The following is a 57,671-nucleotide window of genomic DNA, read 5'->3' as shown; positions in this document are numbered from 1 at the left end:
GGCTGCTTTGACACCTTTCTCAATTAGTGATTGAGATTCTGTTTTGAATGTTTCGAATTCTGCGTTAATTTTTTCGATTAAATCTTTCATTGTAGTATATATTAAATTAGGGCGCAAAAATAGAATTTTGCTCCTGAGACAGAAATAATTTGATGTTAAATTTATACCCTGATTGTGAGATATAAGGCAATAAAGACAGATGGTGATTGATTACAAGTGATGTAAGTGTGATTGCTCGATTTTAATTTTATAAGGCATCATTTTCTAAATATCCTATTTTTACCTGTTCCAGCAGTTTTACATTGTCCTCGATCGTGTTTTGAAAAAACTCTGCCATAATTTTGGCGACATCACTGGAATGTATATCGATAGTATTTTTCTTTAATAACTTTTTTATCCGGTGGATTCAATTAATAAATGCGAATTCCTGATTATTGTTTAATAATTGTAAATATACTTCATTTGGAGAATCAAATTGATGCCTTTTTCGAGGTCTATTATTTAATTTTTCTACTACATTTTTCACCTGTATATCTGTTATCATTTCGAAGTTTGAACCCTTTGGAAAATACTGCCTGATTAAACCATTTAAATTTTCATTTGCACCTCTTTCCCAACTGCAATAGGGGTTTGCAGAGTAATAATCTATTTCTAAAGCTTGTGCTATTAATCCATGTTTTGCAAATTCCTTACCATTATCAGATGTAATCGTTTTTAAAAAAGGTTTCCAGTTCTCCAATAGTTCAATAGTGGCATTTTTGACAATCTCAGCATCTTTATTCTCTATCTTTTTCATTTGTAACATCCCAGTTGCTCTATCATTTATCGTTAGTAAGGCTCCTTTGTGGTCTTTTCCGATTACTAAATCAATTTCTAAGTCTCCAAATCTGTGCTTTTCCGCTACTTCAGTTGGACGATTTTCGATACCAACTCTGCCAACTATCAATCCTCTTTTATCTTTTAAAGCACCACGCTTCCGATAGATCTTACCTTTACTTCGCAGATGCTTGTGTAAATCGCCTGCGTTTTTCTTGTCATTTAAAATAAATTTATAAATCGTTTCGTGGCAAACACAATTAATACCTTCTTTTAAAGATTTCCCAACTATTTGTTCTGGTGAGTAATCGGCTTGGATTAGTTTGCTGACATAATCTTTAATTTCATTACTAAAACATTGATTTTTAGGTTTCTCTTTGTGCCTTTTATTACATTTTCGACTTGCTAGATCTGCTCTATAATTAGAGTTACGCTCGTCCGAATTACGTTTTATCTCTCTATATATAGATGAAATGTGCACGTTTATATCAATAGCTATTTGCGCTTTACTGACGTTTTGTTGCATCAGAAATTCTAATTTGTATCTTTGTTCAACGGTAAAATGCTTCATACTTTGCGAATTTTAGGCGAGGAGCAAGTAAGATAAATTTTTCCATTTCAGCAAACAGGGAAAAGAATTAATTTTCTTTTCTTTGTTCTGAAAAAATATTTCATCTTCATTTGCGATTCCTGACTTTCGCATTTATTAATTGAATTCAAGTCCTTAAAAAAAGGGCTTCGTTTAATAGAGCGATTTTACCCATGTCTCTCCCTAAAACTCTGGCAGCGATCCAATGGAGGTTGATATCTTTATCTCCAAAAAGATCACTATGGTTTTCATATATTTCATCGGCATACATATCAAAAAAATGTTTAAGGATTTTACTGTTGTCTTTGATATCGTCTCGTCTTATTTCGGGACGTTCTTGAAAAGCAATTAATTTGAGCAGTACAATGCTGGGTAAGGTGCAAAATTTAAAGCGGTGTTTTTCTTCTAGCTCAGCTTCCGGAAGACCGGAATCATATATTTCTTTGAAGCCTGGCATATTGAGACTGGTAAGGGCGGTACCTTCAACCGTTATATTTGAGGGTTTGGCTTCTATTTCTCCAAAAGGCATTAAATCTATTTGTACGAAGTTTTTCCATTTAAGGACAAAACCATTGCCTTTGTAAGGGATGAATCCTTCAACATTGATGAGATATTCTCTGAGATCCGCATAGGTGTTTTTGTCATTTATAAAAACGGCAAAATCGATATCTCCAGTAACTCTGCTGGGTGGTATATCGTTTATGGCAGTCATCCAAACATCGCGTGCCACGGCACCTACTAGATAAAAGTCTATATTGTATTTGTGCAACCCATTTTCTAATGCGGTAAGCATTTCTGAAATAACAGGTTGTTGTTGCAATTGCTTAAAACTGATCTTGTAAATACTCATCGTATATCTTTTGTGCGGTTTCTGTACATCTGCGGTCTCCTTTATTCATTAAATCGGCATAGGCTAGGAGCGGATGTACTGTGTTTGTGTTTTCTTGCTCGTCTCTCCAAAACTGTTTAAATACTTTGATATTGCCTTCTAAGTCCGGAACGAGGCGGTAATTTTTCATTAATTCGCTTGTTTCTTCGTTGGTATACAATGTAAGTTCCTCCGGTCGTAAATAATTGGTGAGAAGATCACCTGCTGGTTCGCCACCCCAGATTGTTTTTCCTTTTTTTAGAGGAATATCTTTCCAGTTATAAAAATCATCTTTATTCAGGAAACGAAATGTTCCTATCACCAAGGTTGGCTTGAGGCGCTTTTCATATTCCAGTACCCATTTATCTAATAATTTTTTTTTGTTCTCGATCTGGAGTTCATTCTTGGTTAGCTGTAGTATAAAACCATCCTCTTTTAAGCCATTGAATATGGTGTTTAAAGTACCAATTCCGGTATCCGTTACTTCAGCAATCTCGCGGTAGGTACTGTTGATACAATCCTTAATGAGAAATTGATAAATTACTTTTAATCCTGTTTTAGTAAAGGCTCTATTGGTTGTTTTATGTTTTAATTCAATAGGGGTATTACCATCAATGTAGAGATAGATTTCATTTTTATTCAGAAATATATTGCCATTAGCTTCTAAGTAGGCAATATTTCTTTTCCGCAGCTCTTCTTTTATCTTTGGAAATATACGTTGCGCTATAATAATAAAAGGATTTTTTGTAACAGCCAATTCTTCTATTTTGAAAAGATGTATGTTCCGAAGTTCTCTTTTAATTTCTGCATATAGTTCAATGGTATGTTGATTCAAGTGCAGGAGTAGTTTTCCGTCAATTGTGCTGTCATTGTTGCTTTCTTTCCACTCCACAGTTATAGCACCGCTCTTTTGGATATTATTTATGGCATACTGTATGATTTCTTTTTCATTCATCTGTTCACTTATTTTCATTGTTCACGAAAACGTGAACAATAGTATTTAATGAACAAATATACTATTATTATCTTTACAAACTATAAATACTTTACGAATGCCCTTTTTTGAGTTCTTCAATAAAATAGGTGGGTGGCATCCCAGTTCTGGCAAAAAAGGCATTGGCAAATCGTTGCGTACTACTAAAACCCACCTCTTCCGCCAGTGCCTTATTAGTGAACTTTCTCACCATTTTGTCCTCTTTCAATAATTGAATTAAATAATCAACTTTAAGATCATTTATATAGTCAGTAAATTTTTTTCCTCTAGAATGGGATATTACTTTTGAAAGATATTTTGGATTCGAACCAAAAGCAGCGGTAAGTTTTGCTGCTGTTAAATCTTTTTCCAAAAATTTTCTATCCTTCTCAAACTTTTCCAATTGTTTCATGAGTGTAGTTACCGTGTCTTGATTTATTTCATTTATCCCATTAGTATTAGTTTTAGGTTCAACAGGAATTTCAGACTCAATTTTCATCATTAACTCCTTAAATTTTTGCTTGTATATTCTCTTATTCCTAATAAACAGATAGCCGATAAGCAAGAGCGACAAAAATAAAAGAGCAATAATACAGATGAAAATGATGTCATTATATTTTTTCTTGTTTAATGCGTTTTCAATTTTTTGCTTCTCCAACAACATTTTGTGGGGATCATACTCTTTGGTAATTCTACTCGATAAATATTTAAATTTTTGTAATACGATACTGTCTGCCTTAAGCAATCTATTGATGTAATAAAGTTGAATATTTAAATGGCCTTTTGACTTGTAGTAATGAATCAATAACCGATAGTTCTCAAGAAGATCAGGGCGAATGTATCCTTTATCTTTAAAAATAACATCCACTTTTTTGAAATAGGATAGCGCAACTTCCGGCTTCTTTAAACTCCAATAGCTTTTTCCAATATAGAAATAACCAACAGCCTCGTTTGCAAAGTCTTTTTTGTTCTTAATTGCTGGCAAAGAGCGGGCAATCTTCTCAATAGAAATAGCATAATTATTTTTGAAATACTGATTAATTCCTTCCGAATGATTAAAATAGGCAGTCATTTCGGTATTGGCTAATTTTTTCCCCTCTAGAATACCCTTCTTATTTGTATCTGTACATAATCCATAATTTCCAATGTGGTTGTAGCATAACCCAAGCGAATGGAGTGAATTTAGATACCCTCTAGCATTATTTTCTTTAAAATAACTAATGCATTCGTTGAATAAGGAAATTGCCTCTTGATAGTACCCTAAATAATATTTTATTTGAGCAATATTGTATTTCACCTTAAAGATTAAATATTGATCATTCGTTTTTGAAATGTAGGCATCTGCTAAAAGATAATTATCTAAGGCGTCAGTATGCTTTTTTTGGGCATAATATTCAATTCCTTTGGATAAATACGAAGCACCAATTAACTCATTTCGTTTCGCTTTTTTTGCAGCAAATATCATGCTGTCAGCATAAACGAGCTTTAAAGGACTAGGGGAGTAATGTACATAGTTTTTATAGCCATTTATAATTTCCTCTGAATTTTTTTCTGATTTGGCCTTGAAGAGAAAGGCCTGAAGATATAATTTCTGTTTTGCAGTGTCAGAATCTGACATTTCTATTCGGTCAAACAAATAATCAAAATTGGCATTTTTGAGTGAATCAGGAATTTTATCTGTCTTGTTCTGTGCATAAAATTGGCTAGCGAAGCAAACAGACACTATTAGTAGATACTTTTTAATCATAGGTAGAATTAAAAATGAGGGACTATTTATTCTAGAAAAATTTCTCTAAAAGCTACTTTATTAGTGCAATTTTTTGAGATTAATTGTGAATAAATTCTATCAAATATAAGATAAACAATTGTTAAAAGGTATGATTTTATAAAAAAAAAGGATGTGTGGATTTTCTGAAAATCCATATCGTTTTTTTCGAAAATCCATACGTAACCAGTTGTCAAGCCGAAATCCTACCTCTAGCTTTGCCTTGAATTCAAAAGCAAAAATATTTGGCATAGTGCCAAATTAAAGTTCTGCTGACCCGGGTAAAATGAACGGACTATTAATTAGTCGGTCACATTTAACACATTTTAAAAATGAAAAATACATCATTATGGTTAGTGATTTTACCATTACTAATTGTTTCTTGCACCAATGACAGTATTAATGATACGGAGCGTATTGAAAATAAAGTCGGTAATAAGAAATCAGGAAAATTGAATCGTACAATGCAAAATTTGAGTCCTGAAAATTCAGCAAATGCATATGATATTGCTGGAAAATTACACAATGATATCCTTGAAATTTATTTGACGGGGAACTATCAGTATACTACAATTGCAGAGGTAAATCAACAGATTGAAAGCATTGTTGCTGCGAATACTAATTTAGTAGCTTTAAACTTAAATGAAAATAGTGCAGTTGATCTTGAAGAGATTAACGAGATTATTACTAATCCACAATCCAAACTAGAGGGTGCTATTGCGAACTCTTCTATGACAAGCATTGCTAAATTGAGCCTTTCCAATTTTATGAATACAATTACTACTTTGGAAAATGAGGAATATGAATCCCTATATCAAACCATAGTTTCGTATGAATCATCTGTAATGACTGATCCACAATTTACTAGTGAGGATAAAAGAATTATTCTTACAACATCATCTGTAGTGCGGTATTCCCTTTATTTTGCGAAAGAGCGTAAAGATAAAGATTGGGATTCCTCTGTCGGCAACCGCGCTGGTGGCTTAAGTGGAGCATTAGAAAATTCTTCTACAGCTATAACTAGGTCACTAGTAACAGGAATTCTAATAAATAATCTCCTAGCAGACTAGTAATGCACCGATTTGTTATGATTGAAAAGGAAATAATATACTTTTTCAGTGTGTTTTTGATCCTCTTTAATCTAGTTAGCCTTTATTTCATTGTAGATCTTTTATCCTACGATGAAATAATGGGCTACTTTTCAAATGGGGAGATAAAAAGTGATAGCCCACGATATGTAGCTTTTATACTTCTTGTGGGTTGTACTTCAAATTTACTATTTGTTTCAGTTTCATTAATGGCTAGGATTCTTTCTAAGCCTACTATTGAAGATCTTGAAAGTAAATAAGCAAAGACTACTTAAGATATTAAAATTGAAATCCGATAAATTTAATTGTTTTGGTAAGCAAAAAATCAAAGTATTTTAATGAAGGTTTACAAGTGACTTTTTTTGAAGTGATTTACTTTAAAAGTGCGCTACGTCAACTACTGATTTTAGAACGTATTTCAATACTATTAGTCAACGATGGATTTATTTCTGTTGAAATTAACAACAGAAAAATGAGTATTTCCAAGAATGATATCCTAGTGATTCCCAAAAGAACAATTGTTGAAATTTTGACAATAAGCAATCCATTACAAATTTGTCAACTATCGTTTACTTCCGAGTTTACGTTCGAAAATAGTCTGAAAAAACCACATATAGGATATTTTGAATTTTTTATTACCATGTATCCTCCAGCATTATCATTGAAAAATAAGGAGGTTTTACGTGTAATTAAATTATTTAAATTGTTGGATTGTAAAACAAGAAGCTCTAATAAACATGTTTTTAAAAAAGAAGCTGTATTGTTTAGTTTTAACTTATTACTATACGAACTAGCAGGAATTTATAATAAATATTATCAGCATATTCCTGTTGTGCATACAGGAAAAGAAAAACTGGTTGTTCAGTTTTTTAGAATTTTAGAAATTAATTGTCGATCGCAGCATCATGTACAATTTTATGCGGATGCATTATTTATAACACCCGGACACCTCACCAAGACCGTCAAAGCAGTTACTACTAAAACTGCAAAGCAATTTATTGAGGAAGCGCTTATTTTAGAAATTAAAATAGTACTTCAAAATAATGAATTAACTATTGCAAGTATAATAGAAGAATTGCAGTTCCCAAATGCTTCATTCTTCAGCAGTTTTTTTAAAAGGTATACTGGTTTGTCTCCAACAGAATATCGTTTAAGACTAAATTTATAATGATTAACTATAAAAAAATTTGTCATTTGTTAAATTCTTAAATGCAGCTAACTAAGAGATTGTTTTGCCTTTAGGATTTAATAAACTAATAATTACACTAGAAAAGACTTATTCTCTTTAATATTATTTTAATTATGATGCAATCTACGTATAAGGATGCTTTATATAGTATCCTGAAAAAAGAACAAGAAATTAGTTTAGAGTCGGCACATGTAATAGATGAATCATACCGCATGACTATATTTCTACAGGATCTTCTGGCAAATATGAAAAGATATGTTACTGAAAAAAAATTTAAAGATCAAAATGAAGAAATTGAATTCTTTAGGGTGATTAAACCACAAATACTTGGAAAGCTTATTTACTACAATAAGGTTTATAGAATAGAGACCTCGTGTCCAGTACATGGTGGAAAAATGTATTATGAATATTTTTCAGTGGAACTGCAACAATTGAAAAATGAATATAAGGAACATATTTTTAATTCTGAATTTTACCGTTACTATCGTTCGGGAAGAACGGACCATGATGATGATTTTTTTAAGTTAGGAAATATAAATATTAACACAGGACTTAATAGTTTTATATTTGAAGTTGATACTCAATTTTCTACTTATTATGATTATAAAGTCTCACGGATAATCGCTAATGAATTGTTATATAATTATTTAATTATAAAAATAAATCCTGTGGACAGACCTAACATTGCTTCTACAAATGGAGAGTCGACCGAAAATCTTTTCTGGACAGAATCCAAAAATTCACTAATAGAGTTAATTTATGCCCTTCATGTATCTGGAGCCATTTCTCATGGTAAAACAGGAATTCGTAAGATTAGCTCGGTTCTTCAAGTATTATTTCAAATTCAGCTGGGCGATATACATCATTCTTTTCATCGAATGAAGGATCGTGCTGGTAATCGAACGCTATTTTTAGACCAGCTAAAATCTTCAGTCGAGGATTATATGGATAAGGATTTATAATATAATACATTTTAATGTTTCGAAAGCAGTATTCAATGGTACTGCTTTTTTATGTTTACCCATCTCCGCCAATTGGCAAAACGTCTTCGTATACAGTATTGTTTTTCTATAAATAGTAAAAAAGCGTTACTATCTGTCACTCTTATACATTCATAAGTTTTTTAAATATTATCTACTTCAATTGGCAAGTCTTGGCATAAAGTTCTAGAGATACTTGGCAATTTTGTACAGGCCGCTACTAACATCTTTACTGTGGAAATTATAGCTTGAAAAAGTAACAATTATCAATACTGGTAAATGAAGTGAATAATTGACCAATAGCAAGTCCAACACTATTAATTGATTAAAAACATACCCTTATGAATATAGATAGAATGGAATTTATAGCATGGATGGAACGGATCATGGATCGTTTTGATATTTTAAGCGAACATATTACTGATATCCAAAAAAAACGAAATAACATTGACGGAGAAGAATTACTGGACAATCAGGACCTCCTCCAAATGTTGAAGATTAGTAACCGTTCCCTTCAGCGTTATCGTTCAAATGGTAAGTTACCGTATTATACAATCAGTGGAAAAATATACTATAAACTTTCTGATGTTCATCAGTTTATACGTGATAGCTTTAATGCTCCGAGACAAAATTAAAAGCCAACGAACGACAACATAGACCACCCAAAGACAGTCTGTAAATAATGCGGGTTTAACTATTTATTTTCGATTTAGTAAATTTTAAACAGCATTGACATGAGAGAAGAATCTTTAAGTTATCCAAAATTAAAAGAGCAATTTTCGGATGTTTTGTTAGTATCTGATAGCAAAAAAAAGGAAGTAAGGATAGTTAAGGGAATTGGAAAAGATAAAGAATTACAAACAGTAGTCCCGGATAAAAAAAATGAAAGTCAATTTCTGCGTGTAGACAAACAAGGTGATTTGTTTTCTAATTTTTTCTCCAACTTTTACCGGCAATTAAAAGATCCTACACATTTTATCTTTTTTAGAGTTCCAGAAAACCAAGCAATACAAATAGCGAAAAGAATGCAGAAAGAAGTTGATAAACCGACCAAAATGGGAGGGAAGCAATTTGAACAACATGAAATAAAAGTAGATTATAAACCTGAAAATAAAAACAAGATGGAAAACATACAATCAATGCCCGTAGTTGGCGAGTATCGCTACAAATTAGAACAAATCGATTGGAAAGCAATGTCTAATCTGGGATTAAGTAAGGAACGTCTCGAAAAAATGAACTTACTAGAACCGCTGTTAAAAGGATATAAGACCAATGAACTAGTTCCTATAAGTCTTGATTTAGGAACCTCCATCACTCGAATGGACGCTAGGCTATCACTACAAGAAAAAGAAAACGGACAAGTAGTTCTTGCTATTCATGGCATCCGAAAAGAACCTCAGTTAAACTACAAATTCTTCGGACATGAATTTACAAAAGAAGATAAAGAAAACTTGCTCAAAAGTGGCAACATGGGCAGAGTGGTTGATTTGATTAATCCCAAATCGGGGGAAACAATACCTTCGATTATTAGCATTGACCGTTTGACCAAAGAAGTTATTACGCTACGCACGGAACAGATTAAAATTCCAGAAGAGATTAAAGGGATAAAACTAAATGAACAACAAAAGCAGACGTTGACAGAAGGTAAACTGTTGTATATCGAAGACATGATCTCAAAAAAAGGCGAACCCTTCAACGCATCAGTTCAATTTAATGCAGACAAACGTTACGTTGAATTTCTTTTTGATAGAGCAGATACTAATAAACAGGCACAAGGTCAACATAAGGAAGCTCCACAGGTATTCCGTGGAAAAGAGCTTGACGAACAGCAATATAATAAACTTAAAGACGGACAAACAGTTTATGTAAGCGGTTTGGTTGACAAGAAAGGTAAAGAATACCAAGGGTACATCACATTTGATAAGGAAACTGGAAAAACAGGTTTTTCTTTTGATACTCCCAATAAATTAAAAGAGAAAGCGCAACCTAAAGAAGAAAGTACAACGCAAGTTGCTGTTAACTCAGAAGGCAAAACCAACGAGGCTACCAAGAAAATTAAAGAGCCTTTGAAAAGCGAGCAAAATAGTCCTGACAGTACCAAACAACAAGAACAACAGGAGAAGCCAAAAGCAGCAGCTAAATCGAAAGGTCGAAAAATGTAACTATTCTAAAGAGGTAATCTAATGAAAGTAGTAATTGCAGAAAAACCAAGTGTTGCTCGAGAGATAGCCATCTTGTTAGGAGCTACAGAAAAGAAAGAGGGTTACCTGACAGGAAATGGATATCAGGTAACCTGGGCGTTTGGACATTTAGTGACTTTGGCAATGCCAGAAGATTATGGTGTTACTGGATTTCAAAGAGAGGCTTTACCTGTATTACCTAATCGATTTTTATTGACAGTGCGCAAGGTCAAAAAAGATAAAAGTTATGTTCGTGATCTAGGGGCATTAAAACAACTGAATGTTATTGATCAACTTTTTAAAAGCTGTGAAAGCATAGTTGTGGCTACTGATGCAGGACGAGAGGGGGAGCTTATTTTTCGTTATATTTATGAATATCTCAATTGTAGTAAGCCTTTTGAGCGTTTGTGGATTAGTTCTCTAACTGAAAAAGCCATACTTAATGGTTTTAATAACTTGAAACCAGGAAAGGATTTCGATGGTTTACATCAAGCAGCACTAGGTAGAAGCCGTGCAGATTGGTTGGTAGGAATTAATGCCTCACAAGCATTAACTATTGCAAACGGAAGCGGTATTTATTCTCTGGGAAGGGTTCAAACACCAACATTAGCAATCATTAGCAAACGATTTTTAGAAAACAAGTCATTTGTTAGCAAGCAATATTGGCAAATTGAATTGGAACATCGGAAAGAGTTTATTGATTTTAAAAGTATTTCCACAATAAAATGGGAAGGTAGTAAACAAGCTGAAGACGCGTTGAAATCGCTACAGAGACATGGGATCGCCACGGTAATTGCCAATGAAACTAAAATAGTTAACGAACAGCCACCATTGCTATTAGATCTTACAGCATTACAGAAAGAGGCTAATATAAAATTAAACCTAACTGCTGAGGAAACTCTCAATATCGCTCAAAGCCTATACGAGAATAAATTCATTAGTTACCCTCGTACCGGAAGTAAATATATTCCAGAAGATATGTGGGGAGAAATTTCTAAGCTTATATGGATATTGGAAGAGACAGAAAAATTTAAAGGAGTAGTTGCTAAAATGAAAATAGGACGTTTAAATAAACGAATTATTAACGATTTAAAAGTAACCGATCACCATGGTTTATTGGTTACAGATAAGATTCCATCAGCTTTGTCAGCAAAGGAAAAAGCTATTTATGAAATGATCGCATACCGTTTACTTGAAGCCGTTTCTCCTGTTTGTATTAAAGAGATAACTGATGATGTCCTCCAAGTTATACACTATGATTTTGAACTAAAAGGGATTAAAATTATTGATGCAGGTTGGAGAGCTATTAAAGGCAGTTTTTCAGATGAAGAAAAAGATCCTATTCAAGACTTACCGGAACTAAAAATCGGTGATGAAGTCAAGATTAAGGCATCAAGAGTATTGGAAAAGAAAACTAAACCACCTGCTCTTTATACGGAAGCAAGTTTACTTTCCGCAATGGAAAATGCAGGAAATCAGATTGGCAATGAACAAGAACGTAAAGTATTACAAGGTATAGGGATTGGTACGCCTGCCACTAGAGCAGCCATAATTGAAACACTTTTTAAAAGAGAGTATATAAAACGCGATAAGAAATTACTTCTGCCCACAGAAAAAGGACTAAAAGTTTACGAATCGGTAAAAGAAATGAAGATTGCTAATGCTGCTATGACTTCCGAGTGGGAACTAGTCTTGCAAAAAATAGAAAACAACGAAGAGAATATAGCAAATTTTCAAAGAGAAATAGAAGTTTATACAACAACTATAACACACGAGATACTTGCTTTATCTATTGCCGTCGAAAATCAACCTGAATTTATTTGTCCAAGGTGTAAAGTTCAGAGAATAGCGATTCGAGATAAGTTGGTTAAATGTAAGGATGAAAATTGCAATTGGGTTCAATTTCGAAATATATGTGGCGTACAGCTAAGCCTTGTGGATTTGGAAGCATTAATTACTAAAGGCAAAACAAGCCTCTTAAAAGGGATGATTAGTAAATCTGGAAAGAAATTTGACGCCTTCATCGTTATGAATGAAAATGGAGAAACGTCATTTGTGTTTCCACAAAAGAAAAAAAGGAGATAAAGCTGTTTATTAATTTCTACTCATTGTTATTAAAATGTAACTAAGATTTACTGATGTATTTCACTTAAAAAATTAAGAGGTAATTTATGAGAGTACCAACTCACATTGTAAAAAGGAAGGCTATAAACTGGATAGGGCTGGAATGCAGTGGAGCGTAGGAACGGAGCATAACAAAATGAAGCTATATTTTGGTTATTAAAGCCTGACCGAACGCAAGGAATGACCGTGTGGAGCTGAGGAACGGAACAGCGTAAAAAAACAGCTGCTTATTTTTAAGCTGCTGTTTTTTTATTGGCTGTGAAGTGCCTGCGCAGGGTAGGGATGCCGAAAAACTATTTTTCGTTTACACCTTACTGTTGAAGGCATGCCGAATTGAGCAGCCGAACGGAGCAAAGAGAATGACTGGAGTAAGACCTATTGATTACCTAAATTGTCTCTTAGAACGTTTCTGCTGTTGAGTTAAATTGGTAATCGTGTTTGCCATAGTTTCTAAATTCTATTATTTATTGCCTTGGAGATTAAGTGTTAGAACTGAAATGTATGTTGTCAACGATATATTGAACCAAAATCGCCAATTTACAATATCTATAATACTGACAATTAGTAGAATAGTAGCGATAACACATAATGAAATGCTGCTTTTTTGTCGTTTTTTAGTTTTTTTGAATGGAGTGAATTGTTTATTTTTAAAACCAGTGTTGTAAATTTTCACTCCACTATTAATCGCATGATTTACATCATTGTCTATTATAGCCCAACCAATTGAATTTGTTCCTAAATCAAGTCCTAAATACTTTCCCATTTATTTTTAAATATTAAAAGCCATAATCAATTGCTCAAATAATTCCTTTACATTCACATTTCCTGCACCCATTTCTTTAAAAATTTGTTTGTCTGGTAAATCATTTTTTATAGCTTCAGCAAAATTTGTTATATCGGTTTTTACACTTTGTGGAATTATAAAATTATCTTCGGGAGTTAGCAGTAATGACAATCTGAAAACATCCATTTTGTGTTTACGGAGTTGTCTTTCATCGATTTTTTCTCCGCTTTCTTTTCTAGTTTTATAGTCTAGGAATGCCTTGGCTTTTAATCCTATTAAAGCCTCTGTATTGGCTAGATGTATTCCGTTATCTAATTGGCTGTGTAGTATGGTGAAGTTATAATAATCATCATCCATCAATATGGCTGATAAACTTGAAATTTCAGTGTCAACAGGAATAGGTATTAAATATGTTTCTTCATTTAAATCTAATAAATCAGGTATTCTGGAGAATAATTCAATTTGAAATGGAAATTCTTCTACTTGTGGTTTCTGGAAGCGATAGTATTTTCTGTCTTCTTCACTTTTCTCCTTGACATCATAATTTCCTTGTTTGATAAATTCCCAAAAATGAGTTACAAATTCCGGGCTTAATGCTTCAATGACTAAAATTATATCAATGTCTTTTGTAGCTCGTGGTGTAAGACCAACACTATCAATAATAATATCGCAAGCGGTTCCACCAATGATAATGTAGTTGTCTGTGAATTCTTTGAAATGGTGTCTGAAAATTTCTAAACCTCTTACCATATGTATTTTTCTATTATTTGGTCTAATGCCATATCTGTTCGTTCATCAATAAATCCGTCTTTTAAACTTAAATATAATGACAATGGATCTACATTATTTTTCTTTGTTATTCCTTTTGTGAGTAGTTCCGGATTGTATTTCCAAACTTCTAATGCATAGCTGCCATTTTCACTATTTAGGTTTACTAAAAGATTGTTTTTTCTCAATTCGTAAAATTGTTTTTTCTCAATAGCAAAGTATTCTATTGAACTTGGATTCATATCCGTATATTCTTCCAGCGCGGTTGTGTTTGACTTAAACAACCCTTGTGGTTTTTCATCTACATAAACCGTCTTCATTACGGGATTAATACATAATCCTTCACTGTCTTTCCAAAGTTTTTGAATGTCTTTTTCGAATATGATATTCTTTTCTTTTGTCCCTTCTACTTTCACGATGGCTAATCTTTTCAAGTTTTCTATTGCTTTGGTAATTCCCATTTGTGTGTATTGGAATTTCTCAGCTAGTTCTTTGAATGTATATTGGCTTAAATTATCCTCTTTGTGTAAAATTTGATGTAACAAGATTAATTGAGCTGAGGGTAGTAGTAAGACAGATTTTTTAAATACTTTGTCTTTCTCAAAATCTTGAAGGTCTATTAATAATTCTGACATAAACATTTGTTTCCCAGGTATAATGAAACTTATTCTGTTTTCTATTAGCCGTTTACGGTTTATTGCGGTTATAGTGTCAGTTACTATAATTATCCGTTTTTCGAGTTTTTTTTGAATCTCAACTACTTGTTTTCTTAACTGATTTGCATTGAAAGTATCCTCTTTGTTTAGCTCCAATAAAATTAATTGATGATTTCTAAAGGTGGTGCTATAGAACTTAAAATTACTTTTGAATACAAAAGGTAGTTTATTCAATTGTTCCTTTTTCAACTCTTGTATTTCGAGTTGTACACCAAGTATTTGTTGAAAATATTTTTTTAATTGCTCCATAATAAACTAATAAAAGTTATAATAAACTATATAGGTTTATTATACAAAGATAGGTTTATTATACTAAATATTAATTTATTAATGAATAAAATATATTAATTAATGAATAAAAATTCAATTTTTTATACTGAAATAATTGCTTTGTCATTAAATCCAACATTTTCATTGTATTTGATGTATCCCAATTGATTGGTTAGCAGTTTTGTGTTTTTAATTTCAAAATCATTAACATTACAATGATTATGCCCATAAATCCAATAATCGATAGTATTATTTTCAATAAAGACATCTAAGTTTGATGCGAAGGCTTCATTGATTTTGCTGTTGGCATATTTTTCAGGGTAATGGCTAAATGTTGGCGCGTGATGTGTTACTACAATTGTTTTCTTATCATTGCTTTCCTGTACTGCTTTTTTAATAAATGCTAAACTTTCTTGATGCAGCATGTTATAATCATCCGGATTGAATAAACGATTCTTGTATTTAATTACTTTAAAGTCAGAGAGACTTTCTTTTATAAGCCACTGTGTTAAAGGCGAAATGTTCGACCATAAAGTTGAAAAAATAAGATTGATACCTGAAATTTCTTTAACACAATTATTTACTAAAAAAACATTTTCTCGGATTTGTTCCTCTAAAACACCATTTTTTGTTGCAATGTTGTAATAGTAATATTCGTGATTTCCGGGTATCCAAAAAGTCATTTTAAAATGCTCTGAAATGTAATCGAAGAAATCCTGATGTTTATCTATTGAGGCAAACGGTACTATATCTCCCGCTAAAATCAGGATATCTGCTTCTGGCTTAATGGGGTTTTGAAGTACAAACTTTTTATTTTCGGGGAACTCTAGGTGTAGGTCGGAACAATATTGGATTTTCATACGAAGGAAGTTGTTTAGTTTTTAAAAAATAAGGAATTTCTTTTTCTAAATTAGAGAGTTTTGACGTAGATCAAAAATCTTTAATCTTCCTTATCAAAAAAATCGTCAATATCAAAATCATCTTCTTCAAACCGATCAATCTCGTTAGGAGGGATGGAGCCAGGTAGATTGAATAAACCCCAATCGTCCCAGATGTGGTTGCTGGTATCAAAACTATTTACCCAATCGAGGAATAGCAAACGGAATTCATCGAGTTCTTTATGGATAAGTTTCACATATTCTAAATCCTTATAGTTTTTGTGAAAACGCAAACTGCCCACTTGCAAATACAAATGCATGGCGTGTTCTCTAATGAGAGCGGCATTTTGCATGCGTATACAGTATAAATCGCCACTTTCGGCTCCAGCTATTTTAGCCGGAATGATCATGGCTTCGGCTCGCATCAGTTCTTTTGTGTCTTGAATACAAGCATCTTCTTCAGGCAATGAAGCAATCTACTAATTGGGAAATCAGTATTGCTTTTAGATTGATGGGTAAGTTTTTGGTTTTGTCTAAGCGGGACATAGTTGTTTGGTTTATGATTATAGGAACGGATTACAAGGTCGCTCCATCGGGTTTAAGGTATTAGGTTAATCCAAATCTGATATCATTCATTCGAAATTTGATACAATCACCAAAAACCATTTACTTCTTGTATTTATCTTATAGTATATGCTGAATTCTTTGATTAAATGTACAGTGCATATTATTGACAAGTTGGTTGGGTTTATTAGCTAAAATTTTAATTTATACTTCTCTGAAAATCGTCACACAATTGGGTTAGAATATCTTTAGTTTCTCTTTTGAAAAACTCTCCTAATTCCTTATTCATTATGGTATATTTTCTATACAATTTGTTGAAATCAGCATATATTTCTTCTTGAGAAAATACTGAACCAGTGTCTTTAATTTTTGCAATTAATCTTTTTCCCATTTCATCTATTGTGATGAAACTGAAAAAAGTATCAATTTTAATTTCAAAATCTGCAATTAATTCTGCAATAGCTTCTTCTTCTTGATTGCGTTTTTCAATTACTTTTAGAATGTTATATTTGAATTTGTTATCTCCATATTCTCCAGCTGGTTCTCCTAAAATTTTTGGTTTTATATCTTTTACAACATAATCTTGCGGAACAACAATCCCTATTTTGTTATCAAAGTATATTTCAACATCATCAATGATTTCGTTATCTGTATTGATTTGACCATAAATGATATTGAATTTACGCCAAAACTGTAGAAATAATTCTTCACTATATTTTTTATCTATTTCAATAACAAACTCAATTAGGTTTAATATTTTGAAATAGGCACTAACTTTCTTTTTTAATTTCTTTGCTTCTTTCTTATCAGAGGTAATAAATCGTGTAAAATCATTGTCGATTGTTAAAATGATGCTTATATCAGGATTCGAAGTGTGGTATTGTTGAAAGGATTTGAAGTGTTTTATAAACAAATTGTTCTCTTTCAACTCCTTCAAATAAATTTCCAATTTCTGCTCGTCTCCTAATGGATCAAAGTCTGAAACGACTACATTACTGAAATGTTCAAATGCCAGTTTTATGTTTTTGACATTAACATTCTTATAAGACAAATCAATAATCTTACAATCATTTTTATATTTAGTAGTTCTATTTACTCTGGAAATAGTTTGAATAGCATTTATACCTCTAATTTCCTTGTCTAAAAATAAGGTATGCAATTTAGGTTCGTCAAATCCTGTTTGCAATTTATCAACGACTATTATTAAACCGTTTTTGGCTAATTTAAAGTTTTGCAAAACTTGTTTTTCATTCAAACCATCATTAATACTATTACTACTTGGATGGTCTTGACTGTCTGAATAAACGATATAAATTGGTGCTTCTTTGAATCTTTCGTACTTTTTTTGTTCAACTAATGTTTTGTATTGCTTGTCAATTAATCTTTTGTATTTGATTGCATTTGGTATAGAGGAAACGGCTAACATTGCTTTAGCGGTTCCTCTAATGTTATGATATACTGTTGTAACTAATCTTTCTGATATGAATTTAGCAATTGCTTCAATTCTTTGTGGATTGGCATAAATTTTCTTTTTTCGAATGGCATATTTTTTACCTTCATCATCTATTCCCGTATCAGTATTGTCTGGAATTTCTTCATAGCCCATAGATTTTTCAAAACCTTCTAATTCGTTTTCAGGAATTTCAAAATACATTTTCGAAGAAACAGGAACAATCCCTTTTATTGGGTTTAATATAAAACCATCTTCGATGGCTTCTTTCATTGTATAACTGTCAAAAGGAATCCAGATTTTCTCTGCCTCGGCGTATTTATTATACTCTCCAAATCGAGCCAATGTATGATCGCTTGGTGTTGCAGTAAATCCAATTATTAAATTCTTTTTATTTGCTGTTGATGTGTATTGCTTGTTAGTATCAAAACTACTTTGTAATTCATCAAAAACACTTATCATTTCTTCGTGTTGTGCTCCACTATTACTCCTATGAATTTCATCAATTAAAAAAGCTATTCTTAATTTCGATAATTTTGTAGTAACCTCATCATCTAAAATAGCTGCGACTGTTGCAAATTTTTGAACGTTAACGACAATCACTCTTTTATCACTACTTAAAGCAGTCATAAAACTTTTTTTATCTGATGCCTCAAGGAACATTCCCTTTTGAACGTTCATATTGTGAAGCATCGAATCTAATTGATCCCGTAATTGCAATCTATCAACAACCAACATTACCTTGTCATACACATAAACACCCTCTTTGCGATAATCTTTTAGTTGTAATGCTGTCCAACCAATAATATTACTTTTTCCAAATCCAGCTGCATATTGCAATAATAAGGAATAGACATTTTTATTGTTTTGATATTTTTGTCTTTTGTTAATTAGATCTTTAATTTGATTCTCCCCAAAACCTTTTGCCTTTAATTCTTTTTCGAGTTTTGTAATAAAATAATCAGGTTCGTTTTCGTGTTCTAAAAACTCATTAATTTTATTAATTATTTTATCTGTACCAAATTTTTGTTTGGGTCTAGGACTTATTAAACGACCGTCATTATGTTTGTATTCTTTTACGTTACTACCTTCTTTTTTAATTAATTCTCGCTCAATAAAGTTATAATAGAGAATTTCTTTTTCTATCATTCTTTTATCGTACAATGCTTTAAAAACTTCCTCAAATCGTTGTAGTTTCTCGCCTTCTTTGTTTAAAATTGGATAGGCTTTAAAGTCATTTATAACCTTTTTATTGTAGTTCTCAAAATCATAATCTCCTGAAGTAACCGTGGCTTTTATCTCTTCAAATTGATTGGAGATGTTTCTAATGATATAGGTTTCGTTTATATCTGTGGAAGTGATATGTATGGCTTTTTCAAATATTTTTAAAAAGTCTTTTCTAACGGTTTGCGTTACATCATTACCATCAGCAATTTTTAGATATTCTTGTACTGCTGTCTGATAATCCATTGCCACTTTCTTTCTGCCGTTTTTCTTGGCATTTTGATTGTTCCAATTGCTCTTTAATTCGCTGTAACCTAAAAATATACCGTTAAGGAAAAAGGATAAATCGGGGCGAAAAGAAAAACGAGTATTTCCCTCATATTTGAAGGTATAGGGCAACTCTTGAACAATCGAAAAGACATTTTCATCAAACAACTTATCTTCGTAAGTTTCGCTACCACTTGGATAAAACAAATGCAACTTTATGCCTTCAAACGTAACCGACTTATTAGTATTGATAAACAGAGCCATATTCATAGACGATTTTACCTTTTCGTCTATAAAGGAAGTAAAAGCGGTCATCAACTCTTTTTCATTATTAGAAAACTTGCGTAACAGTTTTTTATAATTGTCTTTGTTTAACGATGTTTCAGAAATAAAATATTTTAGATCTTCATTGATAAAAAATTTAGCTGAAACCGTATTGGCTTTGGCTTCTTTGTATTGCAAACCATCTGGACGCTCGCAAAAAAAGTGTACTAAATATTTATCCTGTAAGTCAAGTTCGTTCATAATTTAATTAGCGTCTAATTTTTCAATTTCTTTTTTTACCTCATCAATCAATTGCTGTTCTGTGGGTAAATATAGTTGGTATTTGCTGGCAATAATAGTACTATTATTTTCAGGTAACGAAATTTTTACAACCGCGTCATTTTTGTCTGTACACAATAAAATTCCTATGGTTGGGTTTTCAAAATCTTGCTTTTCAAATCGGTCGTAATAGTTGACATACATTTGTAATTGTCCAATGTCTTGATGGGTCAATTTGGTGGTTTTTATTTCGATGAGGACAAAGCATTGCAAAAGACGGTTATAGAAAACTAAATCTATAAAAAACTCATCGCCCTCAATATGTATTCTTTTTTGGCGGGCTACAAAGGAAAAGCCATTACCTAATTCTAAAATAAATTCTTGAAGATGGGTAATAATAGCGGCTTCAAAATCTTTCTCGTAGTAAGCAGATTCGCTACGCAAACCTAAAAATTCCAAAACCATCGGGTCTTTTATAATTTCTTTGGCATCTGTTGGTAATTTTTCTTCGCGGGCAACTGCAAGGACGGCTTGTACATCATTGCTTAACAATAAGCGTTCAAATAGCTGACTGTTTACTTGTCTTTCTAATTGTCTTGCTGACCAATTATTTTTCTCGGTTTCAGCGACATAGAATTCTATTTTATCTTGATTATCAATCCGTATCAGCGTGCGATAATGGGTCCAGTTGAATTGCGAACGCAGTGCGTTCGTATTTGGAAATGTACGATAAAATTGTCTGTTCATTTCTAATTGGCGTACCGAAAAACCGGTACCAAATTGAGGTTGAAAGGTATTAGAAATAGATTTAAGCAAAAATTTACCATATTCGGCGCGGTCATTGCCTTGTTGCTCTTCTTCAAAAATGGTTTTGCCTATTTGCCAATACATTAGCATTCTTTCAGTATCTACACTACGGATTGCTTTTGCTTGCGCATTAGTTATAATCGTTTGTATTTGCTGTATTAAATCTTTTTTTAGTTCCATTTTAACACACTTTTATTTTCCCTGTTACCACATCATTTATCAGCGTTTTACGAAGTTCTTTTAATGTTGCAATTTGCGTATTGATATTGTTAACTATCTTATCTATTGTTTGGGTTTTGTTATCTAAATAGGTGGCGATTTCAGTTTGTTCTTTTAGAGTTGGTTTCACAACATCAAAATATTTTATTAAACTTAAGGCAACACCCCCAATTAGCCCATTAAGTATTGCAAAAAATTGTTTTTCAAATAGCGGAGATTGAGTAAAATAATATAAATATTTATCATTTGAATTTTTCGAAAAACTTTTAATTGAGCAAAGTTTGTTTACAAAACAAACATCTCTATCCGTAAAGCCAATTTTTTTTCCAGCACTTGCACCTTCTAAACAGATAAGTATAGAATGTTTTTTTGCTATTTTGAATTCTTTGTTGCCAATCGGAATATAAATACCATTATCATACTTTAGTTTTCCAGTTTCAAAATCAATATCTTTAGTTGCAATGTAATCTATGCTATTATTTCTATCCTCGTACAATCCCTTATCAGAAATACTATTTCCTGTAAATAATTTAAAACTATCTTTCAATCGCTTTACTTCCCAATGTTTAGGAATTTGACCAATCCAATCAATACCACTGTCTTTCAACTTCACGGTTTTATCTAAACCTTTACAAACTGTTTCGTTAATAATACTTTTGCGATATTCTTTGTAATAGTTTGCTTTTTGAGTTAATAGGCTTATTTTTTTGTCTAATGCTTGGACTTTAGTATCGAGGTAATTGGCAATGGTTGCTTGTTCTTTCTTTGAAGGAATTAAAACTGGTAAATTACCTAAAACACCTTGACTTAAAGAAGCTCTCGTAACTATATTAATTTCATTAGAAAGAAATAATCTATTTGAATTTGCTTTAAAAAAATAATTAGAAAACTCTTTTGATAATACTTTACCGTTTTGTCTAAATCGTATTACAAATCCAGAAAAAGTAGCTGTTTCAATTGTAGATTGACAAGTACTAGCAATGCCTATTTCATCTATGGTTTCTGAAGTCCTTGTAAAAAAAACATCTCCTTCTCTTACAGAATATAGTTTTTGTTCCTCTTTATTTGAGTTTGCTAATTTATCAATCTTATCAATAGAAATAGTATTATTGTAAACGTTACCATAACTAACAAAAGGACATCCAAAACCGAAATATTCTTTTCCCTTACTTACTCCATTTTGAAATGAGCCAAAATCTTTTAATCTCTTAAATTCCCAATCATTTGGAATATCACCCAACCAATCAATGCCTGATGGTTTGTAAATGTCGCATTTTATCATATTGCTAATTCTTTTTCAAGGTTAGCTAAATCATTTTCTAACTCCATTAAATCTGCAGTTATTGCTATAACATTTCTCAATTTTTCAGGTTTATAGAATACTTTATTAAAGTTGATTTCTACTCCAATGGTGTTATCTAAATACTCAAAAGGCTTGGTTATGTATTTTGCCATAAAAGCCGCAATTTGCTTTTGGTTTTCTTCTTCAATAGGTTGGAAGGGAATTATTTCATAATCTTTTTGAAGGTCTTTAGTCAATTCGGCAGTCACTAAAATGTATTCTTCTTTAGTTTTAGTCGCCTTTTTGAAAAAAGATTTAATTACAATTTTACCGTTACCTAAAAACGTCTCCTTTTGTTTTTTGTCTTTTACAACAATACTTTCTTTGTGGTTGTCGTATTCAAAAGAGTTTCCTTGATTGTCAATTAATATAAAGGCATCGTCTTTATAATCAAAATCATTTACAAACGCTTTAAAATAGTCTTCGTAATAATTGGCTAAACTGGTATGTGTTTTATTATCAAAGGTTGTAATTACCATTTCGTTAATGGCTTTCATTCCGTTCGCTTCAAAACTATCTAAAATTGCGATTGTGTTAGTATCTAACTTGATACTTTTCTCTTCTGTAATATCGCCTTCTTTTGTTACTTTATTAGGCATTTCGATAGCCTTTCCATTACTATCAATATTGGTTAGCATTATGGATTGTTTGTTGAAATAGAAATGCCATTTGTCAAAGATTTTGCAAAACTCATTTTCTTTAAAATCTGTAAAAGCATTAACAATCTCTAGCCTGTTATCAGCTGCCATTTCTTTGCGTTTTTTTCCTTTGCTTTTCTTTAAAGGCACAAATAAATTAGCGGCATTAATCAACATTACTTTGTCTTTTCTGTCTGCTGGTTTGTTCTTGTTGAAAATCCATAAATAAGTATAAATCCCTGTATTGAAAAATTCATCTGTTGGCATTTGAATAATTGCTTCTACCCAATCATTGTCTAGGAAATGTTTACGAATAGCGCTTTCGCCACTACCCGCATCACCACTAAATAAAGTTGAACCATTGTGAACCACAACGGCTAAGCCATCATCACCCAATTGGTATAAAATATGTTGTGTAAACAAAAACTGTCCGTCAGAAATTGATGGTAAAGCAACGAATCTTTCGGTAGTGTCATTTTGTATGTCTTTTTGAAAACCTTTCCAATCTACTCCGTAAGGTGGATTAGCGACAATAACATCAAATTTCTTTTCAATGAATTTAATATCCGTTAATGTATTACCGTATTCTATTTGACTATCTGTTCTAAAACGACTTTCAATTTTCGCTAAAGCGTACAAGCTATCGTTCCAGTCTTGACCGTGTGTCTTTGTTGGTCTTCTGAATTTTTCTTTGATTTTATCTTCTACACCGTACAATAAATTTCCTCCACCACACGTCGGGTCATAAATCGTTAAAAAGGTATCATTATCCTCAATTTTAGAAGCTATAATGTCTGTAATCAAAGTAATAATATCATCAGGTGTATATTGTTCTCCTGCTGTTTCTGCCGATATATCAGCCCATTTACGTTTGATGTGCTCTTCTAAAGTGGTGATTTCAGAATTATTGAAAGGTGTCAAATCTATTTCGCTCCAGGTTTGCACTGTTTCAAATAATATTCTTTTCTTTTTTAATAATCCACTAATACCCGAAATATCCAAAAATTTTTCCTCTTCAGTTCCTTTATCAACTCCTAATAAATATTTAGTTTCCGCATCAAAAGCTTTTAAATAGGCGTGAAAATCTACATCAAAAGTTTTGTCATTTTTACAAATGTCTTTTAGTGTTTTGTTTTTGCGAATTACGAAATCGTTATATCCTAATCCTTCGAGTTGAAACATTTCGATAAAATCCTCAATATCAATATCTCCAATTTCTTCTTTTAGTCTTTTTGCTTCTCTTACTAATCTACTCTCTACCATTAACAGCGCAAAGAAAGGCATCATATATTTAGGAAAATCACTTTGCTTTATTCCAGATGCTATTAGTAAATCTGCGGTTTTCCAAACGTCTCTTTCGTATTGAAGGATATTGATATTCATTTTTATTGTATTTTTTGAATTGGTAAATATACCAAGAATAGCCGTTTTTACTGCTATTTCAATATTTAATATGCTTTTTTTCTTCCAGCGTATTATAATGCTAAGATACTTATCAATTTAGGTCGGGGGATTTCATGGTAATAGGCGTAAACATAGATATAGGTTTTGCTAGTGGGCCTGTTATGTTTTTACATTATTTTAGCAATTCGAAATCTTGGAGTTTTCGACCTAGTTCATCATCTGCAGCTAGTTTTAGAAAATCATCTTGAAGTCCTAAAACTCGAAGTACATTGAAATAAGCACCTATTGCTGTACTTGAAGTTCCTTTTTCTATGTGATATAAAGTAGTTCTTGCTATATCTGCTCTTTCTGCGATTTGTATAACGGTTAGTTTTCTTTTTTTTCGAGCTAGTTTAATATTCTCACCTATTTGCTCTAAAAGGAGCTGGTGTTTAGGGAATATGATTTGTTTTTTTGCGCTCATTTCTGTAAATGTTCATTAATATGAACAAAAATCACAGATATGTACATAATCACAAACGTTTAGAATTAATTTCTTCAATTTCCAACTTACGGTTTTAACTCTCCTGTACCAAATGTTGTAAATCAGGATCATTTTTAATTCGTTGCAATTCACTTTCAATAATTAAAACAATATCCCGTTTTATCTGTCTATAATTAGCCTCAATTTCGGCTTTCATTTGATTTTCGCCATTTTCATCAACGAAAGATAAAATCACGGGTATCTTTTTATACGTCTTTGTTTCTGCTGCTACTTTCTCATTGTCCACTACAATTTCAGAATGGAAAATTTTCTGTTCAATGCGTTCGTCAAAGTTATCTGCAACAGCTACTACAAAGATTCCTTGGGTAAGCGTGGAGATTTTAGAAGCTGGTATCAAGCTGTCTAATTGAGTGGATATTGAGGTTGATTTGTCGTTTCGATTGATGGTTAGACTTTGACGTTTCTGCAACACTTTTCCAAAGCGTTCTGATAGGCTTTTGGCAGTTTCGCCCACAACCTGACCACTAAAGATATTACCCACAGTATTTTGGATGACTTTACTTTCCTTATCACCATAATCACGTGTCAATTGTGAATAATCCTGAAAACCCAAACAGACCGCTACTTTATTACTTCTAGCGGTGGCTATCAGGTTATCCAAACCTCTAAAGTAGATAGTTGGTAACTCATCAATTATAACAGAGCTTTTTAATTTTCCTTTCTTATTGATTAGTTTTATAATCCTCGAATTATACAAACCTAATGCAGCTGAATAAATATTTTGTCTATCGGGATTGTTTCCAACGCAAAGTATTTTAGGTTCATTTGGATTATTGATATCCAACGAAAAATCATCACCAGTCATTACCCAATAGAGTTGAGGTGAAATCATTCGAGACAAAGGAATTTTTGCGGAAGCGATTTGCCCTTGCAACTGATCCTGAGCACCACCTTGCCAAGCATCCATAAACGGAGATAAATAGTTTTCGAGATCAGGGTAGGAAGTAAGAATGGTAAATACATCAACATATTTCTTGTTCAGTAATTCAATAGCATGTGGAAACGTACAATACTTTCCGTTATCATAAATTTTCAAATACCAGATAATAGCGGCCAGTAATATAATTGGAGATTCAACAAAGAAATCCCCTTGCTTTTGTATCCAACTGCGGTTAAGGTTCAACATAATGGTATAAGCCGATTCATAAGCATCTGAGATGTCAGTCATGAAATCGGGATTGATGGGATTGCAACGGTGGCTTCTGCTAGGGTCGTCAAAGTTGATAATATAGAACTTTGGTTTAACAATATACTTGTCGCTATGCTTTAATAAATGATTGTATGCAATTGTAGAAAGATCATCGAATTTGAAATCGTAGATGTACATGGAAAATCCTTTTTCGATATGCTGCTTGATATAGTTGTTTATGATCGCATAACTTTTTCCAGAACCTGGTGTTCCCAAAACAATGGAGGCTCGGAAAGGATTTACAACGTTTATCCATCCTTCATTCCATTTTCCTTTGTAATAAAACTTGGTTGGCAGATTAACGGAATATTCATTTTGCATTAATGTGGTTTCTTGCATAAAGCTTTCATTCTCATTATTAAAAACGTCATCCATAAGATTGGTACGCAGTAGGCGGCTAATCCATACACCAGCTACCATTAACGAAATATAACCCGCTGAAGTAGTCAAGATATACAAGGAGATAGCGATTCCAGCAGGCAACTTCAACAAAGGTGTATTGAGAAAGAAGAGTATAAATCCAATGATTAAGGCAATGTAGATTTTTGTCCAACTAATTTTTTCGTTTTTGACTCCTTTTGTTCCCAAACAGCTTAAAGCTAACAATACCAAAGCAAAAATCTTGGTGTATAAGGTATGAGAGAACAGGCTTGCCGTCCGTTGAAAATTACCTAGTATTTTATTGATGATTTCTAGCGTCCAACCTTTTTCTAAGAAAAAGCTATAGCAAAACCAGTAGAAGTGCATCAATAATAATAGGATGCTTACCGCACGCATGAAAGCCATTATTTTGGCGAGTCCTCTTAAATCGTCTTCTCCTTGCATAATTGAAAAAATTAAAATGTAACGAGCGAAAATAGATCGAACGTTAAAGAATCTAAGTTAATTGACTTCCGTTGGCATCAATTGACCTTGGTTGTCTCGCTGAAACTATTTCTTGCCGCGATGATTGTTTCGTTTCGTCTTTTTCTTCATTTGATTAGCAAATGCTTGCTCTTCACAATCTTCACCTTGTGAATTGGTAGTAAACTTCCAAGGCTTTCTTCAAGGCCAAAATCAGTATTAGAATGGGTTGAATTATTTCCATTAAGAAAATCGAAAAGAGCGTGTGGTTTTTCATTTTCTGGTTTGGATTCATTTTCTTGATTTGTGGATAGGACTGTTTTATCATTCTTCATGTCATTTTGAACTTTTTGAGTACCTTCATTCTTCCAATAGTCATTAAAAACGTTGGCTGATAAATTTTTACTTAATTGGGATCCATTCCACACGGTACGAGTTTCGTGGTCAATAAAAGTCATTCCGTAAATTCGTCCTTGATCATTTCTTCGAACAATGGTATTAACTCCCTGATCGACTAGTTGTTTTTTAAAGTCGGTTTCATTAGTCGTGGTATGCATTGCGACTTCAACCGAATTTTTTAGGATCTCTTTCGAAAGTTCTGTTTTCATTTTTTCTTTAGATTGTTCGAAATGATTTTGTAAACTATCCATTCCAGCCTGTTTTCCAAATAGAGAGGATTTAAACGGATTTGTTGCTTTTTCTCCATTTTCATCTAATGCAAAATAAACGAGTCCTTGCTTAGTCCGACCTTGAATTTCTCCTGTTATTTGTTCGGCAGTGATATTGAATAAAGAAAGTAATGCGTTATAAGCTCCTAAACTTTGATACTGGTAATACTTTGGCAAATGCCGAATTACCGATGCTATTTGACTTTTTACATTGGCCTCCTTGTAATCAACTGGTTTAAAAATTACATGTTTCGAATTTTGGTTCTTTTCAGTAGCAGGAAGTAATTGATATTTTTGTTCCAGTACACGACAAGCTTTCATAGAACGCAATTTCTCATAGGAATCAGATAACTTTTTACCGTAACGATCAACGCTTGTCGAAACTATATGAATGTGCGTTCGCTCAATATCGGTATGTTTAAATACTACATAAGGCTGGTCACCATAACCCATAAGTTCCATGTAGTCTTTTGCGATCTTTTTAAAGTCTTCATCAGATACATTATCTTTTGGATTTGGGTTAAGTGAGATATGCAAAACTGGTTTTTCTGTTCGTTTATTTGCCATTAAATAAGGTTCAAACGAGCTGTATAATTGGTTAACGGTAAACTGTCCATTAACTGTTTCTCTTATTCTATGGGTCGCTACTATTGCTCCGTTTTCTTGATCTACTTTTAATTGGTTATACGAAAGTGCTCCAATTATATTTGCTCCACGACCAATTTTTGCTATCATTTTTCTTCTTTTTTCAAATATTTCAGTTCAAATTCTTCTGTTAATTGAGCGATATCGCGACATAATTGAGCCAATTCAATTGTTTGTTTCTCCAATTTAAAGAGATAAGCGGCTGCTTTTTTTTCGGAGAAATTGCGGTACAATATCTTGACAATCTGATTGTAGTTAACGCCAACGGCACGAAACTGACCATACAAAGTGGTTAAGCGCATATAATAATCCATTGCTGCCATATCTACTTTTACCGTTTTTATTTGCTTTTCAAATAGAACTGAAGTAATAAAATGAGCTTTATTGTCTGCTCCCGAAGCTTCAAAAAGAGATAGGAATTTAGCATTTTCCTGATCCGTTAAACGAAAAACATAACGGTGTATGCTAGGATCCTTTTTGGGGTTCCTACCGCCTTTGTGTTGTTTTTTGTTCTCTTGATCTTCCATCATCATTCCATTTGTAATTTTTAGAAAACCCCGACTTCGGAGGGAGTTTTAAGCCCCGCCGCAGGGGGCAAGTTGTTTTGAGGCACGGAATTCATTTCGAGTGCCTCAAAACACAACTTGCTCTGTTCTGGTGAACAGATAATCCGTCCGCCTGCCGGCGGAACAGGATTTATTATAGCAGGGAAAAAACGGCTTTAGGCCGTTCCAGTTGTTATCCAGAAATTGATTTGATCCTTTCATTGGTTCATTGATTTTCTCCTTTTACAAAGTAAGCTATTGAATGTCTTAATGTTGAGGTTAAAGGATTGGACAAATCGTGTCACTAAAAGCCAAGAACAACCACAATGTTAAATGCACTTATATCGCTATGTTTCTTTGTACTTATAAACAAACAGGAATACCTAGTTAGCTATGTACGTAACAACATAATTATATAAGTATCACTATAGAAAAGTACAGTCAGACGGTTATAATTAGATAGGAATTGAACTAGATAGTTATATGATTAAGTACAGATGTACTTAAGTTTCTAGGTACTCCTGCGGATAAATATTCATGGAATTGCCTACAGATATAAATACATAACGCAATGTGCATATATTTTGTTAACTGCCTGCTTAACTACATAAAATTATAGATAACGAGGTACACACATAATGCTGTAGGTAACTAACTGAAGAAATACATATACAAGTAAATACCGATATAAATAATTAAAAACAGTTGAACTATGAATGCAAATCACAACACAAAATTTATCGCTTTTTCTTCTCAAAAAGGCGGTGTCGGAAAAAGTACCTTTACGACTTTAGTTGCAAGTACAATGCACTATAGATTGGGTTACAACGTAGCCGTCTTTGATGCCGACTTTCCTCAGCACAGTTTAATCAAAATGAAATCTCGTGATCTGTCAATGGTTATGGAAAATGAGCATTTGAAAAAACTAGCTTACAAACAATTTACAACCATCAACAAAAAAGCCTATCCCATTGTACAACACAAAGCGGAAAGTGTATTGGAGGCTGCTCAGGAATTTTTAAATAATACTACTGTACCAATTGATGTTCTGTTTTTTGATCTCCCTGGAACGGTGAATACTCCTGGTATTCTGAAAGCCTTGGCCGGAATGCACCACATTTTTACGCCAATTACGGCTGATCGTTTGGTTATGGAGAGTACGCTCATTTTTACGCAGCTCTTGCAAGATGTAATTATGAAAAAAGGAGCAACTTCTATAAAAACTATTTATCTGTTTTGGAATCAGGTTGATGGTCGGGAAAGTACCCCTTTATATGAAGTTTACAACCAACTTATTGAGCACTTAGGATTAAGTCTTATGCAAAGCCAAATTAAGAACAGTACTCGCTTTCGTAAAGAAAGTGAAGAGAATAGCAAAACCGTATTTCGTTCTACTGTAATGCCTCCCGATGAACGTTTGATGAAAGCTTGTCAGTTAGATCAATTTATAAACGAATTTTTGAAAATCATTCAATTATAGAATTATGGAAAAAGAAAATAAGAAAAAAAACACGCCCGAAATTAATGAGGAGTTGATGATGAACCTGATGGTGGATGGTATAAAAAAAGAAGGGTTAAAAGTTCCGATAGAAAAGGAAAGTGAAAACGGGAATTATAAAGAACCTCCCAAAGAGAAAACCACGATTAAGGAAAAGAGTAGGGGGAAACGGGCAAGCGAAGGGGATTACGAAAGCATCTTTTTCAAAAGAATTGACACCAATGCACGTGACGGAAAAACAGTCTATATCAGACCCGATTTTCATGAAAAGCTTTCCCGTATCGTTCAGGTGATAGGGGAAGACAAGATCACTATTTATGCTTATTTGGATAGTTTGCTAGATTACCATTTTCAGGAATTTGGAGAACAGATAACTAAGAGTTTTAATGATAAATACAAACCTATTTTATAATGAAGTTATGGAAACAGTGATCGTAATATGCTTACTGATTGTCATTGTACTGCTTTTACAAGACAAGATTGTCGTCAAGAAATATCAGGAGCAAAAGCCAGTACAGGATAAAAGCAATCCAAAATTACCCGATATTATGGGGCAGCCTAAGCCTCGAAGAAGTCTTTCAATGCCAAAAAATGACAATGAAAGTCAAAAACAAAAAGAGGAACATATTAATGATAATTTTGAAATTGAAATCGACGAAGAAAAAGTCGAGATACAAATGCAACCAGAAGAGCTGGATGAAGTTTTTGGGAATGTACCCGATTTTGAGGATGAGGAGGAAGAATGGAATAGTTATAGAATATCCGATGGCGATAACGGTTTTGCCCAAGGGGTTACCTTTGAAGAATTAAGCACTGTAAAAAAGTTGTTAAAAAAAGAGAAAATGAGACCCTCTCAAAAGGAAACAGCAACAGTCCTACTTCAGAAAACACAAGGAACCGAATTATTCGACCTATTGGAAAATTCTATCGAAGATGCCTCTCAAAAAATAGCCAAGCTGCTAGACGGTACACTTTCTGCAGAGACGGATTCTGGTTCTTCTTTTTTGCATAAAAAGGATTTGGAGGGGTTTGATATTGGGGAGTTTGTTTAGGCTCCCCATTTTTTTTTTTACTATATAGCTTTATCAAGTCGTTTATGTATAAACGAAATAGTGTTTAGAATATCCAAGGCCTCTTCTTCTGTAATTTCAAACTTAATTTTTGGCTCATGAGCAGTTGGATTTCTTATCAAACCAAATATTCCCTTAATTAGATTACATAATCCTATATGCTCGCTTCTGTCTGTATCTGTTTTTAAAAGATTGATTTTAATCAGTGGGTTACTAGTAGAAAATGAAGTTTCAGCTAAAGTATTACCATCTGCGTAAAGTCCAGTCATAGTCCTTAATCGATCTGCAATGCTTTTTGTTGCTTCAAAGACTGAATGAAAATAATTTTCAACCAATAATTCTGCTGTACAATATTCAAAGATTATTTTATGAACATTTCGATTTTCTAACTTATGTTTTAAACTGCTTGCACGTTGCTCTGCTTCTGCAATTGTAGTAGCCTTTTCAACTAGCCTAAATTTGCCTTCTTCTGTAAGCTCTGTACCGACAAAATACAAACGTTTATTTACCTCCAGCCTACGGCTATGAAAAGTGCCTTCCTTTCCAATGTATCTAACTGGTTGTAAGGCATCCTGAACAAATCTTAGAATATGATTTGAGCATTGATTCTTATTTTGCCAATCAGCAAATGCTGAATACAAGCGTTTCCATTTAGTGTTTTGAGAATCAATATCTGGAATATTAGAATTCACTAGGATTTGGCCTATTTCTGTACCACTTAAACCATCTGAAGTATCTCCAATAGATCTACATAGTCCTTCTAATATGTGCGGTTCAAACATTGGTCGTTTAATATCAGCCATATTTTCTACTTTTCTTCTTCATAATAGATTTTATAAAATTTTCTTCCAGTTTCATCTGTTCCATTTTCAATAAGCTTTTTATCCCCATGAATATAGATGTGGAAATTTTTATCCAATTTTAATACACTCTTAAAAACACGAGCTTGCTTCTTAACTGCTTTATCTGAGATTTCAAAGTTTTCAGAAGGAGCAATTTCATTATCTTTCCTAAAAGTTTTATCAAAATTTTGAAAGGATGCAATCAAACTATCATCTTCAAAGACTTTTTTCTCAAATTCTTGTTTGTCGAATTTCTCGTTATTTTTAAAGTAATCAACCGAACGATTTAGTAAATCTATTTTATCCGCTTTACTTACTTCAAATTCTTCAGAAAGTTGTTTTGTAACAAAGTCTTTTGTAATAGATAGGAAATTTTTTGTAAAATGGTAATTATCCGCACTTGGTCGAATGCTCAGAAAATCATCTTTCCAATATTGTGTGTCGTTTGATTTATTAGAGTCAACGATACAAACTGTGTATCCACTTTCAACTTTAACATCGAATATAATACAACCTTTATCAAGTTTTCCAATATTTACACCATTTTCATATTTGATGGTGTAATTATCCTTTGTGGGATCAAATTTTAGAAACACGTCTTTTACTTCTGTTTTAAATAACCCTATTGCTGTAGTCTCTATACCATCCAAAAAAATATTTTCAAATAAACAAATTGTAAATTCTCCTGCATTAACTTTTGGATGAGTAGAACTTTCGTATAGATGTTTTGATATTTCAACAGTATTATCATAAAAGGAATCAGTGTTGGAAAATATCCTGCTAATTAATGTATAAACTGCATTTAATGACAGTTCAGTAGGATTACTGAAATTAAATTTTTCATTATCTTGAAAAGACGAAAGAAAATACTTTAATAAATATTTTTCTGTATCTCCCTCAACTATGTTTACTTCTCCTGATGAAACTTTTATTCTTTCGTCTCTCAATTTGTTTCCAACAAAATGAGTAACTATACTTTGTAATTTAACTCCTGTAAAATCGATCATTATTCTATAATATTGAATTGTTTAAGTTTTTCCAATTTTATTCTTTCAATTTCTTTTGAAAGTTCTCTCTTAAAAAGGTCTATGTTTGCTAGTTTTTTTACTTGTGATGACATGTATAAATTAGGTTCCGATTTGAATACTCCATCTTTTTCAGGTTTATTTTTTAGAGCGTCTGAGAAATTATATTTCACACTATAAAAGCCATTTTTTAAATTGTAATGGTCATATTTATAAGTAATATAAATTTCCTCTAATAAAAGAACTTTCTTGAAATCATCTTCCGAAATCTCATTAATTCCCGACAAGTTTCTACCTGAAAAATAAGTAATCAAATCTTTATCTTTTTTATCTTTAAATGCTTCAGGTATATCTTCAACATCATCAAATTTGAATTTGATTGATTTAATTTCGGGCTCTTTAAATATTGTAGATGAAGTAATATTTGTAAAGCTTAGTAAAAAATTGACACGGTCAATATTGTCTTTAAAACTCTTGAACATAATTTTAATAGTTTCATCTTTAATAAAATCAGCTTGTTTAAATTCACTTTCAACACTTTTCATTACCCTTTTAGCGATAACCTTATCTTCACGAGACACCGTATTTACTCGATTTACTACCAGAGTATCATTTTCTTTTGTACAAATAATTTCAATTCTTCCCCATAAAGTATTTACTGATACTTGGCTGGTAGGATCTTTTCTTTCTGTACGCACATCAAGTATGTATTCATTAGGATTAGACGGGTTTGGTTTAAAAACTGGTGTATCTAGCAATTTCGTGTTTAGATTCTCTGTTACATTATCAAAATTTGGACGTATTCGCTTAAATACACTTTCTAGACTTTCATTTTGTTTTATTTGAAATATCTCGTTAATTGTATTAACGGGTCTATCTTTTACATCTATAAGAGTCTTAAAATCTTCCAGCTCTTTAGGACTAAACAAAAGGACTGACATTAAACTAATCAGTTTACTTCGATCAGCACTTTTTACAAAAATCCCTTTTTTTGCAAGGAAAATTTTCATATCGTTGGCCGTGATTGCATCAGTTTTTAGAAAAGGCTTAATAATATCTCCGTATGGGAGTATGTTTACAAAGGCTTCGTTTAAGTGCTTTGATTTCAGTTGAGTTTGAGTCTTTAGCTCGTCAAAGTTTTCATTTTTTACCAGAGAATTTGATGTTGCCAAAACTCCGTCCAATGCCTCAGCATCTATCCGGTCATATTTTTGTACCTGAATTTTATCTTCCAGAATTTCGTCATCAAAAGAACGTATAACCTCGGCTACGATGTTCTTGTTTTCTATTTCATCATAATCTGAAAAATATAGAAGATACTCATTTCCCAAACCACTTGTAAGCCTAATTGTCAACCAAATGAGTTTTTTCAATGAATCCTCCGAAAAAGAGTCAGAGCAGAAAATAAGGATACTTATCTTGTTGCTACTTTCCTTAATTATTGGGAGTATTGAGCTATTAATGAATTGAGCAGGCAACTTTGTACCTCTTTTACCTATTTGCCCAGGGCTTTGATTAGCTTCAGTTATTGGATATAAAAACTTTACTGTAAGATCTTCGCGATAATTTTTAGCAGTTACAATGGAACTTATTAAAAATACAGCTTTATTATTATCTACAAGATAATAGTACATTTCTTCATTTAGCCAGTCTTTTCTATAGTTGTCTTTTGCATGATGAATAAAATCTTGATTTACCTCTGAATTTTCTGTTGTGAGCCAAAAAAGAATATTATGATATTCTGTTGAAGAATTTCTTTTAAATGGTATTTTATTTTTTAATTGCAAATCATCAAAAATCTTTTCAGAGCTATAGTGGTAATGCTGAATTTCCTTTTTTGATGATAAAGGGTAGGTTAAATCATGAATTGATGTTACTAAAATGGCATCATCTGTGTTAGATTTTAGCTTACTTTCAAAATCTCCAAAAAAGTCGACTTTAAATTCATCATCCTCTTCAGTTTTATCATTATAGATTTTTAAGGCAATGTTTTCATTGAAATTTGTCCATCCTATCAATTCTAAAATTTTCTCCGCAATTCTAATGTTAAAAGGTTTACTTTCATTAGCAGCGGGACTCGCCAATACCGCAAACGGATTGGTTTCTATTTGTCTTTCAATAGCAGAAATCCAATCTAATAGTTGTTTGTCAAAATCTTCTCTAGTGACTTCTTTACCCGTAATTGAATTTGTTCCAAAGTGCATAGCAAGTGTCTTAACGAGAATTTCTCTAACTTTAGAAGACATCTTCGTCCTGCCGTGTTTTTCATAGTAAGCATCAATTTTTGTTGAAGCAATATCGATAAGATTATCAGTATTTAAGGATTGTACTTTTGATATTTTTACCTTTCCAATTGAATCACTTTTGAGGAGTTTTTCTTCTGGATGCCCAACAACAATCAATTCATACTCTTCAATATTTGGAGAGTTGGTAATTAATTCATTACTCCATTTTTTAGCATCAGTGAGCCTGATTATATTTTGAGAGGATTTTACTTGACAAACTTTCACTTTATCTGAATAAACCCACCTAATGTCAACTTTTTCGGATTCATCCAATGGCTCTAACGTTACTTCAGACCACTTATTGTCTGAATCCAATGCGTCTAAAATACAGATAATTGTTTGTATCAGATAACCTCTTATTCCTGCATTACCTCCCATATTTTAATTTTGTATTATTTTTAATAAGGTTTAATTGTTTTTTTTGACTCAATTTAGAAGCATATTAATAAAAAAGCTAATGTAATATATTTCTTTGTTTTAATTTCTGTTTTTAGCCAGACAATTACACTGATTACCAATTTAATAACACATTTGTACAGAAGTCTTTTGAGATTGTATGCATGTCAATAGTAGAAACTCTTATTTTATTACTTGTTCTATTTTCTCCATCAATATTTGAAATCGTTCTTCTCTAATTAGCAATTTTTCATTATGCTGTATTGCATATTGCGATTTACAATATAATATTTTTGATTACTCAAATTTAATGTTTTTTATGATGCTAAAACTAGTTGACACGTCTTCTTCTGCCAAACAAATCCACTTAAAGACAACTCATTAAACCACAACTTTTTCCAAATGATATTTGTTTCAAAATCCTGTAAAGTGCAGGAATAGAGAACAAAAAAACTATTTAAATCATGGAAAATCAAAGAAAAAAACTAGTGCTGGTAGTGACTCTACTATCAACACTTGGTGCATTTGCACAAGGAAACGGAACAGCAGGAATCACAGAGGCTACACAAATGGTAACCTCTTATTTTGATCCTGCTACAAAACTTATTTATGCTATTGGCGCAGTAGTGGGGCTCATTGGAGGAGTTAAGGTATATAACAAGTTTAGTAGTGGAGATCCTGATACCAGTAAGACGGCGGCGAGTTGGTTTGGAGCTTGTATCTTTTTGATTGTTGCGGCAACTGTTTTACGTTCATTCTTCCTTTAGTATTTGCGGTATGAATACGTATAATATAAATAAGGGAATAGGAAGAACGGTAGAATTCAAAGGACTGAAAGCGCAGTACTTGTTCCTATTCGCAGGTGGTTTGCTCGGGATGCTTATCCTGATAATGATCTTGTACATGACTGGAGTCAATTCTTATCTGTGTCTGTTTATAGGAATCGGTGGAGGATCACTATTGGTCTGGCAAACTTTTTCACTAAACAAAAAGTACGGTGAACATGGTTTGATGAAAGTAGGAGCGAACAAACGACATCCACGATATATTATCTGTCGCAAGCCTGCGCATCGTTATTTTAAGTTGAACTCTAAATTGTACCAGCTATGAGAAATAAATCAAAAGCGACCACGCTGGAAAGTAAGTTTCCATTGTTGGCAGTAGAAAATAATTGTATTATCTCAAAGGATGCCGATATCACCGCTTGTTTTATAGTGCAACTTCCAGAGCTTTTTACGGTTGCCTCTGCGGAATACGAAGCCATTCATTCGGCATGGCACAAGGCTATAAAAACTTTGCCCGATTACACGTTGGTACACAAACAGGATTGGTACATCAAGGAAAATTATTCTCCTGATATTGCAAAAGAAGATTTGAGTTTTTTGGCAAAATCGTACCAACAACATTTTAATGAGCGTCCGTTTCTCAATCATTATTGTTATCTGTTCTTAACAAAAACGTCCAAAGAACGTATGCGAATGCAGAGTAATTTCTCTTCGCTTTGCAAAGGTGTCCTTATCCCAAAAGAAATAAGAGATAAAGAAACGATTTCTCGTTTTATGGAATCGGTGGCACAATTTGAGCGGATCGTCAATGATTCCGGTTTTATAAAACTGGAGCGATTAAGTGAAGAAGACATCATTGGAACAAATCACAAACAAGGATTATTGGAACAATACCTAAGTCTTTCAAGAGAGGAGGGGACACCAATGCAGGATATTGCTTTGGGTGGGGAAGAAGTTCGTATTGGAAACAAAAGACTTTGTCTGCATACGTTGTCCGATACAGATGATTTGCCTAGTTCGGTATCAGCAGAAACCCGTTACGAAAAGCTGTCCACGGACAGAAGCGATTGTCTCTTGTCTTTTGCAGCACCAGTAGGATTATTGTTGTCTTGCAATCACATCTACAACCAGTATCTTTTTTTGGATAACAGTGAGGACAACCTGCGTAAGTTTGAGAAGTCAGCACGAAACATGCATTCGTTGGCACGCTATAGCAGAGCCAACCAAATCAATAAGGAATGGATCGAACGCTATTTGAACGAAGCACATTCTTTTGGACATGCATCTATACGAGCGCATTTCAATGTGATGGCGTGGTCTGACAATCCAGCAGAACTAAAACAGTTAAAGAACGACACAGGTAGCGCTTTGGCGTTAATGGAATGCAAACCAAGGCACAATACTAGCGATGTTGCTACGCTTTATTGGGCAGGAATGCCGGGCAATGCAGGAGATTTTCCAAGTGAAGAAAGTTTTTACACTTTCATTGAACCTGCGCTGTGTTTTTTTACGGAAGAAACGAATTATAAAAGTTCACCCTCTCCTTTTGGAATCAAGATGGTGGACAGGCTTACTGGAAAACCGATCCATTTGGATATTTCTGATTTACCAATGAAAAAAGGTATTATCACCAATAGGAATAAGTTCATATTGGGGCCTTCAGGCTCTGGAAAGTCATTTTTTACCAATCACATGGTCAGACAATATTATGAACAAGGAGCTCATGTTTTATTGGTAGATACTGGAAATTCGTATCAAGGATTATGTGAATTAATCAAGGGAAAAACCAAAGGAGAAGATGGGGTTTATTTCACCTACACCGAAGACAATCCTATTGCCTTTAATCCATTTTACACCGATGATGGCGTATTCGATATTGAGAAAAGAGAAAGTGTCAAAACTTTGATATTGACTTTATGGAAACGGGATGATGAACCACCAACTCGTTCAGAAGAAGTCGCATTGTCCAATGCCGTGAGTGGTTATATTGAACGAATAAAACAAACTGACGATTTGCCGTCGTTCAATGGATTTTATGAATTTGTACAAGGGGACTATAAAAAAGTATTGCAGGAAAAGCAAGTGCGCGAAAAAGACTTTGATATTGCCAACTTCTTAAATGTATTAGAACCTTATTATAGGGGAGGGGAATATGATTATTTACTTAACTCCGAAAAGCAACTCGACTTACTTTCCAAACGATTTATTGTTTTCGAAATTGATGCCATCAAGGATCATAAAATACTGTTTCCAATTGTGACCATCATTATTATGGAAGTTTTCATCAATAAAATGCGACGTTTGAAGGGAGTACGAAAACTAATTCTGATTGAAGAAGCTTGGAAAGCTATTGCAAAAGAGGGAATGGCAGAATACATCAAATACCTTTTTAAAACCGTACGAAAGTTTTTTGGAGAAGCCATTGTTGTAACCCAAGAAGTAGATGACATAATCCAATCTCCAATTGTGAAAGAAAGTATTATTAATAATTCGGACTGTAAAATACTCCTTGACCAACGAAAGTACATGAACAAATTTGATGATGTCCAAGCCATGCTTGGTCTTACTGAAAAAGAAAAAGCACAGGTACTTTCGATTAATATGAACAATGATCCCAATAGGTTATACAAAGAAGTTTGGATTGGACTAGGAGGTACGCATTCAGCAGTATATGCTACAGAGGTGAGTCTTGAAGAATATTTAGCCTATACCACAGAAGAAACCGAAAAGTTAGAAGTGATGCGTCTTGCGGGAGAACTGGATGGAAATGTAGAACAGGCCATTAAAAGGTTAGCTCTTGAGAAAAGAGAAAAAGAAAACAAATAGTAAAAATTTAAAAACGAATAAAAATGAAAAATTTAAAAATTATGGTGTGCATGGTAATTTTATTTGCTGTCATGCCGACTGCTAAAGCACAGTGGGTGGTAACAGATCCTACCAATTTGGCTCAAGGAATTGTCAATTCAGCGAGACAGATTATACAAACTTCAACCACAGCAACTAACATGATTAACAATTTTAAAGAAGTCCAAAAAGTCTATAATCAAGGAAAAGAATATTATGATAAGCTAAAGGCGGTAAACAATTTAGTAAAGGATGCCCGAAAAGTACAACAGACCGTGCTGCTTGTTGGTGATGTTTCTGAAATGTATGTAAAGAATTTTGGAAAAATGTTGAACGATCCTAATTTTAATGAACAAGAATTAACGGCTATTGCTAATGGGTATTCCATATTGTTAAATGAAAGTACCGAACTTCTGAAAGAGTTAAAACAAATTGTAAGTTCTTCCAGCTTGTCGCTTACTGATAAGGAGCGAATGGATATTATTGACCAAGTATATCTAAAAGTTAAAGAGTACCATAATTTGGTTCGCTATTTTACCAATAAAAATATTTCGGTTAGTTATCTGCGCGCTAAGAAAGCAAACAGTAGTAAAACGGTATTGGAGCTTTATGGAACTGCTAACCAAAAATATTGGTAATCATGGAGTTTTCTAATCTTCACCAAGTATTGCGTTCGCTCTATGACGAGATGTTGCCACTATCAGCTGATATGGCAGCAGTAGCAAAAGGTTTAGCTGGATTGGGTGCTTTGTTTTATGTAGCATTAAAAGTTTGGCAGGCACTCAGTAGTGCAGAACCGATAGATGTATTTCCGCTACTTAGACCTTTTGCTTTAGGACTCTGCATCATGTTCTTTCCAACGATTGTTTTAGGAACGCTCAATGGGGTACTTAGTCCAGTTGTACAAGGAACACATAGCATATTGCAAAATCAAGTTTTGGACTTGAATGTTTTACAACAGCAGAAAGACCAACTGGAAAGAGAGGCTATGCTTCGAAATCCTGAGACTGCCTATTTAGCATCGGATGAAGAATTTGATAAGAAATTGGATGAATTAGGATGGACGCCTTCCGATTTGGCAACCATATCGGGGATGTATATTGAAAGAGAAATGTATAGTATCAAGAAAATGATTCGCGATAGTTTTCGAGAGTTTTTAGAAGTACTTTTTCAAGCTGCTGCACTGGTAATTGATACGATACGAACTTTCTTCTTGATTGTGCTATCAATTTTAGGCCCCATAGCTTTTGCTATTTCGGTTTGGGATGGGTTTCAGTCCACCTTAACACAGTGGTTTACTCGATACATTAGTGTGTATCTCTGGTTGCCAGTTTCTGACCTTTTCAGCTCGATGTTGTCCAAGATCCAATCGTTAATACTCCAAAAGGATATCGACAGTTTATCCGATCCCAACTTTATTCCTGATTCATCCAGTACGGTGTATATAATCTTTATGATTATTGGCATCATTGGATATTTTACAATTCCTACGGTGACTGGGTGGATTATTCAGGCAGGGGGAGCAGGAAACTTTGTTCGTAATATAAATCAAACTAGCGCTAAAACTGGAAATATTGTAGGAGCTGGTACGGGAGCAGTTACTGGAAATATTGGGGGGAGATTAATGAAGTAACAATTTAAAATTAAAGTAAAATGGAATTTAAAATATTAAGAAATATCGAAAATAGCTTTAAACAAATCCGACTTTATGCCATAGTATTTGCAGTACTCTGTGTTGGAGTGACCGCATACGCAATTTGGGAATCGTATCGGTTTGCAGAATTGCAGCGTCAAAAAGTTTATGTGTTGGATAACGGAAAATCATTAATGCTAGCACTGGCGCAAGACGCTTCAATCAATCGTCCTGTAGAAGCTCGGGAACACATACGTCGATTTCATGAGCTTTTCTTTACACTGGCACCAGACAAGAGTGCTATAGAAAATAATATGAAAAGAGCATTTAATCTAGCAGACAAAAGCGCTTTTGATTATTACAAAGACTTAGCTGAAAAGGGGTATTACAATCGGATTATTTCGGGTAATGTACAACAACGCCTTGAAGTAGATAGTGTGATATGCAACTTTGAAACCTATCCTTATGCTGTAAAAACTTATGCCAAGCAGTACATCATTCGCTCTAGTAATGTAACCAAACGCAATTTAGTTACCTCCTGTTACCTTGTGAATTCCGTTCGTTCGGATACTAATCCACAAGGCTTCAATATAGAAAAGTTTACAGTGCTGCAGAATAATGATCTAGAAATTATTGAACGTTAAAATAAACCAAGATGGAAAATCTTCGAACAAATATTGACTTATGGTTAATAAAGATTGATGTACGCTGGAGAGCACTTCCTCTTCAAAAACAGTACAAGTACATTCTGTATTCTTTTATCAGTTATTTGATTCTTACTGTAGTTGTTACACTTAGCGTTTGGTTTGAAACCGGAAAACACAGCAGTAAGCTGGATGTGGAGCGTATCGAAAGCGCTCTTCTCAAAAAGAACGAATCCACAGCGTCGCTACGGGATTCCTTGTTGTTAATTATAAAAAACAGGAAACATGAAAGAAAGTGAAAACAAAAAAAATACGGTCTTGGTTACGGATGATAGCTTAGATAAAAGTACAGATATAGCGCGAGAATCTTCAGATAATAATGTAGAAAAATTTAAAAAGCCAATCCTGTTTGCGTTGATGGGTATAGTATTTCTTGGTTGTATGTATCTACTATTCATACCATCGGAAAACATAAGAAAGACAGAAGATGTAGGTCTCTATGATTCCGTTCCTCAGGCTTCTACTATCGGTTTACAGAATGATAAACAAAAAGCCTATGAACAGGAAATAGTGGAACAAAAAAATCGAGAAAAACAAAATGCGCTAACCTCTCTGTCTGATTACTGGAATGAGGGGAGTACAGAAGAATCATTGCAAGATGTTTCTGAAATTGAAAAAGAAACCAATACTAATACTTCGCTGAATAGTTATCGCAATGCACAAAATACATTGGGCAGTTTTTACAATAATGATAAATCTGAAACGCAGGAATTACGCAAACAATTAGATGAGGTAAAAAAAGAGTTAGCAAGAAAGGAAGAAACACCTACCAATATTGTTGACAATCAATTGGAGTTAATGGAGAAGTCATATCAAATGGCGGCTAAATATTTGCCAGTCAATAAGACTTCAACGGAACAATTAAATGAAAAAACAATGGCTGTTTCTACTGCTTCAACCGAAAAGGAATCTTTTGTTTCATTTATTCCTGCTCGAAAAAATGCTGTTTCGTCATTACATAGAAACCTTCCTGACAGCACTTTTATAGCTAATTGGAGCGAAAATCGCAATCGAGGATTTTATACTGCTGGGAAAACCGAACTGGAGACACAACCAAAAAATAGTATTAGAGCTGTTATCCAAATCACACAGCTAGTATCAGTAGAAAGCAGTGTTCGTTTACGTTTATTAGAGCCTGCCAAAATACAAAACCGTATTATTCCTCAAGGAACAGTGTTGACGGCAAACTCAAAATTCAATCAAGGAAGGCTCCAAATGAAAATTACGTCGATTGCGTTGGATGGTACTATTCTTCCTGTTGATCTTACTATCTATGGATTAGATGGACAACAAGGATTATTTGTACCCTATTCTCCCGAAATGAGCGCTCTAAAAGAAATGGCTGCCAATATGGGGCAAACTTCAGGAAGCAGTATTATGCTTTCAAGTTCCCCAGGGCAACAGATTGCCGGCGATTTGAGCCGTGGTCTTGTGCAAGGTATTTCAGGTTATTTTTCAAAAAAAATGAAAACTCCAAAAGTAACCTTGAAGTCAGGGCTTCAAGTGTTTCTAGTCTCGAAAAATTAAATGATCAGCTTGGTAAAATTTAATAAAATTAAATATGAAAACAACAATGAAAAATATAATACTAGTATTGGTCTTAGTTATAGGCTACAGTACGAAATTTGAAGGGCAAGTGACTGTTAATAATGCCCAAAAATTGAACTTAGAAAAAATAGATCCGTACCCGATAGAGGTAACTTATAGTAAAACTTCGCATCTGCTATTTCCTTCTGCAATTCGATACGTAGATTTAGGAAGTGAATACCTTATTGCAAGCAAAGCGGAAGATGCGGAAAATGTATTGCGAGTAAAGGCTTCAGTACGTGATTTTGCAGAGGAAACCAATTTTTCAGTAATTACCGAAGACGGACATTTTTATAATTTCAATGTGCTCTACAATTCTTGGCCTGTAAATACGAATTATAATCTTTTAGAAATGCAGAAAGGAATAAATAGAGAGAATTCAAATGATGTTCTTTTTGAAGAGCTCGGAAAGAATTCGCCTTCATTGGTAGACGAGTTAATGGGAACGATATACAAAAAAGACAAATATTTAATAAAGAATAAGGGTGCTAGAAGTTATGGTATCGAGTTCATATTAAAAGGAGTCTATGTAGATGATGGCAAGTTCTATTTCCATACTCAAGTTACTAATTGCAGTTACGTCACTTTCCATGTCGATTTTGTTACTTTCAAAGTAGTGGATAAAAAGCTAGCCAAACGTACAGTTATACAAGAAAGGACGTTGAATCCACTACGGATTTACAAACCATTGGACGAAATTAAAGGTAAAACGGTAGAGCGAAATATATTTTTATTGGATCAATTTACTATTGCCGATGACAAAGTACTCCTGATAGAAATTTATGAGAAAAACGGAGCGAGACATCAGTTGATAAAACTTAAAAATTCAGATTTACTCAAAGCAAAACTGATAAAAGACAGGAAGTTTCATAATTAAAATTGGTTCTTTTGAAGGAGGTATTTGAGGATAATTCTCTCATAGTATTCAAAATATAATAATGGGCAAATAGGCTGTTTCACGACTTGTGATATAGCCTATTTTTGTTGGGTATATTACAGTGTTTTTTTAACTGTTTATAAATAAGTACGCAACTTACTGATTTATAAATAGTAAGTTCCGTACTGATGAGGTAGTTTTCACTAAATTTAAAATTTAAAATTAAAAAAAATCAAATTATGAATCCAACAATGGTTTTAAGTAGTTTAGCTTTGCTAAGTGGTTTTGGTATTCGTTATTGGATAAACAGAAGAAAATTTTACAGAAGAAGTCCTTTGGGAGCGGAAAGTTTTTCAAGTTATGAAAAATCAGTCTTTATTTCATTTTTGGAACGTACAGGAAAATGGATTGCATATATTCTGATTATTTTTGGACTACTTTTATTATGGAGTTATTCAAAACAACAGAAAGATAACAAAGTGCTAATTCAAAAAGAAGTTCCATTTAAACACGATCAAAATCCAAAATAATAAAGTGGCATTCTTTTGCTTCTTTTCTTTTGTCACTTATGTGGAAAGAAAAGAAGTCCAGTAAAAAAAATAGGATACTGACTATCCTAACCAATAATCACGAGCTTTTTGGTAAAATATAAAGAGCAATGAGAATCTGTGCGATTGTTGTTTTACCAAAATGGTTGTATCATTTCCCACAAAAAGACTTTCCCGACCATTGGAAGGGAGTGTCTTTTTGCATCCAGACTTTGAAGTAATGCAACCGGAATAGGTTGTGCCCTAAAATCTTTAAGATTTAGAAAAAAACTTTATTCTGAAAAATAATAGAAATTGTTAAAATTAAAGGCGACTACTTTTGTGAGTAGTCGCCTTTAATTTTAAAGCCTTTTTAATTGAAGCTGAAAACGTCAGTACCATTTTTTTGAAATGAGGTACAGATTTCAAAAGCCTTTTGCGATTTTGATTGTGCAGTACCTCCCAAAATAATAGATTGTAATTTTGCTTCATTGTCCTTATAGCTACGTACATTTTGGTAGTAGCCTGTAACTGCGTTATAAGCTCCAAACAAAGTGCCTTTTGTCGTTTCCATTTTTTGTGAGTCGCTCGTCATAGCATAGGCAAAGGCATCCTCAACCGTATTTTTAAAAACGGTGGATATTTCGTCCTCATTTCCGTTTTTAATATGCTGTAAGGTTTCCTTGTTGGGACATAGTGCTAATTGTATCAATTTTTTAACCTCGTTGTCGTTTACTCTTACTTTTGACCATTCATTAAAAATTCCCTCTAGTTGATTACTAAATTCGTTTGCTAATCCCATTACTTCATGCGCATTCTCCAAACGTTGTTTTGCTCCCGACGTATGGCGGATGCGTACCACGTTGCTCATATTTCGAAGAGAAGCGTTAAGCGTATTTTGGCATACAATTCTAACAGGTGTAAAAGCTGCCGTAATACTTCCACTACCATCATGCGAAGTGGTGAGGAAAATATATTTTTCTGTAACATCATCACCATTGCCAACACGAATATAGTTAGGTAATTTTGCAGTAATAAAAATGCGTTCCCCATTGCCTAAAGCGCCTGCAGTCTCGTACAAAATCCCATCGGTACCACCTACAATAGCATCAAAAAAACTAAATGCTTCACGATTTTGTACAATGTGATACTCTTTACCGACTACACCCAATACCGTATTATTGTCGGTGCGGATAGTAGCAAAATAATTAGGCACCTCCAGCTCATTATCCCTAATTTCTAATGTGTTTGTGTTTTCAATAATGCCTGATCCTTTTGTGAAAATAGGACTTTTTACTACCTCATAATTAAGTCCTGCGTGTTTAATTGCTTCTGCACTTGTCGGATAGTCTGTTACTATTTGACCTAAACCGTGCCAAGCTTTTTGTTGTACGCTAAAAAATGAATAACGTCCCGTTCTTTCGTTGAAATTTAAATTGTGTGCCATGATATTAAAGTTTTAAAGTTGAAAAAATGATTAAGTATTTAGTGTTAAAATGGTAGATCATCTGCAGGTTCTTGTATAATGATCTTTGTTTTCTCTTGTTGTACACTTCCTTGTGTATGTTCAATTTTCTTACTACCTCCGTGTAATTTTATAGTCGAAGTGTGAAAATTCAAACATGATCGAAGTTCTCCGTTAGTAGCTGTCCAGGCTCTTGTACTTACTCTTCCTGTTAGCTCTACTAAGGTGCCTTTGGCGAGCATTTTTGCAACATTTGGACTTATCCAGTAGGAGCAATCAAAATAGCTAGTTTGCTCTATGCGTTCTCCTTGCTTATTTCGGTAACTATCATTGATAGCTACTGAAAAATTCACTACTTGTTTGTCCTGCGGGGTTCTGTGTATTTCCGCATCCCTTGTCAATCTTCCGATGATGTTCATAATTTTCATTTTTTCATTTATAATTTTTCATTTAATTTATTCGGCAATGAGAGGAGGAGCTGTTTCGTTTCACTCTTTTACCATTTTTAATACTGTTATTTTCCATAATTGACATTTTTTTATATTCGTCTAAAGAGTCGGAGTATGCTTTGTTTCGTTTCACGAGCATAAAAGGTTAGTGCTTAGCAAAAACAAGGTTTTGTCAAATAAATACAACCCGAACGGGTGGAGATTTTTTGACAAACCCGCAGGGCTTGACCTTGTTTTTGTGCTAAGAACACTAGAATACCTTTGCTCTTGAAATGGGACAAAAAAGCATATCGGCTCCTTCATATTAAAAGTGGAGATTTTAAATAAGGTATTATGCAAATGATTGAATGGTGTCAAAAAAAGTAATCAGCTTTGAAGAATGATTGTAAAACTTTAAGTTCAGTCTCCTTTTTTAAAATCTCTGGCTACGAGAGCCAGGTAAAAGGATCTTAAAAAATAATGAATAGTTTAATGCTCGTATTTTTAAGATTCTTTTATTAGATATCCGACTAAGCTCTTTTATAATGGAGCGCAGCAGAATTATAAATGTGCTTTGAGGATCTACTTTAAAAGTTCAAATCGATAATATTTTATTAAAATCTCTGGCTTCGAAAGCCAGGTAAAAGGATCTTAAAAAATAATGAATAGTATAACGCCAGTATTTTTTAAGATTATTTTATCAGATATCCGGCTAAGCTCTTTTATAATGGAGCGTAGGGGAATTATAAATGTGCTTTGAGGATCAACTTTAAAAGTTCAATTTGATAATATTTTATTAAAATATCTGGCTTCGAAAGCCAGGTAAAAGGATCTTAAAAAATAATGAATAGTATAACGCCAGTATTTTTTAAGATTATTTTATCAGACATCCGACAAAGCTTTTTGGAAGGGAGCGCCGCGGAGTTATAAATGTGCTTTGAGGATCAATTTAAATTGCGATTGGTAGACGATATTAAATTTTTTCGAAAATAAATTAATGGGATAAGTTAAATTGCTAGGATTTAATAGCTCCAAGTATTAATGAGAAGTTGAAGTACTTCAAATATTATCTTTGGATTAACATAGTAAATTTACTCATTGTGAAGAAGCGCGGTAAGGTGATCAATTTACAGTAAATAGTTGTGTTTATTATCTGCACTTTTTCATTCTAAACTTAATATAAATTTTTTGAACTATTGTTCCCTATCGCAAACAGACAGGTATGGACAAAAAGAGACTTTATATGACAAATAGTTTTGTTTGTGTCGTTAGTCATTAAATTTAAGTTTTGATACTTACTGTAAAACGAGTAAGCAAAATATTTGTAGAGCTGGTTCTAAAAATATTTACTTCCGAAATTCTAAAGAATTATGAAATATAAGAGAAACAATTTAGGTGTTGCTCCATGCAATATGAAGATCTTGAATGAACGACTGGTAATTATTGAGGAATTTCTGCATCTAAATGCCATTGTGGAAAATAGTCCTCTAGTAAATTCCGGAGGGTGTAAAACTATAAAATGTGGCTCTCGATTGCAAAAAGGGGAGTTGGTTTATCTATTTCACATTTTGATTGAAGGAGGAACATTATTTTTTGATCCTATAGATAAAAAAAAGAATAGGAGGCTGTTTCAAAGCTTCATTGAGAAAAATTTTACGTATTTGGGAGAGGGAAATTTACAGCATCATATTATGGACTGTAGCAGGCATTTTTCTGAATGTTTAGGTTTTACATATCGAGAAAAGCAAGTGCGTTATCTTGAAAAAATTATCATGATATTGCTTAAAAAGAAGGAATCTTTAAATCAATTGTAGTATTTCAAGTGTTTGAATTTTACTTTAAAATTAATTAATACGCTGTTAAACTATAAATATTATGGGAAAAGAAGAAAATGAAAAGAGAAATAAAGAGATCATTATAATTTTAAAAAAGATCTTGCTTCCATTGTACTCTAAATTAGATCAAATTGATGCAAAGATTGTATATCCTGATAAAAACAAATTTCCACAGTATTATAGAAATGAAGACTTGAAAAAAGTCTTTGGATTTTCAAACAATACGATAGTAAAATACCGGCAAAGCGGAATACTACCTTTCACAAAAATGGGGGATATTTATTTATACGATGTCTCAACTATTGCTAAAACGCTCAAGCAAAGATCAAATGGGGAATTTTGAAACGACTCTCTTATCATAAAATATTAGAAATTCGTAAGAAAATGAAAAAGCCACAAGACTCTATGTTTTTGTGGCTTACTTATCAGTTCTTCTATATTTTTATTTGTAGCGCTCTTTGAGTCTATCCATGTCAACCATCACACTCTCGTCCATTACTTTGGCGTAGTGCTGAGTTTGCTTGATATTTGTATGTCCCATCATTGCGGATACGTTTTCAATTCGCACTCCATTGCCAAGGGTAACTGTGGTGGCAAAGGTATGTCTTGCAACATACCAAGTAAGCTTCTTTTGGATACCACAGACATCCCCAATTTCTTTTAGATAGGCGTTCATCTTTTGATTCGATATTGACGGAAGTAGGCCGGGTTGCTTGCCACGGTATTTTTCGATGATCTTGAGGGCTGGGGGTAGCAGTGGCACATTCGCCCTAATATCTGTCTTTGCTCTTTTTGCTATAATCCACAAGCTGTCGGAACCGTCTTTTATAATGTTGGTCTCGTTAAGTGAGGTGGCGTCTACAGGTGCGTATCCAGTATAGCAACTGAACAAGAATATGTCTTTAACTCTTTGCAGACGCTCTATATCAAATATCTTTAAATTTATTACATCCAGCTCATGCTGACTCAGAAATACCGAATCTGTAACTTTAAGCTTGCCGTCATAAACTTCAAAAGGATTCTTTACGATAGAACCCATTCTTACAGCATGCCTGCACGCAGTCTTGAACATTCGCATATACTTCACAACTGAGTTATTTCTTATCCCGATGATGCCTTTGAATTCACTGTCATACCTGAGAAACGATTCGAGAGAGAAAACGAATGCATCATCTATTTCACTAACATCCATTTCAGCTGCTTGATAATGTTTAAGTAGAAAAGTTCCCAGAAGGGTTTGTGCACGTTGATACTTCTGAAGAGAGGCTGGAGCTCTGTCGCCAGCATCCGTCTTTTTTTTAAAATGGACATTGTGTTTTTCGATTATTCCGATTATTCCCGCTGCTTTCTTATTAGGTATAGACTTTCCTTGTATTTCCGCCTTAAGCGAATCTAAAGATACTTGCGAACCGAATTTTAAAATATCATTCACCCTGCGCTCTACATCCAACTTGAATATTTCCAATGCATTTCTGATTACCTTTTCGTTCTCGAGTCTCAAGGTATTGCGAAGGTTGGTTGTAGCTTGCCACCTTTCCCGAGTCATCATCTTTCCCGTACTCATAGTAGTTGACTTATTATGAAATGATACTTTAGCAAAAATAGGAGAGAGGCCACTTTTATTTACCTTGTCTGCCTTGAGGTAGAAATTTACTTTTAACATGTTCTTGGAATTTAAATTAATAATTAAAATTGATTTAAAACCACTTAATAACCTAGTGACCGCAGGGAATTCCCAGGGAATTCCCAATTTTTAGTTACCCTATTTTAAGCCAAAAAGAGTAGATTTTGACAGGGTAACTAATAGGGTAACTGTACTTTGACACAGCATGTGTATTTTGACACTTCCCTTAAAAGAGAAAAGCCTCTAAATGCTAGCATTTAGAGGCTTTTGATTCATAAAGTTTCGATTGAAACTTGGTCTGGCGGAGAAAGAGGGATTTGTGTCGCCTGCTTAATGCGCTAATATATAGCTTGTTATAGAGCTGTTTAAAACTAGGGTCTCGATTTTGCTCCTGTCAATTTTAGTGCAAAAATCATGTAATCTTATGTCCATAAAAGTAGTGATTTTAGCTGTTTAATCAAAGAGAATTTATCTTTTTATTAATAAAATTTGAACTGGTCTACTATTATTATTTGAACATGTAAAGTTCAAAATTTGAATAGGTTAATCACTGTTTCTATCCAATAATTAGTGGTTCAACCTGTTCTATTTTTAGGCTTGTATATTGGCAAAACTCTTCTATTGATACTAATTCATTTTGGAGCTTGTTTAGTTCTTTTCTAATATTTTGCAGCATTCTAATACTTTGACGATAACTCTTTCCGGTTATGCGTTGTATGTCCTTAGGGTAGATACACAATCTCTTATTATCTATTTTCATACTTTATCTATAGCTTTGATTAGGCTTTGACTTACTTAAAAATCCTACTGCCTAAACGTTTATGTAGTGTAAAATTAGAAAAAAAAGTAATTGGTTTAGAAGCATTTATAGGAATAAAGTAGTGTATCTTTCTTCTAACAGCATTTTATATTTTTCTTTGTATTCATCGGATAGGAAAGAGGTATTAACCCATTGGATGGCGATAGGTTTGTTTTTCTGAAATCGTTTGGCGATTCCTTTGATTTGTTTGTCGTTTAAGTCTAATGATTTTCCCAATCGTTCGAAATGCTCCCATTTTAATTTTTTCTTTTTTCCTTCCAAAGTTAAAGCCAGTTCTTCGGTGTCGTCCGGATTTACAATAGCTACGTTCAGAAGATCATAGGCAGGAGCTAACGTCCAGGATTCGCCTGTGTTTATCATGGAGAAGTTCTTGAGATGCATATCATTATTTCCTGTTAAGAAGCTAAAAATTGCTAACTCCAAGAAATAGACTTTATCCAATAAGGTATTGTCAGAATACTCGTTTAGGGCTTTACCAATTTTTTCCATAGAGCTTTTGTATTTGTCAAAAGCTTCCGTGATTTGGAACATGTCGAGCATGTGGGTTTTTTCACCCGTTGCTGTCCTGTCAATACGTTTGGTAATATAGGACAGCTCTCCGGATTGTAATCGTATCAAGCTTGATTTTACCGTATTAATTCCAAATGCTTCTGCAATGCGCATAGTTACATGTTCATTTGCGGGCATTTCAGGGAATTGTTCGGATGGCGGTTTCAAAATAAAGTTACCGCCCAAAGCGCCGACAACGGTAAGGCGTCCTTTATTTCTATCCTGAATCGTATCATTTACTATTGATAGTGATAATTTGGGTTGTACTCCTGGAACCGCTACGCTACGCTCTACTATATTTTGAGCTAATCCCACCATTTGTTGTAGGGTATGTTCAAATGCAGGTTGCCGCTTTGTTCCAAAAAAAACTAAGCTGCACTGCTCATGAAAATCACCTACAATTGTATCATCCAATATTTGATAACAGTATAAACATTTCTTACTCATTTTCGTTAGGTATTGGTTGGACACTAACTGCTCCGATACAATTTTGGCAGCATGCCAGTAGCAATCCCATTCGGTCGTTTGGATTAATTTTCCAGTTTTTGGATGCGATATCCAGTAGCCAGCCTTCAGGAATTAATCCTTCAAAAAATGGGAATAATCGTTGATTGGTATATGTTTTGGCGCTTACGGGCATTGTAAAGGTGATGAACTGTTTGGGGTACTCTTTTATATATTTTTCTTTATACTGAAAGAGATATTCTCCCTCATCTGTTTCCGTGAGTATTCCTGCCAATAGGTCTTTATAATATATTGCTGCCTTTCTCATTATTCTTTCTTATCATTTTTGGATAATTCTCTTGCGTTTACTGGTGCGAGGGTATGCCCGAACATTCTGAGAACTTGGTTTACCTTCTCCAAATTTAGATTTTCTTTGCCTTGCTCTATTTTTCGAATAACGGTGAGTGCCACTCCAGCACGGTCCGCAAATGCTTCCTGTGTGAGGTTTACTTCATTTCTTTTTTCTTTTACAAAGTCAGCTAGTGTTATCATGATTATATGCATTTACAACGAATTAAATCAAATATAGTAAATTATATGTAAAAGCATATAGTCTTACTGTAAAAATTAATTTTATATGCTTTTACGTATACTCGTATATGGTGATTAATTTGGAAATTCGCTGTCATTTAAGTTGATTTATGCCATTTATGCCCAAAAGTGCCATATGGAATGGTCATGGCTTTTTTATGCGGTTAAATTGTCTAAAATTTGTTTTGAAATCAATCTAAAAATGTTGCAACTGGATTATGATTGAGGGAGATTTTAAATTATTTCAAACTTAAATTTTAGAAATTATGGCAAGACAGAAAGGCATAATTAAATTGAAAGGTACTATCGGTGATATTACTTTTTACAAAACCCAAGATGGACATTTGGCACGTGAAAAAGGAGGCATTGATGCCAGCAGAATCAAAAATGATCCTGCGTTTCAAAGAACGCGTGAGAATGGTTCTGAATTTGGAAGAGCAGGGAAAGCAGGGAAGATTTTGAGAACGGCTTTGAGAGCTGTTTTGATCAATTCTGCCGACGGTAGAATGGTAAGCCGCTTGACTCAAGCAATGATAAAAGTTATCCAAGCAGACACAGTTAGCGTGCGTGGATTACGCAATGTGATTGACGGCGAAGCGGAATTGTTAGTAGGCTTTGAGTTTAATATCCGAGGAAAATTGGGCACTAGTTTGTTTGCTCCCTTTGCAGGGACTATTGATAGGGTGTCCGGTGACATCGCTGTAGATATCGCTTCTTTTATTCCTGCAAATATGATTGCAGCGCCAAGTGGGACTACTCACTTTAAAATTATTTCAGCTGGTGCTGAAATTGATTTTGAAGCTGAAACATTTGTTGAAACCCATTCAGAAACAGCTATTCTACCATGGGATACGACTGCAACTGCAGTGATTACTCAGACCAATACGGTAACGCCAAATAGTATTAAACCATTGTTTTTAGCTTTAGGAGTTGAGTTTTATCAAAGTGTAAATGGCCAGATGTATCCTTTGAAAAACGGAGCTTATAACCCATTAGCACTGGCTGCAGTAAGCGGATTGTAAGATGGTTTTAATATTGAAAAGAACTTATTTCCCTGATGGAACAAATAGTAAACTCGAATACGAGGGCAAATTAATATGTAACGCTATTGAATTGCCATGGAAGAAAAACGAAACGAAGGTTTCATGCATTCCGGAGGGGAAATATTTTATAAGAAAGCGTTACAGCAACAAATTCAAATGGCATTTGGAGGTTATGAATGTTGAAAACAGAAAATTTATTTTGATTCATCCAGCCAACAATGCGCTTGCAGAATTAAATGGCTGTATTGCTCCGGTAACTCAATTTTCTGGTCCAGGTTTAGGTCTTATGTCACGAAAGGCATTTTATAAATTAAAAGATATGGCTTATAAAGCTTTAGATCGAGAAGAAGAGGTTCGTTTAATTGTTAAATCAGATTTCCAATAAGGAATGATAAAAAAATAAATTATGAATTTAATCAAGAGAGCGAAAGCTCCAACGCCGAAATTTTTTAAAGTGCTTCGAAATATTGGTCTTGCATTAGCTGCAATTGGTGGAACTGTCTTAACAGCCCCGGTGGCGCTGCCCGTTGTCCTAGTTTCAATTGGCGGATACATAGCAATCGCGGGCGGTGTTATTTCTGCTGTTAGTCAATTGACTTCAACTAAAGATGCAATCCAGTAATTCAGCTTTAGTTGGTACCGCTGGCGGTACTTTTTTGAGCATAATCCCGAATTTGAATTCGGAAGATGTTGTAAAAACTATTGTTTTGGCCTCCATTGGCGCAGCGGTCAGTTTTACAATTTCGATTATACTTAAATTTTTGATTCGAAAGCACAAAAAGTAATGCAATTCAAGTTGTGGTGACCGTGAATTGCATTTTAGAAAGTCCATTCCGTAAGGTTTGGACTTTTTTTGTTTCAATTTTCTTCCAATAGATTCAAAGTAACCTCTTCGATTACCACTTCAGCACAAGAACCATATAGACCGTTATATTTTGCGCTATCTACCGCCTTCTTTCTGCTGTCAAATATTCCAAAGCAAACTCTTGATGCCTTGTTTTTCCATATGTCAGTTTGGTATAAAATAAATAGTTTCATAAACTCCCTTGTTAAATTAATAAATCAAATTTTCTTGCAGTAACGGTTTAAAATGATGTTGCGCATTTCTTTGATAAGATTTATATTTTGATTAAAATGATTTTCTTGTTGTTCCAACAACTTTAATGCTATAACTTCTTTTTTATGTTGTTCGAAATCGTGCAGCATTTCAGTTACTTTGCGTGAAAAATCTTTTCTGAAATCGTCAATTCGCAAAAAAGGAATTACAGAGCCATGCAGGGACTGGCGCCAGAAATTGGCTTTCCATAAGCTATACGCAAGCCAATAGACTGTTTCTGTATCCTCTTTATTGGCAAAAATTATAACGAAACTATTGGTAAATGGTTCCTTTTGTGGTTTGCCGCTGTTAAGTCCTTTATTAAGAATAAAGATTTTCTCTCCTGTGTATGAGGTGTCTTTCTGATGTGTTTTGACGATAAAATTTGGCATACTTTCTGAATTTAGATTAGGTACCTCGCTGCGCTCGGCACCTAAATATTTTTAAAAGAAAAAGAAAAAAAAGAAAGTCGCCTGAGAAGTGCAGGTTTCAAAAGAAGTCCAGTTTTTTTGAAAAAATACTACCTCAGACTGCTGGTAAAATGAATCCGCATCGCTATAACAAAATGGGAATTGAAACTGTAAGGGTGGAGATTTTTTCAAAAACCCGTAGGGCTTGAACTTGACTTTTTGAAACCGGAGCTTACCTTTACTTTCTTTTTTTTATTTTTTTCTTGGTAGCACTATTCGTTTACGTTAGGACACTACTCTCTGGATCGTTCTACTGAAAACAGCAATCCAACACCCCCAAGCACCGCAGAGAATAATGATAGTAGCGACAGCGGAAATTATTATTATCGAGGAGCGCAGTGGCGGGGTTGCGGCAATCGAACAGCTACCATAAACGCGAGAATTGAGCGCAGGAACGTAGTGAAATGAAGCGGGTATGAGCGTGAAACGGCGGGGAAAAAATAAAATACTCCCGCCTTTTGTTGGCGGGAAACCTTGATTTAGGGCAAAGTGCCGTTTTTCACGGAACGGAGCCAACCCCGATAGCTGTGCGAAGGAGCAACCGCTGAAACAATGGAGGGCTATAACTGGAATATGGCTGGAATGTAGTGGAGCGCCTTACGACTGCGCTCAGGGTGACAAAACAAAACTGCTATAAAAGCAAATTGCAGGTAACTAAAAGTAAAAGTGTGGCGGCGTAACGTAATGAAGCGATATTGCGGTTATGGTAGCCCGACCGAACGCAGGGAGTGACCGTGTGAAGATGAGGAACGAAACGGCGCAAAAAAACAGCTCCTTATTTTCAAGCTGCTGTTTTTTTAGAGCCGTGAAGTGGCTGTGGAATGGAGGGAAACCTAAATTGTTTCTTATGGAAATAAAATGCTGATAGTAGCTTAAAAGAGGTTATAAAAATAGAGGGTAGACCGACTGGAACTGCCGAACGGAACAAAGGGAACGACCGTAGGGAGACCGCTTGATTGCCCGTGATGTTAGGAACGGAAATATTCTTGTGGAAATAACTTATTCTTAAAATCAGATTGTTACGAGATAGGGTCTATTATTTTCAATTTTGCTTCGTCATGTTCTTTGAAGGCATTACTTAGCGTTAGGTGACTTTCCAATTCATCAATATTGTTTGCTATTAATGTTGCACTAAATTCTTGTGCTCTTTGTAACATTCTGATATACGCTGTTGGATCATCGTTTCTTGTTAGTCTTCTTAATGCTCCTAAATAATCATCACGATATACTGTTGGAATTATGATTCGTGTTTGGTTTACTTTTACTAATTCGGCATTCATCATTACTCTTGCAATTCTACCATTTCCGTCTAAGAATGGATGTATTTCGCTTATCATGAACATAATGTAAGCTGCTTTGGCGAATGGTTCTTGTAGTGCTTGGTAGTAATCAAATCCTTTTATCAAAGTACCTCTTACTAAAGTGTGGTCAACAAAATGTGTTTCTCCTGCTCGATTGTTTTTTTCTTTGAATTGACCTGGTTTTTTAGAGGTTCTGGCTCCTAAAAGTATTTGATGTCTGTATTGCAATATGTTTAGTAATTCATCAGGATTTGAAGGTGTTGTACTCATTTCCTTTAGATTACTTACTAATTTGTATGTTCCTAAAATGTCGTGTGAATCTTCGTCACGGTTTGGAATTGGAGTTTCGGTCTGAATAATACTTTTAGCTTCTTCGATTTCGAAAATAGTTCCTTCAATATAATTGGAAAAATAGGCTTCGAAGAAAGCAAAATTTCTAAAAGAATTTACTGCTGCATTTATGTCTTGTCTTTCTTTGTAAGGTTGCTGTTGTAGTTCTACAAATAACTTTTCGAATAATTCCAAGCGGTGTTTGTCATACGGATTTCCTAAAGCTCTGGCTACTGCTAAAGGTGATGTGAGTATTTTGGATGGTTTTGTTGTTAGCAAGGCACTTACCAATTTGTTTAGTTTCTCAAACTCGGATTGCATTTTTAACTTATCCGCTATTTCTCTAGCTTTGTCTCGTAATTGGTTTAGTCCTTCTTCGCCTTTTACTTGAACAATTTGTTCTAATTTTGTTTCAATTTCGGGTAAGGTAATGGTTTTGGAAGTTGGTCCCACTTGACGTGAGGACTGTAGATTTTCCAACAATGCTCTTTCTTGTTGTGATACAAATAATTCTCCCGAAAATGGATTGTCTCCTTCTATCGCCGGCAATCCTTCCATAAAACGAATGGTTATACCTGGCAACTCAATTTTCTTGGTGTACGTATAGGTTACAAAAATTTGATTTGCTGTTGTCGGTTTGAATTCTAAAGCTGAACGATGGCTTAATACTGCTCCTGGATATAGTTTTCCTAAAATGGTAAAGATGTTTCTTCTAATAATTA

At 33.7% G+C, this 57,671-nt stretch carries 52 protein-coding genes and 1 pseudogene (2 of these 53 cut by a window edge); 24 read left to right on the top strand and 29 right to left on the bottom strand.

The genetic code is table 11. The annotated features are described in order from the left end of the window. From BUA03_RS14275 to BUA03_RS14255, 5 genes are all read right to left on the bottom strand, one after another. Window positions 1–90, bottom strand: partial view of a histone H1 gene (locus tag BUA03_RS14275; RefSeq protein WP_066076340.1) — the 5' portion only. 87 nt of this gene lie to the left of the window's left edge; the window shows 90 of its 177 coding nt (coding positions 1–90); the start codon lies at window positions 88–90; its stop codon lies beyond the left edge, outside the window. Window positions 91–406: 316 nt separating this feature from the next. Next, window positions 407–1,387, bottom strand: coding sequence for an IS30 family transposase (locus BUA03_RS14270; protein WP_066076337.1), 981 nt, complete (start codon window positions 1,385–1,387; stop codon window positions 407–409). A 145-nt stretch (window positions 1,388–1,532) separates the two neighbouring features. Next, entirely contained in the window at window positions 1,533–2,255 is a 723-nt protein-coding gene (locus tag BUA03_RS14265; RefSeq protein WP_066076333.1) for a hypothetical protein, read from the bottom strand. Then, window positions 2,230–3,246 carry a type IV toxin-antitoxin system AbiEi family antitoxin gene (locus BUA03_RS14260; protein WP_245792679.1) on the bottom strand — a complete coding sequence of 339 codons (1,017 nt, stop codon included), beginning with the start codon at window positions 3,244–3,246 and terminating at the stop codon, window positions 2,230–2,232. The genes BUA03_RS14265 and BUA03_RS14260 overlap by 26 nt, the downstream gene beginning before the upstream one ends. 73 nt (window positions 3,247–3,319) lie before the next feature. Further along, a complete protein-coding gene (locus tag BUA03_RS14255) occupies window positions 3,320–4,993 on the bottom strand; it encodes an AraC family transcriptional regulator (protein WP_066076330.1) in 1,674 nt (557 codons plus the stop codon). Between the two features lie 350 nt (window positions 4,994–5,343). Between BUA03_RS14255 and BUA03_RS14250 the strand changes: the two genes are divergently transcribed. The 6 genes from BUA03_RS14250 (at window position 5,344) to BUA03_RS14220 (ending at window position 12,533) form a co-directional block, all read left to right on the top strand. Then, entirely contained in the window at window positions 5,344–6,081 is a 738-nt protein-coding gene (locus tag BUA03_RS14250; protein WP_066076327.1) for a hypothetical protein, read from the top strand. Window positions 6,082–6,409: 328 nt separating this feature from the next. Beyond that, on the top strand, window positions 6,410–7,267 hold the full coding sequence (locus tag BUA03_RS14240) for a helix-turn-helix domain-containing protein (RefSeq protein ID WP_066076321.1): 858 nt from the start codon (window positions 6,410–6,412) through the stop codon (window positions 7,265–7,267). Window positions 7,268–7,404: 137 nt separating this feature from the next. After that, on the top strand, window positions 7,405–8,250 hold the full coding sequence (locus BUA03_RS14235) for an RteC domain-containing protein (protein ID WP_066076380.1): 846 nt from the start codon (window positions 7,405–7,407) through the stop codon (window positions 8,248–8,250). 359 nt (window positions 8,251–8,609) lie between these two features. Next, window positions 8,610–8,903: a helix-turn-helix domain-containing protein gene (locus BUA03_RS14230; RefSeq protein ID WP_066076318.1), complete on the top strand. Its 294-nt coding sequence runs from the start codon at window positions 8,610–8,612 to the stop codon at window positions 8,901–8,903. A gap of 99 nt (window positions 8,904–9,002) precedes the next feature. After that, window positions 9,003–10,430, top strand: a complete 1,428-nt coding sequence (locus BUA03_RS14225; RefSeq protein ID WP_066076315.1) for a DUF3945 domain-containing protein — start codon at window positions 9,003–9,005, stop codon at window positions 10,428–10,430. A gap of 21 nt (window positions 10,431–10,451) precedes the next feature. Next, the gene (locus BUA03_RS14220) at window positions 10,452–12,533 is read left to right on the top strand and encodes a type IA DNA topoisomerase (RefSeq protein WP_066076312.1); all 2,082 of its coding nucleotides are present in this window, start codon (window positions 10,452–10,454) and stop codon (window positions 12,531–12,533) included. Between the two features lie 499 nt (window positions 12,534–13,032). Here the strand turns inward: BUA03_RS14220 and BUA03_RS14215 are convergent, their stop codons facing one another. From BUA03_RS14215 to mobA, 13 genes and pseudogenes are all read right to left on the bottom strand, one after another. Further along, window positions 13,033–13,335, bottom strand: coding sequence for a hypothetical protein (locus BUA03_RS14215; RefSeq protein ID WP_066076308.1), 303 nt, complete (start codon window positions 13,333–13,335; stop codon window positions 13,033–13,035). Window positions 13,336–13,341: 6 nt separating this feature from the next. Further along, window positions 13,342–14,106, bottom strand: a complete 765-nt coding sequence (locus tag BUA03_RS14210) for a hypothetical protein (protein ID WP_066076305.1) — start codon at window positions 14,104–14,106, stop codon at window positions 13,342–13,344. Beyond that, a complete protein-coding gene (locus tag BUA03_RS14205; protein ID WP_066076302.1) occupies window positions 14,100–15,089 on the bottom strand; it encodes a MarR family transcriptional regulator in 990 nt (329 codons plus the stop codon). Before BUA03_RS14205 ends, BUA03_RS14210 begins: the two co-directional genes overlap by 7 nt. A gap of 122 nt (window positions 15,090–15,211) precedes the next feature. After that, the gene (locus BUA03_RS14200) at window positions 15,212–15,970 is read right to left on the bottom strand and encodes a metallophosphoesterase (protein WP_066076299.1); all 759 of its coding nucleotides are present in this window, start codon (window positions 15,968–15,970) and stop codon (window positions 15,212–15,214) included. An 80-nt stretch (window positions 15,971–16,050) separates the two neighbouring features. Then, on the bottom strand, window positions 16,051–16,455 hold the full coding sequence (locus tag BUA03_RS14195; RefSeq protein WP_082854263.1) for a hypothetical protein: 405 nt from the start codon (window positions 16,453–16,455) through the stop codon (window positions 16,051–16,053). Between the two features lie 296 nt (window positions 16,456–16,751). Beyond that, window positions 16,752–20,018 (bottom strand): DEAD/DEAH box helicase family protein, encoded by a 3,267-nt coding sequence (locus BUA03_RS14190; RefSeq protein WP_066076296.1) that lies wholly within the window; start codon window positions 20,016–20,018, stop codon window positions 16,752–16,754. Between the two features lie 3 nt (window positions 20,019–20,021). After that, window positions 20,022–21,023 (bottom strand): PDDEXK nuclease domain-containing protein, encoded by a 1,002-nt coding sequence (locus BUA03_RS14185; protein ID WP_066076293.1) that lies wholly within the window; start codon window positions 21,021–21,023, stop codon window positions 20,022–20,024. Window position 21,024: 1 nt separating this feature from the next. Then, window positions 21,025–22,302: a restriction endonuclease subunit S gene (locus tag BUA03_RS14180; protein ID WP_169807430.1), complete on the bottom strand. Its 1,278-nt coding sequence runs from the start codon at window positions 22,300–22,302 to the stop codon at window positions 21,025–21,027. A gap of 38 nt (window positions 22,303–22,340) precedes the next feature. Next, on the bottom strand, window positions 22,341–24,425 hold the full coding sequence (locus BUA03_RS14175) for an HsdM family class I SAM-dependent methyltransferase (RefSeq protein ID WP_082854262.1): 2,085 nt from the start codon (window positions 24,423–24,425) through the stop codon (window positions 22,341–22,343). A gap of 193 nt (window positions 24,426–24,618) precedes the next feature. Continuing rightward, the gene (locus BUA03_RS14170) at window positions 24,619–24,909 is read right to left on the bottom strand and encodes a helix-turn-helix domain-containing protein (protein ID WP_066076284.1); all 291 of its coding nucleotides are present in this window, start codon (window positions 24,907–24,909) and stop codon (window positions 24,619–24,621) included. A 94-nt stretch (window positions 24,910–25,003) separates the two neighbouring features. Continuing rightward, window positions 25,004–27,004, bottom strand: coding sequence for a conjugal transfer protein MobC (gene mobC / locus BUA03_RS14165; protein WP_066076280.1), 2,001 nt, complete (start codon window positions 27,002–27,004; stop codon window positions 25,004–25,006). Between the two features lie 105 nt (window positions 27,005–27,109). Continuing rightward, window positions 27,110–28,425 (bottom strand): annotated as a pseudogene (mobB, locus tag BUA03_RS14160) (conjugal transfer protein MobB). After that, a complete protein-coding gene (mobA, locus tag BUA03_RS14155; protein ID WP_066076372.1) occupies window positions 28,422–28,862 on the bottom strand; it encodes a conjugal transfer protein MobA in 441 nt (146 codons plus the stop codon). The pseudogene mobB and the gene mobA overlap by 4 nt, the downstream one beginning before the upstream one ends. A 730-nt stretch (window positions 28,863–29,592) precedes the next feature. Between mobA and BUA03_RS14150 the strand changes: the two genes are divergently transcribed. Genes BUA03_RS14150 through BUA03_RS14140 form a run of 3 tightly spaced genes read left to right on the top strand, consistent with a single transcriptional unit; the run spans window position 29,593 to window position 31,430 of the window. Beyond that, window positions 29,593–30,360, top strand: a complete 768-nt coding sequence (locus BUA03_RS14150) for a ParA family protein (protein WP_066076278.1) — start codon at window positions 29,593–29,595, stop codon at window positions 30,358–30,360. 4 nt (window positions 30,361–30,364) lie between these two features. Further along, window positions 30,365–30,790 (top strand): DUF3408 domain-containing protein, encoded by a 426-nt coding sequence (locus BUA03_RS14145; protein WP_066076275.1) that lies wholly within the window; start codon window positions 30,365–30,367, stop codon window positions 30,788–30,790. After that, window positions 30,765–31,430, top strand: coding sequence for a conjugal transfer protein TraD (locus BUA03_RS14140; RefSeq protein ID WP_428839222.1), 666 nt, complete (start codon window positions 30,765–30,767; stop codon window positions 31,428–31,430). The genes BUA03_RS14145 and BUA03_RS14140 overlap by 26 nt, the downstream gene beginning before the upstream one ends. A 20-nt stretch (window positions 31,431–31,450) precedes the next feature. Here BUA03_RS14140 and BUA03_RS14135 read toward each other — a convergent pair whose 3' ends face one another. Genes BUA03_RS14135 through BUA03_RS14125 form a run of 3 tightly spaced genes read right to left on the bottom strand, consistent with a single transcriptional unit; the run spans window position 31,451 to window position 35,978 of the window. Next, window positions 31,451–32,251: a TIGR02391 family protein gene (locus tag BUA03_RS14135; protein ID WP_066076273.1), complete on the bottom strand. Its 801-nt coding sequence runs from the start codon at window positions 32,249–32,251 to the stop codon at window positions 31,451–31,453. Window positions 32,252–32,256: 5 nt separating this feature from the next. Then, window positions 32,257–33,297, bottom strand: a complete 1,041-nt coding sequence (locus BUA03_RS14130; protein ID WP_066076270.1) for a nucleoid-associated protein — start codon at window positions 33,295–33,297, stop codon at window positions 32,257–32,259. Beyond that, entirely contained in the window at window positions 33,297–35,978 is a 2,682-nt protein-coding gene (locus BUA03_RS14125; RefSeq protein WP_066076267.1) for a PD-(D/E)XK nuclease domain-containing protein, read from the bottom strand. Before BUA03_RS14125 ends, BUA03_RS14130 begins: the two co-directional genes overlap by 1 nt. Before the next feature lie 482 nt (window positions 35,979–36,460). Between BUA03_RS14125 and BUA03_RS14120 the strand changes: the two genes are divergently transcribed. The 10 genes from BUA03_RS14120 (at window position 36,461) to BUA03_RS14075 (ending at window position 44,956) form a co-directional block, all read left to right on the top strand. Then, window positions 36,461–36,763 (top strand): DUF4134 domain-containing protein, encoded by a 303-nt coding sequence (locus BUA03_RS14120; protein ID WP_066076264.1) that lies wholly within the window; start codon window positions 36,461–36,463, stop codon window positions 36,761–36,763. 10 nt (window positions 36,764–36,773) lie between these two features. Continuing rightward, window positions 36,774–37,106, top strand: a complete 333-nt coding sequence (locus BUA03_RS14115; RefSeq protein ID WP_066076261.1) for a DUF4133 domain-containing protein — start codon at window positions 36,774–36,776, stop codon at window positions 37,104–37,106. Continuing rightward, window positions 37,103–39,607, top strand: a complete 2,505-nt coding sequence (locus tag BUA03_RS14110) for a TraG family conjugative transposon ATPase (RefSeq protein ID WP_066076259.1) — start codon at window positions 37,103–37,105, stop codon at window positions 39,605–39,607. Before BUA03_RS14115 ends, BUA03_RS14110 begins: the two co-directional genes overlap by 4 nt. Window positions 39,608–39,630: 23 nt before the next feature. Beyond that, window positions 39,631–40,263: a DUF4141 domain-containing protein gene (locus tag BUA03_RS14105; RefSeq protein WP_066076256.1), complete on the top strand. Its 633-nt coding sequence runs from the start codon at window positions 39,631–39,633 to the stop codon at window positions 40,261–40,263. Between the two features lie 2 nt (window positions 40,264–40,265). Then, a complete protein-coding gene (traJ, locus tag BUA03_RS14100) occupies window positions 40,266–41,258 on the top strand; it encodes a conjugative transposon protein TraJ (RefSeq protein WP_066076254.1) in 993 nt (330 codons plus the stop codon). Window positions 41,259–41,278: 20 nt separating this feature from the next. Further along, on the top strand, window positions 41,279–41,902 hold the full coding sequence (traK, locus tag BUA03_RS14095) for a conjugative transposon protein TraK (protein ID WP_066076251.1): 624 nt from the start codon (window positions 41,279–41,281) through the stop codon (window positions 41,900–41,902). Between the two features lie 11 nt (window positions 41,903–41,913). Further along, on the top strand, window positions 41,914–42,201 hold the full coding sequence (locus BUA03_RS14090; RefSeq protein WP_066076246.1) for a hypothetical protein: 288 nt from the start codon (window positions 41,914–41,916) through the stop codon (window positions 42,199–42,201). Then, window positions 42,188–43,489 (top strand): conjugative transposon protein TraM, encoded by a 1,302-nt coding sequence (gene traM / locus BUA03_RS14085; RefSeq protein WP_066076244.1) that lies wholly within the window; start codon window positions 42,188–42,190, stop codon window positions 43,487–43,489. Before BUA03_RS14090 ends, traM begins: the two co-directional genes overlap by 14 nt. Before the next feature lie 34 nt (window positions 43,490–43,523). Next, window positions 43,524–44,426, top strand: a complete 903-nt coding sequence (traN, locus tag BUA03_RS14080; protein WP_066076241.1) for a conjugative transposon protein TraN — start codon at window positions 43,524–43,526, stop codon at window positions 44,424–44,426. 239 nt (window positions 44,427–44,665) lie between these two features. Beyond that, window positions 44,666–44,956, top strand: a complete 291-nt coding sequence (locus tag BUA03_RS14075) for a molybdenum ABC transporter permease (RefSeq protein WP_066076239.1) — start codon at window positions 44,666–44,668, stop codon at window positions 44,954–44,956. Window positions 44,957–45,326: 370 nt separating this feature from the next. On the opposite strand, the gene BUA03_RS14070 is transcribed toward BUA03_RS14075, so the two are convergent. Together BUA03_RS14070 and BUA03_RS14065 are read right to left on the bottom strand one after the other, a co-directional pair. After that, entirely contained in the window at window positions 45,327–46,400 is a 1,074-nt protein-coding gene (locus BUA03_RS14070) for a DUF932 domain-containing protein (RefSeq protein WP_066076236.1), read from the bottom strand. A gap of 44 nt (window positions 46,401–46,444) precedes the next feature. Next, a complete protein-coding gene (locus BUA03_RS14065) occupies window positions 46,445–46,837 on the bottom strand; it encodes a single-stranded DNA-binding protein (protein ID WP_066076367.1) in 393 nt (130 codons plus the stop codon). 1,379 nt (window positions 46,838–48,216) lie between these two features. On the opposite strand from BUA03_RS14065, the gene BUA03_RS14060 reads away from it, so the two are divergent. Both BUA03_RS14060 and BUA03_RS14055 read left to right on the top strand, forming a co-directional pair. Next, a complete protein-coding gene (locus BUA03_RS14060) occupies window positions 48,217–48,660 on the top strand; it encodes a hypothetical protein (protein ID WP_066076233.1) in 444 nt (147 codons plus the stop codon). A 61-nt stretch (window positions 48,661–48,721) separates the two neighbouring features. Next, a complete protein-coding gene (locus tag BUA03_RS14055) occupies window positions 48,722–49,024 on the top strand; it encodes a helix-turn-helix domain-containing protein (RefSeq protein ID WP_066076230.1) in 303 nt (100 codons plus the stop codon). A gap of 99 nt (window positions 49,025–49,123) precedes the next feature. Here the strand turns inward: BUA03_RS14055 and BUA03_RS14050 are convergent, their stop codons facing one another. From BUA03_RS14050 to BUA03_RS14030, 4 genes are all read right to left on the bottom strand, one after another. Further along, the gene (locus BUA03_RS14050; RefSeq protein WP_245792676.1) at window positions 49,124–50,431 is read right to left on the bottom strand and encodes a site-specific integrase; all 1,308 of its coding nucleotides are present in this window, start codon (window positions 50,429–50,431) and stop codon (window positions 49,124–49,126) included. A 739-nt stretch (window positions 50,432–51,170) separates the two neighbouring features. After that, a complete protein-coding gene (locus BUA03_RS14040; protein ID WP_066076215.1) occupies window positions 51,171–52,121 on the bottom strand; it encodes a HipA domain-containing protein in 951 nt (316 codons plus the stop codon). After that, window positions 52,114–52,446, bottom strand: a complete 333-nt coding sequence (locus tag BUA03_RS14035) for a HipA N-terminal domain-containing protein (protein WP_066076212.1) — start codon at window positions 52,444–52,446, stop codon at window positions 52,114–52,116. Before BUA03_RS14035 ends, BUA03_RS14040 begins: the two co-directional genes overlap by 8 nt. Beyond that, window positions 52,446–52,670 carry a helix-turn-helix domain-containing protein gene (locus tag BUA03_RS14030; protein ID WP_066076364.1) on the bottom strand — a complete coding sequence of 75 codons (225 nt, stop codon included), beginning with the start codon at window positions 52,668–52,670 and terminating at the stop codon, window positions 52,446–52,448. Before BUA03_RS14030 ends, BUA03_RS14035 begins: the two co-directional genes overlap by 1 nt. A gap of 305 nt (window positions 52,671–52,975) precedes the next feature. Here BUA03_RS14030 and BUA03_RS14025 point away from each other — a divergent pair, with 305 nt between their 5' ends. From BUA03_RS14025 to BUA03_RS14015, 3 genes are read left to right on the top strand one after another with little or no spacing between them, the layout of a single operon-like run. After that, window positions 52,976–53,731 (top strand): hypothetical protein, encoded by a 756-nt coding sequence (locus BUA03_RS14025; protein ID WP_066076209.1) that lies wholly within the window; start codon window positions 52,976–52,978, stop codon window positions 53,729–53,731. A 1-nt stretch (window position 53,732) separates the two neighbouring features. Further along, window positions 53,733–54,137, top strand: a complete 405-nt coding sequence (locus tag BUA03_RS14020) for a DUF5675 family protein (protein WP_066076206.1) — start codon at window positions 53,733–53,735, stop codon at window positions 54,135–54,137. 21 nt (window positions 54,138–54,158) lie between these two features. Further along, a complete protein-coding gene (locus BUA03_RS14015; RefSeq protein ID WP_066076203.1) occupies window positions 54,159–54,374 on the top strand; it encodes a hypothetical protein in 216 nt (71 codons plus the stop codon). A gap of 440 nt (window positions 54,375–54,814) precedes the next feature. Here BUA03_RS14015 and BUA03_RS14005 read toward each other — a convergent pair whose 3' ends face one another. Both BUA03_RS14005 and BUA03_RS14000 read right to left on the bottom strand, forming a co-directional pair. Continuing rightward, window positions 54,815–55,240: a DUF6943 family protein gene (locus BUA03_RS14005; protein WP_066076197.1), complete on the bottom strand. Its 426-nt coding sequence runs from the start codon at window positions 55,238–55,240 to the stop codon at window positions 54,815–54,817. A gap of 1,097 nt (window positions 55,241–56,337) precedes the next feature. After that, window positions 56,338–57,671, bottom strand: the 3' portion of a protein-coding gene (locus tag BUA03_RS14000; protein WP_066076194.1) for a Fic family protein. The gene runs 154 nt beyond the window's last position; 1,334 of the gene's 1,488 nt are visible here — the last part of the coding sequence; its start codon lies off the right edge, out of view; its stop codon occupies window positions 56,338–56,340.

This window comes from Flavobacterium fryxellicola (assembly GCF_900143245.1).
Taxonomy (GTDB): domain Bacteria; phylum Bacteroidota; class Bacteroidia; order Flavobacteriales; family Flavobacteriaceae; genus Flavobacterium; species Flavobacterium fryxellicola.
The sequence above is the reverse complement of the archived record's forward strand: the minus strand, read 5'-3'. Positions and strand labels throughout refer to the sequence as shown.

Coding starts and splice junctions, on each gene's coding strand:
- BUA03_RS14260 (WP_245792679.1), bottom strand. CDS start 3,246: ATGAAAATAAGTGAACAGATGAATGAAAAAGAAATCATACAGTATGCC.
- BUA03_RS14255 (WP_066076330.1), bottom strand. CDS start 4,993: ATGATTAAAAAGTATCTACTAATAGTGTCTGTTTGCTTCGCTAGCCAA.
- BUA03_RS14225 (WP_066076315.1), top strand. CDS start 9,003: ATGAGAGAAGAATCTTTAAGTTATCCAAAATTAAAAGAGCAATTTTCG.
- BUA03_RS14215 (WP_066076308.1), bottom strand. CDS start 13,335: ATGGGAAAGTATTTAGGACTTGATTTAGGAACAAATTCAATTGGTTGG.
- BUA03_RS14090 (WP_066076246.1), top strand. CDS start 41,914: ATGGAAAATCTTCGAACAAATATTGACTTATGGTTAATAAAGATTGAT.
- mobA (WP_066076372.1), bottom strand. CDS start 28,862: ATGGAAGATCAAGAGAACAAAAAACAACACAAAGGCGGTAGGAACCCC.
- traK (WP_066076251.1), top strand. CDS start 41,279: ATGGAATTTAAAATATTAAGAAATATCGAAAATAGCTTTAAACAAATC.
- BUA03_RS14140 (WP_428839222.1), top strand. CDS start 30,765: ATGATAAATACAAACCTATTTTATAATGAAGTTATGGAAACAGTGATC.
- traN (WP_066076241.1), top strand. CDS start 43,524: ATGAAAACAACAATGAAAAATATAATACTAGTATTGGTCTTAGTTATA.
- BUA03_RS14265 (WP_066076333.1), bottom strand. CDS start 2,255: ATGAGTATTTACAAGATCAGTTTTAAGCAATTGCAACAACAACCTGTT.
- BUA03_RS14250 (WP_066076327.1), top strand. CDS start 5,344: ATGAAAAATACATCATTATGGTTAGTGATTTTACCATTACTAATTGTT.
- BUA03_RS14065 (WP_066076367.1), bottom strand. CDS start 46,837: ATGAACATCATCGGAAGATTGACAAGGGATGCGGAAATACACAGAACC.
- BUA03_RS14020 (WP_066076206.1), top strand. CDS start 53,733: ATGGTTTTAATATTGAAAAGAACTTATTTCCCTGATGGAACAAATAGT.
- BUA03_RS14190 (WP_066076296.1), bottom strand. CDS start 20,018: ATGAACGAACTTGACTTACAGGATAAATATTTAGTACACTTTTTTTGC.
- BUA03_RS14120 (WP_066076264.1), top strand. CDS start 36,461: ATGGAAAATCAAAGAAAAAAACTAGTGCTGGTAGTGACTCTACTATCA.
- BUA03_RS14170 (WP_066076284.1), bottom strand. CDS start 24,909: ATGAGCGCAAAAAAACAAATCATATTCCCTAAACACCAGCTCCTTTTA.
- BUA03_RS14210 (WP_066076305.1), bottom strand. CDS start 14,106: ATGGTAAGAGGTTTAGAAATTTTCAGACACCATTTCAAAGAATTCACA.
- BUA03_RS14075 (WP_066076239.1), top strand. CDS start 44,666: ATGAATCCAACAATGGTTTTAAGTAGTTTAGCTTTGCTAAGTGGTTTT.
- BUA03_RS14055 (WP_066076230.1), top strand. CDS start 48,722: ATGGGAAAAGAAGAAAATGAAAAGAGAAATAAAGAGATCATTATAATT.
- BUA03_RS14175 (WP_082854262.1), bottom strand. CDS start 24,425: ATGAATATCAATATCCTTCAATACGAAAGAGACGTTTGGAAAACCGCA.
- BUA03_RS14145 (WP_066076275.1), top strand. CDS start 30,365: ATGGAAAAAGAAAATAAGAAAAAAAACACGCCCGAAATTAATGAGGAG.
- BUA03_RS14205 (WP_066076302.1), bottom strand. CDS start 15,089: ATGGAGCAATTAAAAAAATATTTTCAACAAATACTTGGTGTACAACTC.
- BUA03_RS14070 (WP_066076236.1), bottom strand. CDS start 46,400: ATGGCACACAATTTAAATTTCAACGAAAGAACGGGACGTTATTCATTT.
- BUA03_RS14200 (WP_066076299.1), bottom strand. CDS start 15,970: ATGAAAATCCAATATTGTTCCGACCTACACCTAGAGTTCCCCGAAAAT.
- traJ (WP_066076254.1), top strand. CDS start 40,266: ATGGAGTTTTCTAATCTTCACCAAGTATTGCGTTCGCTCTATGACGAG.
- BUA03_RS14230 (WP_066076318.1), top strand. CDS start 8,610: ATGAATATAGATAGAATGGAATTTATAGCATGGATGGAACGGATCATG.
- BUA03_RS14105 (WP_066076256.1), top strand. CDS start 39,631: ATGAAAAATTTAAAAATTATGGTGTGCATGGTAATTTTATTTGCTGTC.
- BUA03_RS14185 (WP_066076293.1), bottom strand. CDS start 21,023: ATGGAACTAAAAAAAGATTTAATACAGCAAATACAAACGATTATAACT.
- BUA03_RS14040 (WP_066076215.1), bottom strand. CDS start 52,121: ATGAGTAAGAAATGTTTATACTGTTATCAAATATTGGATGATACAATT.
- BUA03_RS14025 (WP_066076209.1), top strand. CDS start 52,976: ATGGCAAGACAGAAAGGCATAATTAAATTGAAAGGTACTATCGGTGAT.
- BUA03_RS14115 (WP_066076261.1), top strand. CDS start 36,774: ATGAATACGTATAATATAAATAAGGGAATAGGAAGAACGGTAGAATTC.
- BUA03_RS14135 (WP_066076273.1), bottom strand. CDS start 32,251: ATGGCTGATATTAAACGACCAATGTTTGAACCGCACATATTAGAAGGA.
- BUA03_RS14270 (WP_066076337.1), bottom strand. CDS start 1,387: ATGAAGCATTTTACCGTTGAACAAAGATACAAATTAGAATTTCTGATG.
- BUA03_RS14110 (WP_066076259.1), top strand. CDS start 37,103: ATGAGAAATAAATCAAAAGCGACCACGCTGGAAAGTAAGTTTCCATTG.
- BUA03_RS14030 (WP_066076364.1), bottom strand. CDS start 52,670: ATGATAACACTAGCTGACTTTGTAAAAGAAAAAAGAAATGAAGTAAAC.
- BUA03_RS14035 (WP_066076212.1), bottom strand. CDS start 52,446: ATGAGAAAGGCAGCAATATATTATAAAGACCTATTGGCAGGAATACTC.
- BUA03_RS14130 (WP_066076270.1), bottom strand. CDS start 33,297: ATGATCGATTTTACAGGAGTTAAATTACAAAGTATAGTTACTCATTTT.
- BUA03_RS14220 (WP_066076312.1), top strand. CDS start 10,452: ATGAAAGTAGTAATTGCAGAAAAACCAAGTGTTGCTCGAGAGATAGCC.
- BUA03_RS14015 (WP_066076203.1), top strand. CDS start 54,159: ATGAATTTAATCAAGAGAGCGAAAGCTCCAACGCCGAAATTTTTTAAA.
- BUA03_RS14125 (WP_066076267.1), bottom strand. CDS start 35,978: ATGGGAGGTAATGCAGGAATAAGAGGTTATCTGATACAAACAATTATC.
- BUA03_RS14150 (WP_066076278.1), top strand. CDS start 29,593: ATGAATGCAAATCACAACACAAAATTTATCGCTTTTTCTTCTCAAAAA.
- BUA03_RS14235 (WP_066076380.1), top strand. CDS start 7,405: ATGCAATCTACGTATAAGGATGCTTTATATAGTATCCTGAAAAAAGAA.
- BUA03_RS14005 (WP_066076197.1), bottom strand. CDS start 55,240: ATGCCAAATTTTATCGTCAAAACACATCAGAAAGACACCTCATACACA.
- BUA03_RS14060 (WP_066076233.1), top strand. CDS start 48,217: ATGAAATATAAGAGAAACAATTTAGGTGTTGCTCCATGCAATATGAAG.
- traM (WP_066076244.1), top strand. CDS start 42,188: ATGAAAGAAAGTGAAAACAAAAAAAATACGGTCTTGGTTACGGATGAT.
- mobC (WP_066076280.1), bottom strand. CDS start 27,004: ATGCAAGGAGAAGACGATTTAAGAGGACTCGCCAAAATAATGGCTTTC.